The organism is Streptomyces sp. NPDC048420, from assembly GCF_040651535.1.
GTDB lineage: Bacteria > Actinomycetota > Actinomycetes > Streptomycetales > Streptomycetaceae > Streptomyces.
The window spans coordinates 114,145-170,693 of sequence record NZ_JBEZKG010000019.1 but is presented as its reverse complement, the minus strand read 5'-3'; the positions used below and the strand labels follow the sequence as shown (position 1 = coordinate 170,693).

Below are 56,549 nucleotides of genomic sequence, written 5' to 3'. Positions count from 1 at the left end.
GGCCCCGGCGCCGCCCTCCTTGAACATGGCCGGCGGGTACTCGTCGCGGTCGTCCGGCGGCCGGGTGTCGATGCCCCGCAGGGAGTTCGCCCGGTTGTCGTCCGCGTTGGGCTTGTCGATGGTCAGGACGGACGGCTTGGGACGGCCCTGGCGGTAGGTGTCGCCGCGCCAGATCTGGCCGCTCTGGGCCTCCTCGATGTGCGCGGCCGACTCCGGGTACTTGGTGCGGTTGACCACCAGCTCGGCGTCGTAGTCGCCGCGGACGCCGACGGCGTTCGACAGCTCGGTGCGGGCGTCGGCCTGCTGGACGAGCCGTTTACGGGAACCCGGCCCGGTCTCGCCGTGGTTCTTGGCGATCTTCTCGGCGAGCGCGGTGATCTCCCGCTTGTGGGCGTCGTCGGCGTCGGTGATGTTCTTGACCACCTTCTCCGTGCCCTTGCCGGCCTGCCGGTACATGTCGCTGACGGCGTGCGCGGCCTCCTTGCTCAGCTTGACGCCGATCTTCTTGGCCGCGTCCTCCAGCGCCTTGGCTATGGGATGGCTCAAGAGAACGACACCCCCGCCGTCGCCCTGGCCATCACGTCGGCGTGCCCGGCCACGTCGTCCGCGTGCGCGTGCAGTTTGGCCGCCATCTGTCTCATGCCTTCCGGATGCACCTGGAAGTAGGAGCCCGCGCCACCGCCGGAGGCGCCTCCCAGCGCCGCGTCGACCCCCTCGAAGACCAGACCGCGAAGGGCCCGCTCGACCACCGTCTCCAGGGGCGCGACCGCCTTGGCCGTGAGGTCGGCGACGAGCCGCCCCTCCAGCTCCTGGAGGATCCCGTTGACGACCCTCTTCGTGGCCTCGATCAGCAGGACCTCGGCGGCTTCGGCGGCACCGAAGGTCAGCACGGCCGCGGCCTGGTCGGCGACGAACTCGGCGGCCAGTACGCCCAGTTCGACGAGTACGGCGGTCTTGGCGGCGACGACGGCGTCGGCGGCGATCTCCAGCGCGACCGCCACGGCCCCGCAGACCTCGACGATCTCGGTCATGTGCGCGGAGGACATCGCGGTCCACCGCGCGGCCAACTGCCGGTAGGAGTCGGCGTCGTAGTGCTCGGCCAGCTCGCGCACGGTCGCCGTGGCCGCCTGGTGCGAGCTGTCGATGTTGCCGGCGAACGTCCGCACATGCCCGGCGAACTCGCGCACCTTGTCCTCGTTCACCTGAGGCCAGTTGACGCCGATCAGGTTCATCACCCAGACCAGCTCGTCAGGCAACTCGATGGCCACACATCCCCCGTTCGCCTGTGTGCCGACAGCAGTCAAAAACTGTAGTGGCCGTCGAACGGGGTTTCATTTAGCGAACTTATGGTCTGAGCAAAGGAATCACCACGGTGCGTCCGCCCGGTACCTGACCCGGTGTCATGTGCGTGTCGCCGAGCAGGAGATGGACGTAGACGCCGTGGTGAGGCGTACGCTCCGCCGGTTCAGCCCGTGCAGGGCCTCGTGCGCTTCCCGGCCCAGCCGTGCGCGTCGGCAGCCAGTCCGTCCGCCCACTCCTCCCGCACGGCAACTCCCGTGCCGGCGCGGCCGATTCGTCCGCCGGGAGCTCCCAGGCCGCCGCCGGCTCGGCCCGTGCCGTGCTCGCCGCCCCGTCGGCCAGGAGGGCCGGCAGCGGCCACACGCCGGCCGCCGAGAAGACCGTGCCCCCGGAACCGCCCCCGCCCGCTGTGGGTCCGTTCACCGCCCGGGCCGTCGCACCCGTAACTGCGTTCCGCCCCCGCCCGCCCCGCGCATACCATGCGCCCTGTCGTACGTCAGTTCCCCACCACAGCCCGAACCAGGAGCACGGTACCCGTGTCCATACCCCCGCCCCCTGGGCCACCTCAGCCCGACCCCGCCCAGGGGCCGTCCCCGGCCCCGGACCCGTACGGGCCGCCGCCGCAGGGACCGCAGCCGTATGGGCCGCCACCACAGGGGCAGCAACCGTACGGACAGCAGCCGTACGGACAGCCGTACGGGCACCCCTATGGTTCGCCGTACCAGGGCTGGGGCCAGGGCTACAGCCCCTACGCCCGCCCGAAGTCGGTCAACGGTCTCGCCGTCGCCTCCCTGGTCCTCGGCGTCCTGTGCTGCTTCCCGGCCGTGGGACTCGTGCTGGGCGTGATCGCGCTGGTGCAGATCAAGAAGAAGGAGCAGTCCGGCAAGGCTCTCGCGATCGCCGGATCGATCCTGTCGTCGCTCGGCCTCGCCCTGTGGGTGACCGCGCTCGCCACGGGAGGGTTCTCCAAGGCCTGGGAGGGGTTCAAGGAGGGCGCGACCGAGGGCACGGCCTTCTCGGTGGTCAAGGGCCAGTGCTTCGACGCGCCGGGGGAGTCCCTCGAAGGCCTCACCTACGACGTCGACGAGGTGCCCTGCGCCGGTGAGCACGAGGGCGAGGTGTTCGGCGAGTTCAAGATGACGGGCGCCGGCTTCCCGGGGGACGGCGCGGTCTCCGACGCCGCCGACGAGAAGTGCTACCCGCTCCAGGACGCCTACGTCATGGACACCTGGTCGCTCCCCGACGACGTCGACGTGTACTACTTCGGCCCCACCCGCCAGAGCTGGCGCCTCGGCGACCGCGAGGTCACCTGCATCTTCGGCAACACCGACGAGAGCGGCACCCTGACCGGCTCGCTGCGCGCCGACGCGACCACGCTCGACCCGGACCAGATCGCCCTCCTGAAGTCCCTCAACGCCATGGACACCGTGCTGTGGGAGGAGCCCGAGGACTACCCCGAGGACGACCTGCCCGGCTACCGGGACTGGTCGCGGGACGTGCACGACCGCCTGGACGAGCAGATCAAGGCCCTGCGCGCGCACGCCTGGTCGGCGGATGCCGACAAGCCGGTCGCGGCCCTGGTCAAGGACATGGAGAAGGCGCGCACCGAGTGGGCGAAGGCGTCCGCGGCGGCCGCCGCCGACGACGTGGACACCTTCTACACCCACTACGACAAGGGCTACTCGTACGTCGACGGCTCCAGCACGGTCACCGCACGCAAGGCTCTGGGGCTGGCCACCAAGCGGCCGTCGTACGACGAGGACCCGGGCGAGGGAGGCGGTGACTCGGGCAGCGGTGAACTCAATGTGTGAGGGCGCCCATAGCGGGGAGAAAGTGCCTGCGTAAAGCCCGCCACGGGCACATGTCATCACATCGAGTGATTCTCTGGCCTTTGCTTGCACGGCCCAACCCACGGTTGCCACGCTGTTGCTGTCTGTACAACCTGATGGGAGCGGCCAGTGACATTCGGTGAGCAGCCGGCGTACCTGCGTGTCGCGGGGGATCTCCGTAAGAAGATCGCCGACGGTTCGCTGCCACCGCACACCCGCCTGCCGTCCCAGGCCAGGATCCGCGAGGAGTACGGCGTCTCGGACACCGTCGCCCTGGAGGCGCGCAAGGTGCTGATGGCCGAGGGCCTGGTGGAGGGCCGCTCCGGCTCCGGGACGTACGTCCGTGAGCGGCCCGTGCCCCGCCGTATCGCCCGCTCCGGCTACCGCCCGGCCTCCGGCGCCACCCCCTTCCGGCAGGAGCAGGCCGACGGGGAGGGGCGCGGCACCTGGGAGTCCAGCAGCGCCCAGACCGAGGCCTCCGCCGCCATCGCCGAGCGGCTCGCCCTCCGGCCCGGCGACCGCGTGATGTGCACCAAGTACGTCTTCCGGGAGGCCGGTGAGCCGATCATGCTCTCCACCTCCTGGGAGCCCCTCGCGGTGACCGGGCGCACTCCCGTGATGCTCCCCGAGGAAGGCCCCCTCGGCGGTATGGGTGTCGTCGAGCGGATGGCCGCGATCGACGTCGTCGTGGACAACGTCACCGAGGAGGTCGGCGCCCGCCCCGGCCTCGCCGAGGAGCTGCTCGCCCTCGGCGGTGTCCCCGGCCATGTCGTCCTCGTGGTCCACCGCACCTACTACGCCTCGGGGCGCCCGGTGGAGACTGCGGACGTGGTCATCCCGGCCGACCGCTACCAGGTCGCGTACCACCTTCCGGTGAAGTAGCGTGCGCCCCAGAGAAGTTGCCCCGGGCGAACACTCAACCGGCCCGCAGGCGAACGCCGTTCGAATTCGGCCGTTCTAGCAGGTCCACACCACAGTCCCGGCGGCACCGCTGACCGGACGCATCGCCGTCCACCGGGGCGCGTTCACCGCTGTGCGCCCCCTGTCTGAGGAGTCCGTCCTGGCTGGTTGCGTACCTCTTTGTGAAAACGCGTGTTCGCTGCGTAAAGGTAGGGCGTAGGCTCGGGCATATGCGGATTGCGGTTTCCTTATCGGGTGGGGCTCGACGCAGGTCGGGAAGGAGCGGTGGGGCGCAATGAACGACGGCACGATCACTCTTCCCTGGCTGGTCATACGGCAGGACGACAGCGGCAATCGTTACCGCGTGGGCAGGTACGCGACCAGGGCGGAGGCCCAGAAGATCGCGGACAGCCTCGACTCCCGCGGCCACAAACAGCTCTACTGGGTCGAGCGCATCAGCCAGAACGGCGCCGGCCCGGCCGACTGACCGAGCCTCCCGTAGGCTCCGGCGCATGACGGAACGGATCGTGGTGGTGGCGGCCGCCCTCTACGACGGCGACCGCCTCCTCGCAGCCCGCCGCAGCGCGCCCCCGGCGTTGGCCGGCCGTTGGGAGCTGCCCGGGGGCAAGGTGGAGCGGGGGGAGAGCCCGGAGAAGGCTCTGTCCCGTGAACTGCGTGAGGAACTGGGCGTGGAGGCCGAGGTGCTGGATCGGGTCCCCGGCGAGTGGCCCCTGAAGCCCCCGTACGTCCTCCAGGCCTGGACCGCCCGCCTCCTGCCGGACTCCCCGGCCCCCAAGCCCTTGCAGGACCACGACGAACTCCGTTGGCTGGCGCCGGGCGAACTCTGGGACGTCGACTGGCTCGACCAGGACGTGGAAGCCATCGGCGCACTGAGGGCATTCAGGGGCGCGGGGAACTGCGCGACAAGCCACAACGCACCCGCACCCGCCCCCCGACGGAACCCCCCGAGCTCTTAGGCGCCCCGGCTTACCCCATTCGGCACGGTACCGCCCCCGCAATACCGGGTATGTGCCCCTTAACCCCACGAAAGCGGACATGGGTCGGCCCGGGATGTGATCGGCGTGATCGACACCGAAGGCGACTGCGCCGAGTGGACCTTCCCCGAGGACCCCGGCGCCGTACGCGCCGCGCGTACAGCGGTCCGCGAAAGCCTGCGCGCCTGGAACCTCGACGGCCTCGCCGACATCGCCGCCCTGCTGGTCAGCGAGCTGGTGACGAACTCCCTGCGGCACGCCACCGGCCCCATCGGCGTCCGCCTGGTCCGCCCCGACGCGGTCGACGGCATCCTCCTGGTGGAGGTCTCCGACCCGCTCCCCGACCCGCCCCGCGAACGCGTCGCCGAGCTGGACGACGAGAGCGGCCGCGGTCTGCAACTGGTCGCCCATGCCGCACACCGCTGGGGTACCCGCCCCGGCGCGACGGGCAAGACGGTCTGGTTCGAGCTCGCGGTACCGGGATGAACAGGACCTGATCGCGATGAAGAACACCTGTACGGCATGGTTCAGGCCAGTGGCGGTTGTCGACGGGCGTGATTCGACGCGGTGTCCGCTGGTTAGAAGACTGGAAGTGTTGTCGCAGTCCGGACCGAAAACCGTCGGGATCGTGCTGTGATCGTGAACACCGTGTTGTGCGGCACCGTAGTGCTGGATACTGCGGGCAGCCGCCCCCGGTGACCGGTGCCGGGCGCGGTGAGCTGGAGGGGACGGTTCGCGTGAGCGAGATACCAGCGAAGGCCACGGAGTCGAATGACCCGTCGGGCGGCGCGAGGACGGAGGCCGCGGGTGATGCCGCGGCGCACATCCGTACCGGCGAGGCGCTGTCCGGTGACGCCATCTGGCAGAGCAGCCCGCCCGGCTCGATCTACGACTACATCAAGGTCGCGTCCTTCTCCATAGGCCCCGACGGCCTCGTCGACCAGTGGAGCCTGCGCGCCGAGCAGCTCTTCGGCATCCCCGCCGGGCGTGCCGTCGGCATGGACCCCATCGGGGCGTTCATCGACCCGGACCTGCACGCGCAGGGCCAGCGCAAGATGGCGGAGATCCTGGACGGCCGCGAGTGGACCGGCGTGGTCCCCTTCCGGATGCCCCCGTCGTCGACCGACGGCGAGTGCGGCCGGGAAGGCCTCGCCGAGGTCTACGTCATGCCGACGCGGACCGAGGAGGGTGAGAAGGCCGCCGTCTGCATCGTCGTCGACGTGCGCACGCTCAGGAGCATCGAGACCGACCTCGCCGCCTCGCAGGCGATTTTCGGTCAATCTCCTTTCGGATTCATTCTGATCGACCCCGATCTGCGCATTCGCCGCGTCAACTACCGTTTCGCCTCCGTCTTCGGCGGCAGCCCGGACGACCACCGCGGCAAGGGCGTCCACGACTACCTGCCGCGTCCCGAGGCCGAGCGGGTCACCGCGACCCTGCGCCGGGTCCTGGAGAGCGGCGACTCCATCACGGACATGCACGTCACCGGCTTTCTGCCGGGTTCCGACGAGCGTCGGCACTGGTCCATCAACCTGTACCGGGTGCGCAGCGGTTCCGGGCGGCCCATCGGAATCGCCTGGCTGGGAACCGACATCACCTCCCGCCGTGCCGCCGCCCGCGAGGCCGCCGCCGCCCGGCGCAATCTCGCCCTCCTCAACGAGGCCGGTGCCCGCATAGGGAACTCCCTCGACCTGGAGACCACGGCCCGCGAACTCCTGGACGTCGTCGTCCCCGGCTTCTGCGACCTGGCCACCGTCGACCTGTACCAGGGACTGCTGGCCGGCGACGAGACCCCGCCCGGGCTCGCCGACGGCAGCGCCGAACTGCGCCGGGTCGCCTTCGCCAGCGCGGTCTCCGACGCCCCCTTCATCGGCTCGGGGGCTCCCGTCTCGGTCGGCGCGGTCCACCACTACCCCTTCAACTCGCCCTGCGCGGACGCCCTGCGCACCGCACGCCCGCAGTACATCCCGGCCGAGGAGGGCGGCCTGGTGCAGTCCACGCTGGCCGTGCCGATGGTCGCCCACGACACCGTCGTAGGACTCGTGCAGTTCGCCCGGACGAAGGGCAGCGAGCCGTTCGGGGACCGGGACCGGGACCTGGCGGTGGAGTTGGCGGCGCGGGCCGCGGTCTGTATCGACAACGCGCGCCTGTACCGGCGGGAGCACGAGCGGGCGCTGATACTGCAGCGGTCCCTGCTGCCGCCCGGTGACCCGGTCGCCTCCGGTCTGGACATCGCCTGCCGCTATCTGCCCGGCAACTCCTCCGCGGACCGCCCCAGCGAGGTCGGCGGCGACTGGTTCGACGTCATCGAACTGCCGGGACACCGCACGGCCTTGGTGGTCGGGGACGTCATGGGCCGAGGGCTGCGCGCGGCGGTGGCGATGGGCGAACTCCGCTCCGCCGTCCGTACCCTGGCCCTGCTGGACCTCGAACCGGCCGAGGTGCTCTCCGCGTTGGACGAGATCGCCCGCGGTCTCGGCGCCCCCGGTGGGGTCCAGCAGGCCACCCGCGCGGCCCGCCGCCCCCGTGAGGCGGACCTGTCCGAGGTGTACCTGGCGACCTGCGTCTACGCCGTCTACGACTCGGTGACCCGCCGCTGCACCTTCGCCAACGCCGGCCATCTGCCGCCCGTGCTGGTCGAGCCCGGCGAGGACGCCCTGATGCTCGACGTGCCGCCCGGCATGCCGCTCGGCGTCGGCGGCGAGCCCTTCGAGGAGGTCGAGGTCGAACTACCCGAAGGCGCCCTGCTCGCGCTCTACACGGATGGACTGGTCGAAAGCCGCGATCACCCCCTCGACGAAGGCCTCCAGGCGTTCGTCGGGGCGCTCACCGACCCCTCCGCGCCCCTGGAGGACGTCTGCGACCACGTCCTCAACACCCTCGACACCCACCACGGCGAGGACGACATCGCGCTGCTGATGGCACGTGTCCAGGGCCTGCCCGCCGGCTCCGTCGGCGACTGGACGCTCCCGCGCGAGCCCCGCAGTGTGGGCCGGGCCCGCGAGTACGCGCGCGGCCAGTTGCTGAGCTGGGACCTGGAACCCCTGGTCGACACCACGGAGCTCCTCGTCAGCGAACTGGTCACCAACGCCCTCCGGTACGGCGAGGGAGACATCCGGCTCCGCCTCCTCCTCGACCGCACCCTGGTCTGCGAGGTCTGGGACTCGGGCCTCGTCCAGCCCCGCCGCCGGCGCGCCCGCGACACCGACGAGGGCGGCCGCGGCCTCCAACTGGTCGGCCTGCTCAGCGCCGCCTGGGGCTCCCGCCGCACCCCGCGCGGCAAGACGGTGTGGTTCGAACTGCCGCTGCCCGACGGGGAGCACGGCATGGTGGACCCGGCGGAGGCGTTGCTGAGCCTGTTCTAGCCCGGCTCGGAGGGGTGCCCGCGCAGTCGTACGTCCCGCTCCGCGAGGTCGCGCGCCTCGCGGGCCAGGATGTCCGCCCGCGGGAGGTCGTCGGTCGTGCGGGCCTCCGACAGGCGCACCCGGGCCGAGACGCCGACCGCCTCGCGGTGGACGGTGACGTACTCGTCCGCCGCCGCCAGCGACTCCCGGGCAACCAGCAGCGCGGCCGCCCCGAGCACTCCGGACCGGCCCGTCGCGAGCGGCGCGGTCGCGTGCACGATCCGGCGCAGGACGCCGAGCGGGTCGTACGGCCGGCCGGACGTCGTCTCCTGTCGTACGGCGGCCAGGACCGCGTCGGCGTGCAGCAGCCGGGCGTAGGTCTCGCCCTCGTAGACGGTGCCGTCGCGGAACGGGGCCAGTTCCGCCTCCGCGCCCGTGAGGGCGGACGGGATCAGGCGGGCGGCCTCGGCGAGCGTCTCGCGCAACCGGGTCACGGCCGTCACCAGCACGTCCGCCCGGGAGATCGCGGTCTCCGCCGCGCGCAGGTGCCGGGCCGCCTCGTCGGGCCGGGCGGCGGCGGTGGCCTGGTGGGTCTGGTTGAGGTGGACGGTGGCGGTGACCAGGCTGTCCTTGGCCAGCTCGACGTATCCGGTGACGGAGTCGGCCATGGGCGCGGTCTCCACCTCGGCCGTGCGGGCGGTCAGCTCACGGAAGCGGGTCTCGGCCGACGCCAGCGCCCCGGCGGGGTCCTCCTCCAGCGCCCGCAGCCCGCGCAGGTTCTCCGCGTCGACCGCCAGCCGCCGCCCGGCCTCCTCGCAGCGGCCCACGACTCCGGCGAGCGCCGCCGCCTCCTCGGGGACACCCTCGTCGTACCGCCGCCGGATCGCGCACGCGGCCGACAGCTCGGCCTCGGCCGCCTCGGCCGCCCGGACGAACGGGACCATCGCCTCGGCGCCGAACCCGGCCTCGGCGAAGGGGAGTTCCTCGCGGAAGGCGCGGAGGCTGTTGTCCGCGTCGACGAGCGCGGTCCGGGAACGCTCGTCGAGGTCGGACAGCGGAGCGGCCGGCGAGGGGTACGCGCCGACGTGGGTCGTACCGGGGGAGGCCGGTGTCGTACGGCTGCGGGTGCGGCGTATCCGGCGCAGGGAGCCGTAGGCGGCGAGGCCGACGACCACGGCGAGGGCGGCCACCGGCAGGACGAGGTCGGCGGAGGAGTCGTCGTCCGCGGGCGCGGCGGCTGCGGTACGCGCCCCTGCAACCGCCGTGTCGTCATTGATCGTCATGCACGGCAACACCAGCCACACGACCGCGGCCACCAGGCCCAGCAGGGCATGCGCCACCCGCACGGATATGTGCGAGCGGCCGCGCCGCGGTCGGCCCCGTATCAAGGATGACGTCACATTTCGGAGCGTATGGGCCGGAATGCGGGGGCGCGAGCGGGGCGGGGTGGCGGGGGTACGGCGAGAGGACGGGGAGCGGATGTCGGATGTGCAGGACATACAGACCGAGGGGGACGGCGACAAGGACCGGCCGGTGCCGAAGCGGAGACACCGCCGTTGGATCCGCTGGAGCGTGCTCGGACTCGTGCTCGTCGTCCTGCTGCCCCTCCTCACCGTCGCGGTCGCCCTCCGGCTCAACTACACCGGCGACCCGGCCGACGGCACCTACACCCGCGACAAGGACGCGATCTGGCTCGGCCACGCCTGGGTGGACGGCCGCAAGACGGACGCCGACGTCACCGCCCTCGCCCGCCGCCTGAGGGACACCGGCATCCGGGACCTGTACGTCCACGCGGGCCCCCTGGAACACGACGGGACGCTGCCCGCGTCGGCGTACCCGAGGGCGCGCTGGCTGATCGGTGCCGTGCACAAGGCGGCCCCCGGCATCCGCGTCCAGGCCTGGCTCGGCGACAAGCTCGCCACCGAGAGCCCGGACGGCATGCGCCTCGCCGAGAAGGACACCCGGGCTGCCGTCGTGCGGTCCACCCGCGAGATCCTCGCCGCCGGATTCGACGGCGCCCACTTCGACCTGGAGCCCCTGCACTCCGGGGACCAGAACTACCTCGACCTCCTCGACGCCCTCCACCGGGTCACCCGCGCCCGTGGCGTCCCCCTCTCGGTCGCCGCCCACCAGATCGACCCGCTGCCCGCGCTGCACTCCGTCGCCGGGACGCTCGCCGGGCACCCCAAGTGGTGGTCGCAGGCGTACTTCGGCGAGGTCGCGCGACGGGTCGACCAGATCGCGGTGATGTCGTACGACACGAGCACACCGCTGGAGAGCCTGTACGGCGGATATGTCGCCCAGCAGACCTCCCTGGCTCTGGAGGTCACCCCCGACTCCACCGACCTGCTGATGGGCCTGCCCTTCTACCGGGAGAACAACTTCGACCACTGGTCCTTCGCCGAGACCGTCCCGGCCGCCGTCCGGGGCGTCCGCCTCGGCCTCTCCCGCACGGACGCGGACCGCGCCAACTTCGGGGTCGCGCTGTATGTGGACTTCGCGGCGACGGAGGGGGACTGGGCGGCGTACGAGAGGGACTGGGTCCGTTAGAAAACCACCTGCGTTCCGGCCCGCCGCACTGCGACGATCTGCCGAATGACCACCACCCGCAGACACCTCACCCGCGACGACCTCGCCCCCCTCGCCCGCGCCGCGACCGGCCGTGGCCTCACCGGTGTCACCCGGCTGCGTGGCGGCACCAAGAAAGGGGTCTACCGGCTGGCCCTCGACGGCGGCACGACCGTCGTCGCCTACGTCTGGTCGCCGGACGAGGACTACTGGGACGCGGGCCCGTCCGACCCCCGCGACCCCTTCTCCGCCGGGACGACCCTCGATGTCTTCACCGCCGCGCATGGCCGCCTGATCGCCGCCGGAGTCCGTACCCCCCGCCTCCTGTACTCCGACACCGCCCTGGACGCCGTGGTCGTCGAGGACATGCGCGGCGGCAGCCTGGAACAGGCCCTGGAGCGGGACCCGGTCGCGGGCCGTGCCGCGCTGGACCGGCTGGCCGCCGAGCTCGCGACCCTGCACGCCCAGGAAGGCCCGGCGTTCGGCAAGGTCGGGCTCGTCGACAACGGCGGTACCCCGTCGTCGAGTTCGGCCGTACAGCGCGTCACCGAGGGCGCCCTGCGCCACATCGAACAGGCCGCCGTACGCGACGAACGGATCGCCGCCGTACGGGAGGAGCTCGCAGAGACCGTACGACGGCTCGCCGCCGCCGTCCGGCCCCGCGACCGGCACACCCTCATCCACGGCGAACTCGGCGCCGACCACGTCCTGTTGGACGACGAGGGCAGGCCCGCCCTCATCGACGTCGAAGGGCTCATGTACTTCGACGTCGAGTGGGAACACGTCTTCCTGCGCATCCGCTTCGGCCCGCGCCACTACGACGTCCTCCGTACCCGCGACCTGGACGAGGACCGGATGCGCCTCTACCGCCTCGCCATGCACGTGTCCCTGGTCGCGGGCCCGCTCCGCCTGATCGAGGGCGACTTCCCGCACCCGGAGGGGATGCGGGAGATCGCGGAACACAACCTGGTCAGGGTGCTGGAGCTCGTGGGACGATGATCGGCATGCACTGGGTACTGGTGGGGGTGGCCGCGCTCTCCCTGACGGTTCTCGCCGTGGGTGGCGTGGCGGGGATCGCGACCGGCTGGGTCGCGCCCTGGGGCCGGTCCAGGGTCCTGCGGCCGAGGCTGTGGGGCTACGGATCGTTGATCGGCGCGGTCGGAGCGGCGGTGTGGACCTTCGTGGGCCCCCTGGCCGGACCGCCGCACGGCCGGTCCGCCTACCTGGCGTGGGCCGGCTGGACCGTGTTCATGGTCGGCCTGCTCATCCAGCTCCGGGCCAAGCGCCCCGGCCGCGCTACGAAGACCTCCTCCTGATCTTCGACCCCAGCCACACCAGCGGGTCGTACTTGCGGTCAACAGCCCTTTCCTTCAGCGGAATCAGCGCGTTGTCCGTGATCTTGATGCCCTCGGGGCAGACCTCCGTGCAGCACTTGGTGATGTTGCAGTAGCCGAGACCGTGCTCGTCCTGGGCCGTCTTCTTGCGGTCCAGGCCGGTGTCCTCGGCCGCGTCCAGCGGATGCATGTCCAACTCCGCCACCCGCATGAGGAAGCGCGGGCCCGCGAACGCCGTCTTGTTCTCCTCGTGGTCGCGCACGACATGGCAGGTGTCCTGGCACAGGAAGCACTCGATGCACTTGCGGAACTCCTGCGAGCGGTCCACGTCCTCCTGCATCATCCGGTACTCACCGGGCCCGAGGTCGGCCGGCGGCACGAACGCCGGGACCTCCCGCGCCTTCTGGTAGTTGAAGCCGACGTCCGTGACCAGGTCGCGGACGACCGGGAAGGCGCGGAGGGGAGTGACGGTGATCGTCTCCTCCTGGGTGAAGACCGACATGCGCGTCATGCACATCAGCCGCGGCCGCCCGTTGATCTCCGCCGAGCACGAACCGCACTTGCCCGCCTTGCAGTTCCAGCGGACCGCGAGATCGGGTGCCTGGGTGGCCTGGAGGCGGTGGATGATGTCGAGGACGACCTCGCCCTCGTTCACCTCGACCTTGAAGTCCTCCAGGTCACCGCCCTTGACGTCACCCCGCCACACCTTGAAGTGGGCCGTGTAGCCGCTCATTCGTACAGCTCCTCTTCGGCGAGGTACTTGACCAGCTCCTCCTTGTCGAAGAGGGCGAGCAGGTCGGCGCGGATGGGGTCGGTGGTCTCACGGGTGAGGTCGATCTGGCCCCGGACCGGGTCCGTGGCCGCCAACCCGCCCGTCGGGTCGGTCAGTTGGCACAGCAGGTTGATCCGGCGCCACTCGCGGTCCATCGCCGGGTGGTCCTCGCGGGTGTGGCCGCCGCGCGACTCGGTCCGCTCCAGCGCCGCCCGCGCCACGCACTCGCTGACCAGCAGCATGTTCCTGAGGTCCAGCGCGAGGTGCCAGCCCGGATTGAACTGCCGGTGCCCCTCGACCCCGGCCCGCCGGGCCCGTACCCGAAGATCCGCGAGCTTCTCCAGGGCCTGCTCCATCTCGCCCTCCCGGCGGATGATGCCGACCAGGTCGTTCATGGCCTGCTGGAGCTCCTGGTGCAGGGTGTACGGGTTCTCCGGAGGTCCTACGGCGGGTGCGACGCCCTCCGCCGAGAACGGTCGCAGCGCCTCGGCCGCCGCCGCGTCGACCTGGGCCTCGTCCACGGGCGGCCGTTGCGTCGAGGTCGCGTACTCGGCCGCGTGCCAGCCCGCCCGGCGCCCGAACACCAGCAGGTCGGAGAGCGAGTTCCCGCCGAGGCGGTTCGAGCCGTGCATGCCGCCCGCGACCTCACCGGCCGCGAACAGCCCCGGCACCCCGCGCGCCGCCGCCGTGTCCGACTCGACCGCGATCCCGCCCATCACGTAGTGGCAGGTCGGCCCGACCTCCATCGGCTCGGCCGTGATGTCGACGTCCGCCAGCTCCTTGAACTGGTGGTACATCGACGGCAGCCGGCGCCGGATGACCTCGGCGGGCATACGGGTGGAGACGTCCAGGAAGACCCCGCCGTGCGGGGAGCCGCGGTTCGCCTTGACTTCGGCGTTGATGGCCCGCGCCACCTCGTCACGGGGGAGCAGCTCGGGAGGGCGCCGGTTGTTGTCCGGGTCCTCGTACCAGCGGTCGCCCTCCTCCTCCGACTCGGCGTACTTCTCCTTGAAGACGTCCGGGACGTAGTCGAACATGAACCGCTTGCCCTCGGAGTTGCGCAGCACCCCGCCGTCGCCGCGCACCGACTCGGTGACGAGGATGCCCTTCACCGACGGCGGCCAGACCATGCCGGTCGGGTGGAACTGCACGAACTCCATGTTCAGCAGGGGCGCGCCCGCGAGCAGGGCCAGCGCGTGGCCGTCGCCGGTGTACTCCCACGAGTTCGACGTCACCTTGAAGGACTTGCCGATGCCACCGGTGGCGATCACGACGGCCGGGGCTTCGAGGACGAAGAAACGGCCGGTCTCACGGTCGTAGGCGAAGACACCGGAGACGCGGGATCCGTCCTTGAGGATCCGGGTGACCGTGCACTCCTGGTAGACCTTCAGGCGGGACTCGTAGTCGCCGGTCTCCTTCTTGTCCTCCTGCTGCAACGACACGATCTTCTGCTGGAGCGTGCGGATCAGTTCGAGCCCCGTGCGGTCGCCGACGTGGGCCAGGCGCGGGTACTCGTGGCCGCCGAAGTTGCGCTGGGAGATCCGGCCGTCCTTCGTACGGTCGAACAGGGCGCCCCAGGTCTCCAGCTCCCAGACCCGGTCCGGGGCTTCCTGGGCGTGCAGCTCGGCCATCCGCCACTGGTTGAGGAACTTGCCGCCGCGCATGGTGTCGCGGAAGTGGACCTGCCAGTTGTCGTTCGAGTTGGCGTTGCCCATGCTCGCCGCGATGCCGCCCTCGGCCATCACGGTGTGCGCCTTGCCGAACAGGGACTTGCAGATCACGGCCGTACGGGCACCGCGCTCGCGGGCCTCGATGGCGGCGCGGAGTCCGGCCCCTCCGGCGCCGACCACGACGACGTCCCATTCCTGCCGGTCGACCACGGACATCAGAAGCCCCTCTTTATCCGCTAGAAGATGGTCGGATCGTCGAATGCGCCGGACGCGACCAGGAACACGTAGAAGTCGGCGAGCGCCACGCTCACCAGAGACGCCCAGGCGAGCAGCATGTGCCGGGCGTTCAGCCTGCCCACGAACTGCCAGGCCTTGTAGCGCACGGGATGCTTGGAGAAGTGCCTGAGCTTTCCGCCGACGATGTGCCGGCAGGAGTGGCAGGAGAGGGTGTACGCCCAGATCAGCACGATGTTGACCAGGAACACCAGGGTGCCGAGGCCCATGTGGCCCCACTCGTACTTCTCGTTGCGGAACGAGAGCACGGTGTCGTAGGTCAGGATGCCGGCGACCAGGATCGCGGCGTAGAAGAAGTACCGGTGGATGTTCTGCAGGATCAGCGGGAAGCGGGTCTCACCGGTGTACTTCTTGTGCGGCTCGGCCACCGCGCAGGCCGGCGGGGACGCCCAGAAGCCCCGGTAGTAGGCCTTGCGGTAGTAGTAGCAGGTCAGGCGGAAGCCGAGCGGGAAGATCAGGATGATGATCGCGGGGGAGATGCCCCACCAGCTGCCGAAGATCTCCCAGTTGGGGCCGTGCCGCATGGGCTCGCAGCGCTCGGCCAGGCAGGGGGAGTAGAACGGCGAGACATACGGGGCCGCGTAGTAGTCCGTGTCGGCGAAGGCCCGCCACGTCGAGTACACGATGAAGGCGAGCAGCCCGGCGGCGGTCGCCGCGGGCGCCAGCCACCAGCGGTCGGTGCGCAGGTGCGGGGCGTCGATCGCGGCGCGCGTACCGGTGCGTACGCCGCCGCTCACGGTATGGGATTCGGTGTCGGGGGGTTCCGTACCAGTTGCCAACGCTTGACTCCGGTCGGGTTCAGGGGGCTCGGCGGTCGCGGGCCCCCAGACCCTCGTCGTCCGAGTCCGTCCACAGGGTGTTGTCGTACGGGGTGTCGGAGATGGAGACGAGATCCGGGCGGCGGCCCTTGGCCAGCGCCGGGTCGGTCTCCCTCAGCAGCGCGAGGCTCTCGCGCAGCCGGTCGGCGTCCATCCGGACGCGGCGCATCTCCAGGCCGCCGCTGCCCAACTGCTGCTCCAGGCGTTTGACGTACCGGAGCACTTCGTCGAGCGAACGCTGGGCCGATGCCAGTTCGTCGTGCACGGACATGACGTGACCTCACTTCCGTGGGCGGGGGCGCCCTGGGCGGGAACGGTCATGCGCCTGCGAGTGTTGCGCGTCACACCTGCCGGTGTGAAGGGACGTGCACGGATTGGCGGATCGCGTGCCTCCGTGCGCGCCCCTCGTGCGCCGTCGATTGCGCCGCACGGGTGGGCTTCCCGGTTGTTTTCGCCGTGTCGCCGTCCGTTGCCGAACCCTTTCCTCTTCAGTGGCCGCATACATGTGATCAGCTCCATATACCGCCAAAAGTGATCATAACGCCCGCGGCTCCCGGAGGTAAGCAGAGATGTCCACAGACGGCGTCGGACTGCGCGCGGTCATGCGCTCGGTCGCCTTCCTCACCGCGGGCGCGCTCGTGGTGCCCGTGCTCGCCGGGTGCGGTTCCGGGGACAAGGCGAGCAAGCCGCTCGCCGAGCAGGACATCGCGGCCGTCCCCCGCGACCGGGTCGCCGACGGCGGCACCCTGCACTGGGCCGTGGACGCCGTCCCGGAGACCCTGAACACCTTCCAGTCGGACGCGGACGCGACCACCACCGCCGTCGCCCAGGCCGTCCTGCCGTCGATGTACCGCCTCGACGCGAACGGGCGCCCCAAGGTGAACCCGGACTACCTGGAGTCCGCGAAGGTCGTCGAGACCGAGCCCAAGCAGGTCGTGCTGTACAAGCTGAACCAGCAGGCCGTGTGGAGCGACGGCCGGGAGATCGGCGCCGCCGACTTCGCCGCCCAGTGGCGTGCCCTGTCCGGCAAGGACTCCGCGTACTGGACCGCCCGCAACGCCGGCTACGAACGCATCGAGAAGATCGAACGCGGGGCCGACGACCTGGAGGTCCGGGTCACCTTCGCGCGGACGTACGCCGACTGGCGCTCGCTGTTCTCGCCGCTGTACCCGAAGGACGTCATGGGCACCCCGGACTCCTTCAACGACTCCGCCCGCAAGAAGCTCAAGGTCACCGCCGGTCCCTTCACGCTGAAGAAGGTCGACCGCAAGAACGACGAGCTCACCCTCGCCCGCAGTACCCGCTGGTGGGGCCACCCCGCCAAGCTGGACGAGATCGTGCTGCGTGCCGTACCCCGCGACGAGCGGACCACCGCGCTGGCCGCGGGCCGGGTCGACCTCGCCGAGATCGACCCCGAGGCCCTCGACCGCATCAACCTCGCCGCCCGCGCGGGCGGCGAGGCCGGCAGCACCCCGCTCGCCGGTCCGAACGGCCTCCCGGCCCACGGCTCCGGCAGCAACCTGGCCGCCGCCGACGCCCTGCGCTCCTGGGCCGTCGCCCACGGGGACGACGAGGACGCCGCCGACGACGAGATCAGCGCCCGCGAGAGGAAGCGCGAGGCGATCGCGGCCTACGAGCGTCAGCAGACGGCCCTGAGGGGCTTCGAGGTACGCAAGTCCCTCGAACCCGCCTACACCCAGCTCGCCCTGAACGGCGCCGCCGGACCGCTCGCCGACGAGCGGGTTCGCCGGGCCGTGGCCCGCGCCCTCGACCGCAAGGCGCTGGCGAGCGTCGTCCTCTCCCCGCTCGGGCTGCCCGCCGTCCCCGTCGGCAGCCACCTGGCGCTCTCCGGCCAGGATGCCTACGCCGACAACAGCGGCGCGCTCGGCGGCCAGGACACCAAGGAGGCGTCGGCGCTGCTGGCCGATGCCGGGTGGGTGCTCGGGGGGCCGTTGGATAAGAAGAAGCAGAAGGCCGCAGGTGCCAAGGGCAAGAAGGCCGACAAGGACTCCGACAAGGACTCCGAGGACAGCGACGACAAGAGCAGCGACGACAAGGACCCCAAGGACCACGCGGAGAAGAGCGACGGCGGCTCCCGGCAGCTCGCGCAGGACGGCAAGCAGTACGCGAACACGCTGAAGCAGGGTGGGCCGCCGGCCGGGGCCTACGCGCCCAAGGGCACGCCCGCTCCGGCCGGTGCCGCGGCCAAGGCGCTGGCCAAGGACGGCAAGGCGCTCACCCTGAAGTTCGTGCTGCCGTCGGGGCCGGGATCCGAGACGCTGCGGACGGTGGCCGGGCGGATCTCCGCGATGCTGCGGAAGGTCGGCATCAGGACCGAGATCTCCAAGGTGTCCGACGAGAGCTACTTCAAGGACCACATCGCGTCCGGGCAGTACGACCTCGCCCTGTACTCCTGGCCGGCCACCGCCTTCCCGGCGACCGACGCCCGGCCGATCTTCGCCAAGCCGGTACCGGCCGCCGACGGCTCGCTGAACGTGGAGCAGAACTACACGCGGGTCGGCACGGACCAGGTGGACCAGCTCTTCGACCAGGCCGTCGCCACGCTCGACGAGGGCAGGAGCCGGAGCCTGATCCGCAAGGCCGACTCCCGGATCTGGGCGGCCGCCGGATCCATCCCGCTGTACCAGCGGCCCCAGCTGTCCGCCGCGAAGAAGGACGTGGTGAACGCCGGTGCCTTCGGCTTCCAGACGCCGGTCTACGAGGACATGGGCTTCCTGAAGAAGGGCGCGAAAGCCCCGGCGGGCAGCGCCGGGGACTGAGCCCGGCGGGCCCCAGTTCCGAAGGCACCGTACGATGGGGTGAGGCCGTGGCGTGTTCAGCCCGGCAGGGTCCGCGTAACACAGACGTACGCGTCGGCCTTCCTCACACTCCAGGAGTACGCCTTCATGGCCACGCGCCACGACATCCGCAACGTAGCCATCGTCGCCCACGTCGACCACGGCAAGACGACCATCGTCGACGGCATGCTGAAGCAGGCCGGTGCCTTCGCCGCCCACCAGCTCGAGGGCGTCGACGACCGCATGATGGACTCGAACGACCTGGAGCGTGAGAAGGGCATCACGATCCTCGCCAAGAACACGGCGGTGAAGTACCACCCCAAGGACGGGGGGGACGTCATCACCATCAACATCATCGACACCCCCGGTCACGCCGACTTCGGCGGCGAGGTCGAGCGCGGTCTGTCGATGGTCGACGGTGTCGTCCTCCTCGTCGACGCCTCCGAGGGCCCGCTCCCGCAGACCCGCTTCGTGCTGCGCAAGGCGCTCCAGCAGCGGCTGCCCGTCATCCTGTGCATCAACAAGACGGACCGGCCCGACTCCCGGATCGACGAGGTCGTCAACGAGACCTACGACCTCTTCCTCGACCTGGACGCGGACGAGGAGCAGATCGAGTTCCCGATCGTCTACGCCTGCGGCCGTGACGGCATCGCCTCGCTGACCAAGCCGGAGAACGGCACGGTCCCGGCGGACTCCACCAGCCTGGAGCCGTTCTTCTCCACGATCCTCCAGCACATCCCGGCCCCGACCTACGACGAGGAGGCCCCGCTCCAGGCGCACGTCACCAACCTGGACGCGGACAACTTCCTCGGCCGTATCGCGCTGCTCCGCGTCGAGCAGGGCGAGCTGCGCAAGGGCCAGACCGTCACGTGGATCAAGCGCGACGGCTCCATGTCCAACGTCCGCATCACCGAGCTGCTGATGACCGAGGCGCTCACCCGCAAGCCCGCCGAGGTGGCCGGCCCCGGTGACATCTGTGCCGTCGCCGGTATCGCGGACATCATGATCGGCGAGACCCTCGCCGACCCCGAGAACCCGATCCCGCTCCCGCTGATCACGGTCGACGAGCCCGCGATCTCCATGACCATCGGCACCAACACCTCGCCGCTGGTCGGCCGTGGCGGCACCGGCAAGGGCGCCGACAACAAGGCGGCCGTCAAGGACCGCAAGGTCACCGCCCGCCAGGTCAAGGACCGCCTCGACCGCGAGCTGATCGGTAACGTCTCGCTGCGCGTCCTCGACACCGAGCGCCCCGACGCCTGGGAGGTGCAGGGCCGTGGTGAGCTGGCGCTGGCCATCCTGGTCGAGCAGATGCGCCGCGAGGGCTTCGAGCTGACCATCGGCAAGCCGCAGGTCGTCACCAAGGACGTCGACGGCAAGGTCTACGAGCCCGTCGAGCGCATGACGATCGACGTGCCCGAGGAGCACATGGGCGCGGTCACGCAGCTCATGGGTGTCCGCAAGGGCCGGATGGACAACATGTCGAACCACGGCTCCGGCTGGGTGCGCATGGAGTTCGTGGTGCCGTCCCGTGGCCTCATCGGGTTCCGGACCGAGTTCCTGACCCAGACCCGCGGCACCGGCATCGGCCACTCCATCCACGAGGGCTTCGAGCCCTGGTTCGGCACCCTGCAGACCCGTAACAACGGCTCCCTGGTTGCCGACCGCGCCGGCGCCGTCACCGCGTTCGCGATGACGAACCTTCAGGAGCGCGGTGTGCTGTTCACGGACCCCGGCACCGAGGTGTACGAGGGCATGATCGTCGGCGAGAACTCGCGCTCCGACGACATGGACGTGAACATCACCAAGGAGAAGAAGCTCACGAACATGCGGTCCTCCTCGGCCGACTCGTTCGAGGCGATCGTGCCGCCGCGCAAGCTCTCCCTGGAGCAGTCCCTGGAGTTCTGCCGCGACGACGAGTGCGTCGAGGTGACCCCGGAGGCGGTCCGCATCCGCAAGGTCAACCTGGACGCCCGCGAGCGCGCCCGCGCCGCGAGCCGGGCCAAGCACGGCTGACACAGACCGTCCACGGTGACGCCGGGCACCCCGCAACGCGGGGTGCCCGGTTGTCTGTTGACTGAGGGTAGGGAAAACCCTCACCTTCGTTCCGGATCCGCAAAAACGGATCGCGGCGCACTACGCTCCTCTCAGCGCTGGTTCTGTCCGCCTCCTGTGACCTGGTGAACAACCCCGGGTGCCGGATTTCACGCCGCTGCACAGCGACCGCGGATGCGCAAGTTATTTTTCATGCCCGCCGCGTTCGGTATGCGGACATTCAAGTCCGATAGGTGTGTAACAAGTCCGTTTCGCAGGGATCTTTCGGCAAACCCTTTGTCCGGATTTTGGAAGATGTACGCGTCAGGTGTGATCGAACCGAGACCTCGTGAGTGTGGTTCGGCCATGGCGCATGGCAGATAGTTAGGCGCGTAGAGCTCGGGAAAACGGGTCACGCGCTGCAGGCGGCGCCGACTCACGAGCGCGGGGGCACTTGACCATTTCAGGCACCGGTAACGGTGATGTGTCATGTGCTCCCCCATGCGGTGAACCAATGGACTCATGAGGAGGAGCCCCATGCGTGGTGCCAAGAGCGCCAAGTGGGTTGCGATAGCCGCCGTTGTGGCGCTGGGTGCGACGGCCTGTGGCGGTGGCGGGGACGACAGCTCGAGCTCGGGCAAGAGCAACGGCGTTATCTCGGTGGAGATCGGCGAGCCACAGAACAGCCTGGTGCCCTCCAACACGTACGAGACCGAGGGCGGTCAGGTCATCAGTGCCCTCTTCACGGGGCTGACCAAGCTTGACGCCGACAACAAGGTCGTCAACGCCATGGCCGAGTCGGTTGAGTCCAAGGACAACAAGGTCTGGACGATCAAGCTGAAGTCGGGCTACACCTTCCACAACGGTGAGAAGGTCACGGCCCAGTCCTTCGTCGACGCCTGGAACTACGGCGCCAACCAGACCAACGCCCAGCAGACCAACCCGCTGTTCAGCCACATCCAGGGCTACAGCGACCTGAACCCGGGCGAGGGCAAGAAGCCCACGACCGACAAGATGTCCGGCCTGAAAGCCCTCGACGACAACACCCTCCAGGTCACCCTGAACGGAGCGTTCTCGGCGTTCCCGTCGCAGCTGTCCTTCACCGCCTTCGTGCCGCTGCCCAAGGCGTTCTTCAAGGACCCGAAGGGCTTCGGCGAGGCCCCGATCGGCAACGGCCCGTTCCAGATGAAGGGCAAGTTCAAGCACAACGAAGAGATCGACGTCACGAAGTACGACAAGTACCCGGACGCCTCGAAGATCGAGGTCAAGGGTGTCAACTTCAAGATCTACTCGAACCTTGACACCGCCTACAAGGACCTTGTCGCGGGCAACCTCGACGTCCAGCTCGTCATCCCCAACTCGGGTCTGCCGACGTACCACAAGGACCTGCCGGGCCGTTACATCGACGAGGCCGACTCGGGCGTCGGTTACATCGGCTTCCCGATCAAGTACAACAAGGCCTTCCAGAACGCGGACCTCCGCAAGGCCATCTCCATGTCGATCGACCGCGAGGCGATCGCGTCGAAGATCTTCCTCGGCGCCCGTACGCCCGCGGACGACTTCATCAGCCCCATCATCGACGGATACCGCAAGGGTGCCTGCGGTGACGCCTGCACGCTGAACCCGACCAAGGCCAAGGAGCTCTACAAGGCGAGCGGCGGCCTGCCCGGCAACACGCTGGAGATCGGCTACAACGCCGACGGCGACCACAAGGCGTGGGTCGAGGCGGTGGCCAACCAGATCCAGCAGAACCTGGGCATCAAGGTCACGGCCAAGCCGTTCGAGCAGTTCCAGACCATCCTGAACGACCTGGACGCCAAGAAGTACAAGGGCGCGTTCCGCATGGGCTGGAACATGGACTACCCGGACATGGAGAACTACCTCCGTCCGATCTTCTCGAAGGAAGCCATCACCAACGGCTCCAACTACGCCGGTTACGTGAACGAGGACTTCGAGAAGCTGCTCGTCGAGGGCGACCAGGCGGCGACGCACGAGGACGCCGTCAAGAAGTACCAGCAGGCCGACGACATCCTCCTCAAGGAGATGCCCTACATCCCGGTGTACTTCTACACCCTGAACAGCGGCTTCAGCGACAAGGTCAAGTCGATGAAGATCGCCGGCCACAACATCCTGTGGGACACGGTCAAGCTCAGCTGACCAGGTTCTGAGCAGTCCTGACAGCGCGGTACGGGGTGAGCAGGGGGAGGGACATCCTTCCCCTGCTCACTCCTGCTGCCGTCTCCCCGTCCGACCGTGCCTCCCCTCGGCCACGGTCGGGTCGAGCACCCCCTCTGGAGTACCCATGGGCCGATACGTCGCGCGCCGCCTGCTACAGGTGATCCCTGTGGTCATAGGCGTCACGTTCATCATCTTCTGCCTGGTCTTCGCTCTGCCCGGCGACCCGATCCAGGCACTGGCCGGCGAGAAGCGCGCCGACCCGAACATCGCCGCGATCCTGCGCGATCACTACCACCTCAACGAACCGCTGTACCAGCAGTACTGGCACTACATCAGCGGCGTCTTCACCGGTGACCTCGGTGAGACGTACAACGGGCGTGCCATCTCCGAGATCGTCTCCGAGCGGTTCCCCGTCACCCTGAAGCTGGGTCTGACCGCGTTCGGCATCGAGGCCGTGATCGGTATCGTCGCGGGCATCTTCTCCGCCCTGAAGAAGGGCAAGTTCCTCGACAACGTCGTGCTGATCTCGACGCTGGTGCTGATCTCGATCCCGGTCTTCGTACTCGGCAGCGTGTTCCAGCTGGAGTTCGGCGTGAAGCTGAAGATCACGCCGGTCGCGGGCATCGAGAAGGGCTGGCCGCAGAGCTACATCCTCCCCGCCGTCGTGCTGGCCTCGACGTCGATGGCCTACATCGCGCGCCTGGTGCGGACGAGCATGACGGAGTCGGTGCGCGCCGACTACGTCCGTACGGCCGTCGCCAAGGGTCTGCCCACGCGTCGGGTCATCGGGGTGCACGCGCTGCGCAACTCCCTGATCCCGGTGGTCACCTTCCTCGGCTTCGACCTGGGTGCTCTCATGGGTGGCGCCATCATCACCGAGCGCGTGTTCAACATGCCCGGTATCGGCGGTCAGCTGGCCCAGTCCCTCTATCTGCGCGAGCGGCCGGTCGTGGTAGGGCTGGTGACCCTGCTGGTGCTGATCTACCTGGTGGCCAACCTCCTCGTAGACCTGTTGTACGCCGTGCTCGACCCGAGGATCCGTTATGAGTGAGAAGACGATAGAGAGGCCCACCACCGACGAGGCCGCCCTCGCCAAGGAGATCGAGGCCGAGGAGAAGGCGGCGGCCCGTCAGGCGAGCCTGCTCAAGGACGGCTGGGCGGATCTGCGCAAGCGGCCCATGTTCATCGTGACGGCCCTCATCATCGTGTGCCTGCTCGCTCTGGCGATCGCGCCCGGCCTGTTCACGGCACGCTCCCCGTTCTCGGACGGCTTCTGCCAGCTGCAGAACTCCATGAACGGGCCGTCGTCCGGACATCTCTTCGGCTACGACGTCCAGGGCTGCGACATCTACACGCGGACCGTGTGGGGCACCCGCAACTCGATCGTGGTCGGCGTGGTGACCACCATCGTCACCACCCTCCTGGGCGGACTGCTGGGCATGCTGGCCGGTCTGGTCGGCGGCTGGATCGACGCGGTGCTGTCCCGTATCACCGAGGTCTTCTCCGCCCTGCCGCTGCTCGTCGGCGGTCTGCTGATCATGTCGATCTGGGGCGGTGGCGACGTGTGGTCGGTGTCGTTCATCATGGCGATCCTCGGCTGGCCGCAGGTCTTCCGGATCATGCGCGGCGAGGTCATCTCCAACAAGTACAACGACTATGTGACGGCCGCCCGGGCGCTCGGCGCGGACTCGTGGCGGATCGCGTTCCGGCACATCCTGCCGAACACGCTCGCCCCCGTCATCGTCATCACCACGATGAACCTGGGCGTCTACATCGCCGCCGAAGCCGCGCTGTCCTACCTGGGTATCGGCATCCAGTACCCGAACATCTCCTGGGGCGTCATGATCAGTGACGCTCAGGACCGGTTCCTGACCAACCCGCACGCGCTGCTCTTCCCGGCCGGCGCCCTGAGCATCACCGTGCTGGCGTTCATCATGCTCGGCGACGTGGTCCGCGACGCCTTCGACCCCAAGACACGCTGAGGGAGGCGTACGTGACCATCATCGACCCGACGGACGCCGTTCCGGCTCCGCGCTCCGGCGATCCGGAGCACACCGGCCCGCTGCTCGAAGTGCGCGACCTGCACGTCGAGTTCAAGACCCGTGAGGGCGTCGTCCGCGCCGTCAACGGCGTGAACTACTCCGTGAAATCCGGGGAGACCCTCGCCGTGCTCGGCGAATCCGGCTCCGGCAAGTCCGTGACCGCGCAGGCGATCATGGGCATCCTCGACATGCCGCCGGCCAGCATCCCCAAGGGGGAGATCCGCTTCTACGGCCAGGACATGCTCACCATGTCCGCCGAGGAGCGGCGCAAGCTGCGGGGCGCCCGCATCGCGATGATCTTCCAGGACGCGCTGTCCTCGCTCAACCCCGTGCTCAGCGTGGGCTTCCAGCTGGGCGAGATGTTCCGCGTCCACCGTGGGATGTCCCGCAAGGCGGCCAAGGCCAAGGCCATCGAGCTGATGGACCGGGTGAAGATCCCGGCCGCCGCGGCCCGCGTGAGCGACTACCCGCACCAGTTCTCGGGCGGTATGCGCCAGCGCATCATGATCGCCATGGCGCTCGCCCTGGAGCCGGACCTGATCATCGCCGACGAGCCCACCACGGCTCTCGACGTGACGGTGCAGGCACAGGTCATGGACCTGCTCGCGGAACTGCAGCGCGAGTACCAGATGGGGCTCATCCTCATCACCCACGACCTGGGTGTCGTGGCGGACGTGGCCGACAAGATCGCCGTGATGTACGCGGGCCGCATCGTGGAGACGGCGCCGGTGCACGAGCTGTACAAGCGCCCCGCGCACCCCTACACCCGCGGTCTCCTGGACTCGATCCCGCGTCTGGACCAGAAGGGCCAGGACCTCTACGCGATCAAGGGTCTGCCGCCCAACCTGCTGAAGGTGCCGAGCGGTTGCGCCTTCAACCCGCGCTGCGAGAAGGCACAGGACATCTGCCGCACCGACCGCCCGCCGCTGGTCCAGGTGACCGAGCGGGACGGGACGGAACTGCCGGGCCGCGCCAGCGCGTGCCACTTCTGGAAGGAGACGATCCATGGCTGAGACGACCAAGGCCCCCGAGCCTGAGGACGCCACGCCGAACGTCTCCGACGTCGATGTCGCCGACGTGCACACCGAGGCGGAGGCCGTAGCCGCCCTCGACGCGCCCGTCGAGCGGGGCGAGCCGATCCTGCAGGTGCGCAACCTGGTCAAGCACTTCCCGCTGACGCAGGGCATCATCCTTCGACGGCAGGTCGGTGCCGTGCAGGCCGTCGACGGCATCTCCTTCGACCTGTACCAGGGCGAGACCCTGGGCATCGTCGGCGAGTCCGGCTGTGGCAAGTCCACGGTGGCCAAGCTCCTGATGAGTCTGGAGCGGGCGACGTCCGGCGAGGTCTTCTACAAGGGCCAGGACATCACCAGGCTCTCCGGCAAGGCGCTCAAGGCCGTCCGCCGGAACATCCAGATGATCTTCCAGGACCCTTACACCTCGCTCAACCCCCGTATGACGGTGGGCGACATCATCGGCGAGCCCTTCGACATCCACCCCGAGGTGGCCCCGAAGGGCGACCGGCGCCGCAAGGTGAAGGAGCTGCTGGACGTCGTCGGCCTGAACCCGGAGTACATCAACCGCTATCCGCACCAGTTCTCCGGCGGCCAGCGCCAGCGCATCGGCATCGCCCGCGGTCTTGCCCTCAACCCCGAGGTCATCATCTGCGACGAGCCGGTGTCCGCGCTGGACGTGTCGGTCCAGGCGCAGGTCATCAACCTGATGGAGGGGCTGCAGGACGAGTTCAACCTGTCCTACATCTTCATCGCGCACGACCTGTCGATCGTCCGGCACATCTCGGACCGCGTGGGAGTGATGTACCTCGGCAAGATGGCCGAGATCGGCTCCGACGAGCAGATCTACGAGCACCCGACGCACCCCTACACCCAGGCACTGCTGTCGGCGGTCCCGGTGCCCGACCCGCAGGACCGCGAGCAGCGTGAGCGGATCATCCTGACCGGTGACGTGCCCTCCCCGGCCAACCCGCCGTCCGGCTGCCGCTTCCGCACCCGGTGCTGGAAGGCGCAGGACAAGTGCGCGGAGGAGGTTCCGCTGCTGGCGATCCCCGAGAAGTTCCAGGGCTCGGACTCCCCGGCGGCCCACGAGTCGGCCTGCCACTTCGCCGAGGAGAAGGACGTCGTGCACGCGGCCTGACGCCCGAGACGGCACGGTCATGGTTCCCGGCACCCCCGAGGGTGCCGGGAACCGGCATTTCCGGTGCCAGGAGGGCGAGTTGCCGCGCCGACTTCCTGTGCGGCCTGCCCAACGTCCGCGAAGAGCAGCTCCGACGCCCACGACCGGATGCGCTCCGGCGCCGACCACCTGGCGTCCCACCGAGTGAGGCAGCGAGTCCTGGCCGCCGCGCCGGGCCGGACGGCCCATGTCCGGCCGAGGCCGTCCGCGCCGCCCCGGACCACTACGCGAGCCGCTGAGCGTGGCCTCGACCGCTCGGCGCCTGTGGCCCTGCGCGGTGACGGCCATGACCTGCGACGACACGAAGCCTGCCCGGCAACACCACGTGGCGGGACGCGAGCGCCCCGCGCTCGCCCATGACGGGATGGCCGCTGTTGGTCGGTCCCCAGCGCCCGCCTGGCTGGTGCTGACCGTCGGCCCTACGTCCGCGCAGGGCTTGTCGCGGCGGTCCGTCGGTCCTGCGCCTGTGCAGGGCTTGTCGCGGCGGTCCGTCGGTCCTGCGCCTGTGCAGGGCTTGTCGCGGCGGTCCGTCGGTCCTGCGCCTGTGCAGGGCTCGTCGCCGCAGTCCGTCGGTCCTGCGCCTGTGCAGGGCTCGTCGCCGCAGTCCGTCGGCCGCTTGCCCTCCCACCGCAGCCCGCTGCGCTGTGCGCCAGCTCGCCGGCACCGACGCTTCGAGGTCGAGTCGGCGGCCGTTGAGGTCAGGTCGTCACCCGTGCCCGCGCCCAGTGGCAGGCCACCTGCCCCTCGCCGCTGCCGGCCAGTACCTCCAGGTCCCGCGACCGGCATGCGTCCGCCACCTCCGCGCGTTCCGCCTCACCACCCGCCAGGACCTGGCAGCGAGCGTGGAAGCGGCACCCCGAGGGGACGCGGGACGGATCCGGAGGCTCGCCGGTCAGTACCACCGGGTCGCCCGGGGCCTCGGGGAGGACCGAGAGCAGGGCCTGCGTGTACGGGTGCCGGGGTGCCGTGAGGACCTCCTCCACCGTGCCCGTCTCCACGATCCGGCCGAGGTACATCACCGCCACCCGGTCGGCGACGTTCCACGCCAGACCCAGGTCATGGGTCACCACCAGGGCGGACAGCCCCAGTTCGGTGCGCAGGCGCAGCAGCAGGGCGAGGATCTCGCCGCGTACGGAAGCGTCGAGCGAGGCCACCGGCTCGTCGGCGACGATCAGTTCGGGTTCCAGGACCAACGCGCCCGCGATGACGACCCGTTGGCGCTGCCCGCCGGACAGCTCGTGGGGGTAGCGCAGGAAGAAGCGCTCCGGGGGACGCAGGCCCGCCCGGGCCAGGGCCTCGGACACCGCTGCCCGTTCGTTCCCGGCGTACCCGTGGATCCGCAGCCCCTCGGCCACCGCCTCGTACACCGTGTGCCGCGGGTTCAGTGACCCGCTCGGATCCTGCAGGACCAGCTGGACGCGTCGGCGGTAGGCCTTGAGGGCGCGGGAGGAGTACTCCAGCTGCTTCCCGTCGAAGCGGACGCTGCCCGCGGTCGGCGGGACGAGACCCAGCAGTGAGCGCGCCAGGGTCGTCTTGCCGCAGCCGGACTCGCCGACCAGCGCCACGATCTCCCCTGCGCCGATGTCGAGTTCGACACCGTCAACCGCCCGGGCCGGCGATGCGCCGTGGCGGCCGGGGAAGGTCACGTGCAGGCCCTGCGCGCTCAGCAGCGGCCGCGTCGCGGGAGTCGTCGTCATGGGGTGCTCCTCGCGTCCTGGACGGCGGCCACGCCGGGGACCGCCGCCCCCACGTGCACGCAGGCGGCCCGCCGCGCCTGTCCCGCCTCCCGCAGCGCCTGGTCCTGTACGGCGCACTCGTCCAGCGCCACCGGGCAGCGCGGGTGGAAGGTGCAGCCGGAGGGCAGGTCCGACGGGTCGGGCGGGTCGCCGGCCAGGCCGCGCGGCGCGAACCGGGAGGCCGGGTCGCCGATGCGCGGGAACGCCGCCGACAGGGCCTTGCCGTACGGGTGCGAGGCGGCCTCGTACACCGCCCGGGCGGGGCCCTCCTCGACCACCCGGCCCGCGTACATGACCGCCAGCCGGTCGCAGGTGTCGGCGAGGACCGCGAGATCGTGGCTGATCATGATCAGGCCCAACTCCTGCTCGCTGACGAGCTGTTCGATCAACCGGAGGATCTGTGCCTGGATCATCACGTCCAGGGCGGTGGTCGGCTCGTCGGCGATCACCAGGTGCGGGTCGCACGCGAGCGCCATGGCGATCATGACGCGCTGGCGCTGCCCGCCGGAGAGCTCGTGCGGATACGCCCGGGCCCGCGCGGGCGGCAGCCCCACGTGCTCCAGCAGCTCACCGGTGCGCTTCCTCGCCGCCACCCTGGTCGTGTTGGCGTGCAGCAGCATCGGCTCGGCGATCTGGTCGCCGACGCGGTGCACGGGGTTGAGCGAGTGCATGGCCCCCTGGAAGACGATCGAGGCGCCCGCCCAGCGCACCGCGCGCACCCGCCCCCACCGCATGGTCAGGATGTCCTCCCCGTCCAGCAGGATCTCCCCGCCGACCCGGGTACCGGCCGGCAGCAGCCGCAGCAGGGCCAGCGCCAGCGTCGACTTGCCGCAGCCGGACTCACCGGCGATCCCCAGCTTGCGGCCCGCCGCCAGCGACAGGTCCACACCCCGTACGGCCTCGGCCCCGCCCGGATACGTCACGGTCAGGCCCCGCACCTCAAGGAGCGTCAACGGGCCACCCCCAGCCTGGGATTGAGCACGGACTCCACCGCCCGTCCGCACAGCGTGAACGCCAGCGCGACCAGGGCGATCGCGATGCCCGGCGGCACCAGGTACCACCAGTCGCCGGCACTGACCGCGCCCGCCTCGCGCGCGTCCTGCAACAGCCCGCCCCACGAGATGACCGTCGGATCGCCGAGCCCGAGGAAGGCCAGCGTCGCCTCGGCGAGCACCGAGGAGGAGATCATCAGAGTCGTCTGGGCGAGGACCAGCGGCGTCACATTGGGCAGCACATGCCGCGTCATGATGTGCCAGTGCCCGCCGCCGAGCGCCTTGGCCCGTTCGATGTACGGCCGCGACTCCACCGCCAGGGTCTGGGCGCGCACCAGCCGGGCCGTGGTCGGCCAGGAGGTGACGCCGATGGCGAGGATCACCGTGCCGAGGGAGCGGGACATCACGGTGGCCAGCGCGATGGCGAGCACCAGCGTCGGCATCACCAGGAACCAGTCCGTGATCCGCATCAGCACGGTCGCGTACGCGCCCTTGAAGTGCCCGGCGGTGATGCCCACGACCGCGCCGATCGCCACCGACAGCACGGCCGCCAGCAGCCCGACCAGGAGCGAGACCCGGGAGCCCCACACCACCAGGCCCAGCAGATCGCGCCCGAACCGGTCGGTGCCCAGCGGGAACTCACCGCTCGGCGCCTCGAGCGGGTTGCCCGGGGCGTCGGTCACGCCGGTCACGCCGGAGCCGACCGTCAGCGGAGCGGTGAGCGCCACCAGGGCGAACAGGACGAGCGCGGCCAGGCCGGTCAGTCCGGCGCCGTGGGTGCGGTAGCTCTGCCAGAACCGTACGGCGGAGCGGCGGCGGCGCTGCCAGGCGAGCGCGCGGGGACCGGGACCGGGAGTGGCGACGGTGTCGGTCGTCATCGGCCCACCCGGGGATCGAGCAGCGGATAGACCAGGTCGGCCAACGTGTTCATGACGATCACCGCCGAGGCGAAGAAGAGGAACAGTCCCTGCACCAGGGGCAGGTCGGGGACGCTCAGGGCCTGGTAGAACAGTCCGCCCAGGCCCGGCCAGGAGAAGACGGTCTCGACCAGGATGACGCCGGCGACGGTCCGGCCGAGGTTGACGAAGACCAGGGTGACCGTGGGCAGCAGCGCGTTGGGCACCGCGTGCCGACGCCGGACCAGGTCGTCCCTGAGCCCCTTGGCGCGGGCGGTCGTCAGATAGTCGCTGCCCATCTCGTCCAGCAGCGCCGAGCGGGTGACGAGAAGTGTCTGCCCGTACTCGACCGCGACCAGCGTGATCACCGGCAGCACGAGATGGTGGGCGACGTCGACGACGTACGCGAAGCCCTCCTCGCCGCCCGACTCCATGCCGCCGGTCGGGAACAGCCCCGGGACCGGGCCGAGGCCCACGGCGAACACGATGATGAGCAGCAGCCCCAGCCAGAACGACGGCACCGAGTAGAGGGTCAGCGCCAGACCGGTGTTGAGCTTGTCGCCGAGCTTCCCGTGCCGCCAGGCCGAGCGGGTGCCGAGGAACATGCCGAGCGCGGTGTAGAGCACGAAGGCCGTGCCGGTCAGCAGCAGCGTGTTCGGCAGCGCCTCGGTGATCTTGTCGATGACCGGGGTACGGAACTGGTACGACGTGCCCAGGTCGCCGGTGAGCGCCTTGCGGCAGTAGTCGGTGAACTGCTCCCACAGCGGCAGGTCGAGCCCGAACTCCCTGCGGTACTCGGCCAGTTGCGCTGCCGAGACCGGACGGCCGCCCGTCATGGTCTTGACCGGGTCGCCCGGGATCAGACGGAACAGGAAGAACCCGGTGACGAGGACGGCCAGCAGCGAGACGGCGGCGCCGCCCGCCTTGCCGGCCACATACCTCGGGTAGGCGCCACCGGTACCTGTCCGCCTCTCCTTGGCGACGGGTGCGGAGACTGCGTCGGAGACCATGAACCGCCTACTCCCGGTCGTCGGCGGTGGTGCGGCGGCGCCTCGCGAGGAGCACCCCGGCGCCGGCGAGGACCACGGCACCCGCGGCGACACCGACGACGACCCCGGTCGAGCTGCTTCCCGACGAGGAGGCGGAATCGGCCGGAACCGCCGACCACCAGCTCCAGTAGCCGTCCTGACCGTAGATGTTGCCGGCGGCCCTGGGCATCGTCTCGATCGACTTGATCTGGTCGGTGCGGTAGGCCTCGACGGCGTTCGGGTACGCCATGACGTTCATGTACCCCAGGTCGTACAGCCGCGACTCCATCTGCTGGACGATGTCGGCCCGTTTGGCGGAGTCGTACTCGGCGAGCTGCTTGGCGTACAGCTCGTCGTACGTCTTGTCGCAGATGAAGTTGTCGGTCGCGCCGGTGTCCTTCGGGGTCGCGGGCAGGGCCGCGCAGGTGTGGATCGACAGGACGAAGTCCGGGTCGGGGTTGACCGACCAGCCGTCGAAGGCGAGGTCGTACCTGCCGGCGAGCCAGGGGTCGGTGACGTTGTCCAGGCAGTCGAGGGTCATGCCGATGCCGAGCTTGCCCCACCACTCCTTGAGGTACTGGCCGACGGCCTTGTCGTTCGGGTCGGTCGCGTGGCACAGGACCCGGTAGTTCAGCGGTTTGCCGTCCTTGCCGACCCGCTTGCCGTCGCCGTTCTTCTTGTAGCCGGCCTGGTCGAGGAGCCCGGCCGCCCTGGCGGGGTCGTAGGCGAGCTCCTGGCTCGCGGACGGCTTCCAGAAGTACGTCGAGAAGCGGGGCGGGATGTAGCCCTGGCCCTCGACCGCGTGGCCCTGGAACACCTTGTCGATGAGGGTTCGCCGGTCCACGGCCATGAACAGGGCGTGCCGCACCCGCTCGTCCAGGAGTGACGGGTCGCCGTCGCCGAACTTCTGGCCGTTCCTGGCCTTCGCGCCCGGGTTGGTGGCGAGGGCGTAGAAGCGGCGGCCGGGGCCCTCGTTGACCTTGATGTCCTTCTGGCCCTTGAGGGAGGACGCCTGAGCCGGCGTCAGGGCGGGCTGGCCCGCGACGAAGGAGACCTCACCCTTGCGCAGGGCGGCCACGGCGGCGTCCTGGTCCTTGTAGTACTTGAAGACCAGCTCGTCGAACTTGGGGGCGCCGCGCCAGAAGCTCTTGTTGGCCTTGAGGCGGACGTAGCTGTCCGCCTTGTAGTCGGTGAGAACGAAGGGCCCGTCACCGACGACGGGGAAGGACTTGTCGTTGTTGAACTTCGAGAAGTCCTTGACGTCCTTCCAGATGTGCTCGGGCACGATCGGGACGTCCAGGGCGGTCATCGTCGCCTGCGGCTTCTTCAGTTCGACGACCAGCCGGGTGGGGCTGGGGGCCGTCACCTTGCGGAAGTTGGTGACGAAGCTGCCGTTCGCGGTGGCGGCCCCCTCGTCCGTCATCATCTTGTTGAACGTCCAGGCGGCATCCTGCGCGGTCACCTTCTGCCCGTCCGACCACTTCGCGTCGGAACGGATGGTGTACGTCCAGGTGAGCTTGTCGGCGGAGGGCTTCCAGCTGGTGGCCAGGCCCGGAACCGGGTGCGCGTCCCCGGGGTCGTAGTCGGTCAGGTACTCGTACGTCAGCCGCAGGATGCTCGTACTGACCAGCCGGACCGCCAGGAAGGGGCTCAGTGAGTCGACGCTCTGGGCCACCGCGACGGTGAGTACCTTCTCGCCGTCGGCGGCCCGCGCCTGTGGGGCTGCCGGGTTCATCGGTGTCGCGAGTCCTGCCGAGAGGGTGAGCGCGAGGGCGCCGGCGGCCGCCACCAGCCGGGGCACCCGCGAGCGCGGGCTTCTCGGGTGTGAACGCCTTCTGCCGTGCTGGTCTTGAGTGCTCATGGAATCGTGACCTCGCGTCATCGCTCGCACAGGGACGGCTTGTCGGAAGCTCTGGACCGGATTTCGCCTGGTGACGACAGCTGGGTGATGAGTGTGTCTATCAGCGGCGGTCCGCACCCGTCAACGGCGCGTGGAACCGGCGTGGCCTGCGAAAACACCGAATCCATGTGCGATCCCACCGGTATTGGTCCAGACCCGTGAAGGGGGCCTGGTGAGGCGTTGACGCCACCACTGCCGGGCCCGTCCACCGTGACGATCTCGTGACTCCTGCAAATGGTCGTGCTGAATGTGCGTCATATGTAGCTTGCCCCCATATTTGCTGCTCACGGATCGGATTCCTGAGCGGCACGCCATGCGTGGAGCCACGCCCGCCAAATGGGCCGCATGGGCGGTGACGACAGCCCTCGCGGCGACGGCCTGCCGGCCGAGAAGCCAGAAGTTCTCGACCTTCCCCGACACCCTCGGCTACCCGGCCTACGCCCCGCTCCCGCAGGCCTTCTTCACCGACCACGCGGCCTCGTGGAGATCGGCAGGGACACGGAGATCCACGACCATCCGACACACCCCTACACCCAGTCGCTGCAGTCCGTGGTGCCGCTGCCCGCCCCGGAGGCCCGCGAACACCGGGAGCGGATCGTCTTCGCGGGTGACGTCCCGTCCCCGACGAACATCCCGTCGGGGTGCCGAGCGCTGCGCGCCGGCGGTGCCCGCGGAGTTCCGGTTCGCGAGCGGGCCCGCGGCACACGACTCGGCGTGCCACTTCGCCGAAGAGAAGCAGGTCGTCCCGCCCGAGGAGCCGGAGTAACACGGAGGCAACTTGGCTGACCCGGTTCCGATATACGGACGCGTCAGTCTCTACAACGTACGGCCGTGCGGGTGCCGTAAACGGGCCGGGACGCGCCATGTCGTCCCGGCCCGTTGCTGTGCCTAGGCCAGCCCCAACGACCGCTTCAGGAAGTCCAGCTGAAGCCGCAGCAGGTTCTCGGCGACCGTCTCCTGCGGGGTCATGTGGGTCACCCCGGACAGCGGGAGCACCTCGTGCGGGCGCCCCGCGGCCAGCAGGGCCGAGGACAGCCGCAGGGAGTGGGCGACCACCACGTTGTCGTCCGCGAGACCGTGGATGATCATCATCGGGCGATGCGGCGCCACCGCGTCGACCAGGCCCTCGTCGTCGATCAGCGAGTTGCGGCGGTAGACCTCCGGCTGCTCGTCCGGGTGGCCGAGGTACCGCTCCTGGTAGTGCGTGTCGTACAGCCGCAGATCGCTGACCGGGGCGCCCACCACCGCCGCGTGGAAGACGTCGGGGCGGCGCAGCGCCGCGAGCGCCGCCAGGTAGCCGCCGAAGGACCAGCCCCGGATCGCCACCCGGGAGAGGTCCAGCGGGAAGTCCTCGGCGAGCGCCTGGAGCGCGTCCACCTGGTCCTCGAGGACCACCGCCGCGAGTTCGTCGCGGACCGCCTTCTCCCAGGCGGGGGAACGCCCCGGGGTGCCCCGGCCGTCCGCCACGACCACCGCGAAGCCCTGGTCGGCGAACCACTGCGAGGTCAGGTGCGGATTGTGCGCGGCGACCACCCGCTGCCCGTGCGGACCCCCGTACGGGTCCAGCAAAACCGGAAGCGGCGTGTCACCGGCGTAGTCCCGTGGCAAAAGCACGGCGCACGGGATCTTCCGTGCGCCCCCCTCGGTGAGCGTCACGCGCGGGGACAAACCGGGATCTTCGGCATACGACGTGACAGTCGCCGACTCCTTGCCGTCGCGCAGCACTTGCGCGCGGGCGCCCGGCCGGTCCGGGGTCGCGGACACCAGCACGGTCACGCCCCCGGCGCGCACCGCGGAGTGCACGCCGGGTTCCTGTGACACGCGCTCCACTCCGAGCTCGTTCACCCGGTAGACGTGCACCTCGCCCGTCTCCGGGGCCTCGGCCTCCGTGCCGGCCGACGCCGAGACCAGGACATCGTCCCCGCCGACGTCCAGCACCGCACGGACGTGCAACTGCGGTCCGGTCAGCGGGCGTTCGCCGACCGCGAGCACCCTCGCGCCGCCCTCGTCGGCGATCCGCACGAGCTGACCCGAAGGGCTCCAGCACGGCACGCCGGGGAAAAGATCCAGCCAAGTTGGATCTTCGTCCGCGTGCACCATCCGGGTCGCCCCGGTCTCCGGGTCCACGGCGAGAAACAGCTGACTGCGCTGGTCGCGCGCCTGTACGAGCAGCAGGGGAGCGCCCGCCGCTGACCAGTGCACATGGGCCAGATAGGGATAGCGCCGCCGGTCCCAGGAGACCTCCGTGCGCGTCCCGTCCAGGGCGATCGCGAACAGCCGTACGTCCGCGTTGGGGGTACCCGCCGCCGGATACGGGACGTGTTGTGGATCACGCTCGGGGTGGGCCGGGTCGGAGATCCACCAGCGCCGCACCGGCGTGTCGTCCACGTGCGCGACCAGCAGCCGGTCCGACTCCGGCGACCACCAGAAGCCCCGCGTGCGGCCCATCTCCTCGGCCGCGATGAACTCCGCGAGGCCGTAGGTGACTTGATCCGACTCCGGGACGGCCAGGGCCCGGTCGCCCTCGCCCTCGGCACCCACGACCCTCAGGGCGCCCTGCGCCACGTACGCGACGTGCCGTCCGTCGGGGGCCGGGCGGGGGTCGATCACCGGCCCGGGGACGGGCAGTTCACGTGCCGTGCCGGCCTGCAGCTCCGCCGCGAAAAGCCGCCCTGACAAGGCGAAAGAGGCCAACTGCACGGCAGCGTCGGTGGCGTAGCCGACGATGCCGGCACCGCCCTCACGGCTGCGCTCGCGCCGGGCCCGCTCCTGGGGCGAGAGGTGCTCCTCGGCACCGCCCAGGAGGGCGCGCGGGTCGGCCGCCACGCGCTCCCCGCCGTCCGCCGCGTCGAGCACCCACAGCGAATGGGCCCGGTCCGTGCCGGAGTTCGAGCGCAGGAACACGACACGCGATCCGTCGGGTGCCACGGTGAACGCGCGCGGCGCGCCGAGCGTGAAGCGCTGGGTGCGGGCGTGCCGTCGGGGGAAGGAGTCAGGCTCGGTCGTCATGCCCCGACCATATTGGCCATGCGCCCCCTTGTGCGGCCGTGCGCCGACGGATGCGCAGGCCCGGATAGTTATGATCACTACCGCATAGTGGGTATGAACCTGCTGGCTGACGTATGGATTTATCTGCCCCCCTGGTCCGACCCCCCGCGTCCCTGGGATCTTTGGAGGTGAACCGCCGTGGCACTCTCGATTTCGGCGGTGGTGCTGCTGGCGATCGTCGTCTTCTTGTTGATCAAGAAGTCGGGGCTGAAGGGCGGGCATGCGGTCGTCTGCATCCTGCTCGGGTTCTATCTGGCGGCATCCTCGATCGCCCCGACGATCAGCGAGCTGACGACGAACATCGCGGGCATGATCGGCAGTATCAAGTTCTGATCTGTGCCTCGTAGGCTGGGGCCATGACGGAACAGCCCGCTCGGCGTCTCCTCCTGGTGCACGCGCACCCGGACGACGAGTCGATCAACAACGGCGCGACCATGGCCAGGTACGCGGCCGAGGGCGCCCGGGTGACCCTGGTCACCTGCACCCTCGGCGAGCTCGGCGAGGTCATCCCGCCCGGGCTGCGGCACCTGACCGGCGCCGCCCTGGGCCGGTATCGCCTGGGCGAGCTCACCGCGGCCCTGCGGGCACTGGGCGTCGAGGACTTCCGCCAGCTCGGCGGCGCCGGGCGCTACCAGGACTCCGGAATGATGGGCCTCCCGGAGAACGACGACCCGGCCTGCTTCTGGCAGGCCGACGTCGACGACGCGGCCCGCCGTCTCGTCGAGGTGATCCTGGAGGTCCGCCCCCAGGTCCTCGTCACCTACGACGACAACGGCGGCTACGGCCACCCCGACCACATCCAGGCCCACCGGGTCGCCATGCGGGCGGTGGAGCTCGCCGCCGACGCGGGATGGCCGGTCCAGAAGGTCTACTGGAACCGCGTACCGCGCACCGTCGGCGAGCAGGCCTTCGCCCGGCTCCACGACGACCTGCCCGGCCTCCCCTTCACCAAGGCCGGTGTCCTCGACGACGTACCGGGCGTGGTGGACGACGAGCGGATCACCACGGAGATCGACGGCACGGCGTACACCGCCGCCAAGAGCGCCGCGATGACCGCGCACGCGACCCAGATCGAGGTGTCCGGGGCCTACTTCGCGCTCTCCAACGAACTCGCGCAACCTCTCTTCACCACCGAGTACTACGAACTGGTGAGAGGGGAACACGGAGGCACCAGGGAGAGCGACCTGTTCTCCGGGATCGAGGGCGCGTCATGAGCGACCGTACGTCGATGCTGGCCCAGCCCCTGCAACGCCCTTCGGCCGGCCGGGCCGCCGCCTACCTCGGGCTCTTCGTGCTCGGCGCGGTCGTCGGGCTCGCGGGATCGCTGGTGCAGGGCGGCTGGTTCCCCGGCGGACTGCTGCTCGCGCTGCTCGGCGAGGCCGGACTGCTGCTCGGCGGGGCACGCGCCGCCGGCAGCCGGGCCGGGGCCGTCGCGCCCGCCGGCGGCTGGATGGTCGCCGTCATCTTCCTCACCGCCAGCCGTCCGGAAGGGGACTTCGTGTTCGCCGCGGGAAGCGGCTCCTACCTCTTCCTGCTCGGCGGCATGGCTGTGGCTGTGATCTGCGCCACCCTTGGACAAGGGCGGCAACCGGGCGGCGACGCCGTCCGACTTGGCAAGTGACGTACCACTTCTCCGTATCGCACGCGTGGGAGTCCCGTGTGGGTTTCCCCAGCGGTCGTGGGATACGGGCCAGAAGTGGCCAGTATGGTGGTGCGCGCCGCCGACGCCCGAAGCAGTGAGGTCGAAACGGGCGGCGGAGCCAACCGGGAGAACCTGCCTTGAGTCGTGAAACTGACAGTCCGTCCTCCGGGCCCAACGGGCGCGGCGGAGCCGCCTACCCCTCGGGCACGCCGCCGTACGGGACGCCCCAGGTGTCCGACGGCGGTCCGGACGCGGGCCGTTCGGCCGCGCAGCCGGAGGAGCGCAAGACCGAGACCACGCTGACGACCCGGATCCGGATCAACATCCCCGGATCGCGGCCCATTCCGCCGGTCGTCGTGCGTCAGCCCGTCGGCGACGCCGAGGGTTCCGTCGACAGCCGTCCGGAGCCCGAGGCCCCGGCGCCCAGTCCCTCCTCGACCACGGGCACCGTCGAACTCCCCGCCGAACCCGGCCCGCCCGCCGCCGAGGAGAAGCAGAGCGACTGGTTCGCGCCCCGCAAGTCCGGCCCCGCCAAGGGCGGTCCGGGCGGCGGCGCCACCAACGGGGCCGGTCTGCCGGGTGGTTCGGCAGCGGGCGTGCCGGGTGCCGGTGCGCCGGGTGCAGCGGGTGCCGGTGCCGCGGGCGGTGCGCGTCCTGGTGCCGGTGGTCCCGGTGCGGCCCCTTCCGGCGGCCCGCGTCACGGGGCCGGTCGGCCCGGTGGTGTGGTCGGCTCGATGAGCGTGCCGGGCGGTTCCCGCTCCGGCGGCACGAACGGCGCCGGGCTCCCGGGTGGCGCCACCGGCGGTCCGGTGGCCCCCGGCCACGGCGGCGGCACGGGCTCCTTCGACGTCACCGAGGCCCTGAACGCGGGCCAGCGTGGCACCGAGCCCCGCCGCGACGACCTCCCGTACTTCGCGGAGAACGGCAATGGCGCCACCGGCCCGAACGGGGAGAACGGCCAGGGCGGCTTCGGCGGCCAGGACGGTCTGAACGGGCAGGGTGGCCAGGGCGGCTTCGGCGGCCAAGGCGGTCACGACGCCCTGAACGGCCACGGCGGCTTCGGCGGCCCCGGTGGTCAGGACAGCCGGAACGCGCAGAGCGGGTTCGCCACACAGGGCGGCCCCGGCGGCCCGGGCACGCAGAACGGCCAGATCGACTACGGCGGCCAGGGCGGCCAGATCGACTACGGCGGCGGCTTCGGCGGACCCCAGGGCCCCGCGGGCCCCACCGGCGGCCCGGTCACCGGCGACGGCTCGGTCGTACCCCCTGCCGGCCCCGACCCCTTCGCCAGGGCGGAGGCCTTCGGCGGCGAGTCCTTCAACGGCTCCGGAGGCTCCAACGGCTCCGTCGGCTCCCCGGGCTTCGGCCCGCAGGGCGGCCCCGGTGCCCCGGGCGGCGCCCGCCGCAAGGGCGGCCCAGCAGGACCCGGCGGCGCCCCCGGCATCTCAGGCGGTCAGCCCGCCCAGGCCGCGCAGGGCGGCCCCGGCACCCTCGGTCGCCCCGGCGGCCCCGGTGCTCCCGGTGCCCCCACCCCCGGCGGCACTCTCGGTGGCGCTCCCGGCACGGGCCTCGGCCCCGGTGGCGGACTGAGCGACGACACCGCGATCCTCACCCCGCAGAAGCCCGCCCCCGCACCGGGCGGCCCCGGCTACGGCAACCCGGACAACGTCTCCGGGCACACCGTCACCAGCGGTATCCCGGTCGTGCCGCCCGGTGCCCAGGGACCCGGCGCAGACGGCCCGCACACGGCCCCGAAGCTGCCCGACACCGCGTCGCAGGAAGCCCCGGCCGCCGCGTCCAAGAAGAAGAAAAAGAAGGGCCGCAGCAAGCTGGCGCTGGTCGGCGGCACCGTGGTCCTCCTCGGCGTCGGTGCCTACGGCGCGGGCCTCCTGATGAACCGTTCCGACGTGCCCAAGGGCACCACCGTGCTCGGCGTCGACATCGGCGGCGGCACCCGCGACGACGCCGTCAAGAAGCTCGACGACGCCCTCGGCGGCCGGGTGAACGAAGCCCTGAAGCTGTCGGTCGGCGGCGACACCGTCTCGCTCAGGCCGGACCAGGCGGGCCTCCAGCTCGACGAGCAGGCCACGGTCGCCGCGGCCGCGAAGAGCGACTACAACCCGGTCTCGGTGATCGGCTCCCTCTTCGGCAACCACCGGGTCGTCGACCCGGTCATGCCGGTCGACGAGGAGAAGCTCCAGGCGGCCCTGGAGGACGCCTCGGGCGGCGCCGGCTCGGCGACCGACGGCACGATCAAGTTCGAGAACGGCAAGGCCGTCGCCGTGTACGGCAAGGCCGGCAAGGGCATCGCCGTCGACCAGTCGGTCTCGGCGGTCGAGGAGGCGTACCGCACCCAGGTCGAGACCGGCACCGCCGGCTCGGTCACGCTCCCGACGACCACCAAGCAGCCGTCGGTCTCGAACGCCGAGGTCGACCGGATGATGAAGGAGTTCGCGGAGCCCGCGATGTCCGAGCGCGTCACGATCAAGACCGACGCGACGCACAGCATCGACTTCGGCTCGCTGTCCCTGCCGAAGATCCTCGGCTTCAAGGCGGTCGGCGGCAAGCTCGTGGAGACGTACAACCTCGAAGCGCTCAAGGAGGCGTACGGCACCACCTTCGCCGGAGTGCAGATCAACGGCGCGAGCGGCAAGCGCGACGTCCTGCCGCAGGACGTCGCCTCCGCACTGGGCAAGGCGCTGCGCGGCAAGACGCCGGCGGACCGCATCGTGACCATCGACACGAACCCGAGCTGACCGACCCGCGGAAACCGCACCGGAGTGCCGCCCGACATGACATCTGTCATGCGGCACTCCGGACGGTCGGCACTGCCCGCCACTGCACCCACGAGGCCACCATGGCCGTATGACAACGACAGCCTCGGTGGTCGCGTTCGACCAGGTGAGCAAGGCATACGGCGAGGTACGGGCCGTGGACGGACTGTCCCTGGCCCTGCGGCCGGGGGAGACCGTGGCGCTGCTGGGTCCCAACGGGGCCGGCAAGTCCACCGCCCTCGATCTGCTGCTCGGCCTCAAGCAGCCCGACAGCGGCAGTGTCCGGCTCTTCGGCACCACCCCGCGGGAGGCGATCGTCGCCGGGCGCGTGGGCGCGATGCTGCAGAGCGGCGGGCTGATGGACGAGGTCACGGTCGCGGAGCTGGTACGGCTCGCCTGTGACCTGCACCCGAAGCCGTACCGGCCCTCCGAGGTGCTGTCCCGCGCGGGCATCGCCCAGATCGCCGACCGCAAGGTCAACAAGCTCTCCGGCGGCCAGGCCCAGCGCGTCCGCTTCGCTCTCGCGACCGCAGGCGACAGCGACCTGATCGTCCTGGACGAGCCGACGACCGGCATGGACGTCACCACCCGCCAGGCCTTCTGGGCCACCATGCGCGAACAGGCCGACCAGGGCCGTACGGTCCTCTTCGCCACCCACTACCTCGAAGAGGCCGACGCCATAGCCGACCGGGTGCTCGTCCTGCACCGGGGCCGCCTGCTCGCCGACGGCACCGCAGCCGAGATCAAGGCCAAGGCGGGTGCCCGCAGGATCACGTTCGACCTGGAGGGCGCCATCGACGAGGGGCCCCTGCGCGAACTGCCCTTCCTCACCGCCGTGACTGTGTCGAAAAGCGGCTCCGCCGCGGGTTCCGGCCAGACCGTCCGCATCCAGTCCACCGACGCCGACGCGACCGTCCACGCCCTCTACGGCCTCGGCGTCTACCCCCGCAACCTCGAAGTCGCCGGGCTCGGTCTGGAGCAGGCCTTCGTCGCCATCACCGCCGCCGAGGAGGCGAAGTCGAAGTGAACAGCCTCATCAAGCTGGAACTCACCCGCGCCCTGCGCAACCGCAAGTTCCTGTTCTTCTCGGTGATGTACCCGTCGCTGCTGTTCCTGATCATCGCGGGCAACGCCGACAGCACGACGAAGGTCGACGGCACGGGCCTGACCCTGCCGACCTACATGATGGTCTCGATGGCCTCCTTCGGCGCCCTGACCGCCGTCCTGATGGGCAACAGCGAGCGCATCGCGAAGGAGCGCGAGGGCGGCTGGGTACGGCAGTTGAGGCTGACCCCGCTGCCGGGACGCGGCTACGTGTTCGCCAAGACGGCGAGCGCGGCCGTGGTGAGCCTGCCCTCGATCGTGGTCGTGTTCGTCGTCGCCGCGGTCGTGAAGGGCGTACGCCTGGACGCCTGGCAGTGGCTCGCCCTCACCGGCGCGATCTGGGCCGGGAGCCTGGTCTTCGCGGCGCTCGGTGTGGCCATCGGGTACCTCGCCAGTGGGGACGCGGTCCGCCCGATCACGATGATCACCTACTTCGGCCTGTCGATGCTGGGCGGCCTGTGGATGCCCACGACGACCTTCCCGCAGTGGCTCCAGGACATCGCCAGGTGGCTGCCCACGCACGCGTACGCTGCCCTCGGGCAGGCCATCGAACAGAGCCGCGCCCCGCACGCACAGGACCTCGCCATCCTGGCCGTCTCCTTCGCCCTGTTCGCGGGCGGCGCGGCCTGGCTGTACCGGAAGGACACGCTGAAGGCGTGAGCAGCGTCGGCATCGGGCAGCGCCCGCAGAACCGCAGGCAACAGGTTGTCAAGTTCCTCTGGATCGGCATCTGGCTGGCCTATCTGAGCGCTCCCGTCGGCGACCTGCTGCACGGCGGCCACCGCCCGGGCGTCCAGGTCCTCGGATGGATCGGCCTGGTGGCCTTCGTGGCCTGGTACTTCGCCCTGGTCTTCCGCACCGGGCGCGGCGAGACCAACCGGGTGGTACTCGGCTCGGTGGCGGTGCTGGCAGCGCAGTCGACCGTTCTCTCCCTCACCCTGGGCCGGGAGTGGCTCGTCCTGTTCGTGTACGTGGCGATCTCCTCCGGTGCGGCCCTGCCGTTCCGGATGGCCCGCTGGAGCATCCCCGTCGTCTCGGCCCTGCTGACCGGCGTGGCCCTCGCCGTCCCGGGCGGCACGTCGTTCCTGGCCGGACTGCTCTTCCCGGCCCTGCTCGGCGGCTTCTCCATGACGGGCGTACGCGAACTGATCCGTACCACCATCGAGTTGCGCGAGGCCCGCGCCAAGGTCGCCCACCTGGCCGCCAACGAGGAACGCCTGCGCCTCGCCCGCGACCTGCACGACCTGCTGGGCCACTCCCTCTCGCTCATCACCCTGAAGAGCGAGCTGGCGGGCCGGATGCTGCCCGACCACCCCGAGAAGGCGGCCCATCAGGTCGCCGACATCGAGAAGGTCAGCCGACAGGCCCTGGTCGATGTCCGCGAGGCCGTCAGCGGCTACCGACGCCCCCGCCTGGCAGCCGAACTCGCGGGCGCCGAAGCCGCGTTGGCGACGGCCGGGGTCGGCGCCGAAATCCCCGCCGACCCCGACCTGACCGGCGTCCCCGAGGACAGCGAGTCGGCCCTCGCCTGGGCCCTGCGCGAGGCGGTCACCAACGTCGTACGGCACAGCGGCGCCCGGCGCTGCACCGTGGAGCTGCTGCGCCGCCAGACCCTCGACGGACCGGTGCTCGAACTCTCCGTCGAGGACAACGGCTCCGGAGGCTCGGGCGACGGCCCCGGCAACGGTCTCACCGGTCTCACCGAACGCCTGGAGAAGGCCGGCGGCACCCTGGAGGCCGGCGGCACCCGGCACGGCTTCCGGCTGGTCGCCCGTGTGCCCGCCGGTTCCGCGGCCGACGTAGGATCCGCCTCATGACGAGCCGCACGATCAAGGTTCTGCTCGCCGAGGACCAGTCGATGGTCCGCGAGGCCCTGGCCGCCCTGCTCGGCCTGGAGGACGACATCGAGGTCGTCGCCCAAGTGGCCCGCGGCGACGAGGTCCTGGCGGCGGCCCGCGCCCACCACATCGACGTGGCCCTCATGGACATCGAGATGCCGGGCGCGACGGGCATCGAGGCGGCGGCCCAGCTCCACAAGGAACTCCCGGCGGTGAAGCTGGTCATCCTCACGACCTTCGGCCGCCCCGGCTACCTCCGCAGCGCGATGGAGGCCGGCGCCGACGCCTTCCTGGTCAAGGACGCCCCGGCGGCCCAACTGGCGGCGGCGGTACGCAAGGTACTGGCGGGGGAGCGGGTCATCGACCCCACGCTGGCGGCAGCGGCCCTGGCGGAGGGCGCGAACCCGCTGACGGACCGGGAGAGGGAAGTGCTGAGGGCGGCCGCCGACGGCTCCACAAACGCCGAGCTGGCGAAGGAACTTCACCTCTCCCAGGGCACGGTCCGCAACTACCTCTCCACGGCGATCCAGAAACTGGCGGTACGGAACAGGGCGGAGGCGGTGAGGATCGCGCGTGAGAAGGGGTGGCTTTGATCGCCGTTCAGGGCAGCGGACCTAGGGGCGCGGGGAACTGCGCGACCAGCCACGACGCACCTGCAGACGCGAACGGTCCTCAGTTGAGCATCGCTCGCGCGGCATGAGCCTGCTGTCGAACCTTGGCCGCCGCAGCTTCGTCCACCGCAGCCACCACCCCCGCATACGCCTCCAACTCCCCCGCCCCCTCGACGAAGTCACCCCGCTGCACCAGCAACTGCGCCCGCTCATAACGCAGTCGCGCCGGATGCGAAGGCAACAACAGAGCCAGCTCCACAGCCCACAGCCCCACATCCGACCGCTCCGGCCGAGCCGCGGCCCACGCCCGCACGTTGTTGAGGATCCGCTGCACCACGTCCAGGGTCTCCGCGGGCACCAGCATCGACGGCTCCAAAGAGGCCCCCGTGGCCCCCGCCACCAGCAACTCGGCGTCGGCCCCCGCCAGCACCCGCCCCCCGTCGAACGGATCCGCCAGCACCTGCTCCTCCCGTGGCCCGAACCCGACCACGAAGTGCCCCGGCAGAGCGACCCCGTACACATGAGCCCCGGCTCGCCGCGCGACCTCCATCCACACCACGGACAGCAGGATCGGCAGCCCCCTCCGTCGCCGTAGCACCTCGTGCAGCAGCGAGGACTCCAGCCGCTGGTAGTCCACCGGCGCCCCACGGAACCCGCAGCGGTCCCCGAGCAGTTCCCGCAGTGACACGGCCCACGAGCGTGGCCCGCCTGGACGGAACGGCAACTGCCCGGCCAGCCGGTCGAGTTCGATCTGTGCCGCGTCGATCCCGGCCTCGTCGAGCGCCCCGTCGGCCTCCGCCCCCAGCAGCAGGCACAGCGTGGACAGATCGGGCCGCTCGGAGCGTGCCTCTTCGGCGAACCGCCGCCGGAGTTCGGCGGAACGTTCGGGCGGTGGCGGAAACGGGGGACGCATAGCTGGCTCGTGCCCTTTCGCGGCGATCGCTACTACCCTGCCGCGCCGGAGACGTCCGGCTCGCGGTAGTGGTGATAGGCGTGGTGCGCGGTGAATCCCATCCCGGCGTACAGCGCCCGCGCACCGGCGTTGTCCGACTCGACCTGGAGCCACGCGGCCGACGCCCCCTCGTCGAGCGCCCGCTGTGCCAGCGCGGCCATGACCGTGGAGGCCAGCCCCCGTCGCCGCAGCGCCGGATCCACCTCGACCGCGGCGAACCCGGCCCACCGTCCGTCGACGACACACCGCCCGATCGCGGCCGGCGCGCCCTCACCGGGCACGGTGGCGAACCACACCGAAGGTCCGCTCCCGAGCACCCGCAGCGCCACCTCGCTCACCCCCTTGCGCTGATAGCGCGCCAGCCAGTCGGCATCGGCCTCCTGGGACAGCACGACACCTTCACCGGGCGACCGGTCCGCGACCGGAGCCAGCGCCCCGGTCCACAGCTCCGCCGTCACCTCCCGTGTCCACCCGCGCGCCTCCAGCTCCGCGCACAGCACCTCCTGGGTGCCCGCGGCGCCGGTCGCGGTCTGTATGTACGCCGGCAGCCCGCGGTCGCCGTACCACCGTCGTACGGCGGTCAGGGCCTCGTCGAGCGGCACGCCGGGGTCGCCGAGCGGGAGGACGGAATTGGCGCGGCGGGTGAAGCCGGAGGCGGCGCGCAGCTCCCACTCGCCGAGGTGCTCGCTCTCCACCGGCTGCCAGCCGCGCGCGGCGATCCGGGCCAGTTCCTCGTACGAGGCGGCCGGGCCCCGGCGGCGGGCCGGCTCAGCGGGGACGATCTTGCCCGCCACCAGCGCGGATTCCGGAATGCGGACGTTCTCGCCGTCCCGGCGCGTGATCAGCAACACACCGTCGTCCCATGATGTGAGAACACCCACCGTGTCGGTGAACTTCTCCTGCGTGACGCCGGTTTCGTCCAGGCGCCTTACGGATACCCGTTTGCCCACGTCAGCTGCGGAGATACGGACGACAAGGCGTCCTGCGGCGGAGATTTCCACAGGTCAGTTCACCCCTCCTGTTCGGATCATGCCCAAGAACGGAGATACTAGGGGCGGGCATCGACGACGCCGCGCTCCCGCGCGCGAGGCGGCGGAGCCTGAGGAGGCCCGCCAGCGCCCTATGGAGGAGGAACGACAGCGTGACCTACGTCATCGCGCAGCCTTGTGTCGACGTGAAGGACAAGGCCTGCATCGAGGAGTGCCCGGTCGACTGCATCTACGAGGGCTCCCGGTCCTTGTACATCCACCCGGACGAATGCGTCGACTGCGGTGCCTGTGAGCCGGTGTGCCCGGTCGAGGCGATCTTCTACGAGGACGACACCCCGGATGAGTGGAAGGACTACTACAAGGCGAACGTCGAGTTCTTCGACGAGCTCGGTTCGCCCGGTGGCGCAAGCAAGCTGGGCCTGATCGAGCGGGACCACCCGTTCATCGCCGCGCTCCCGCCGCAGGCCTGATCATCCGGCACCCTTAGGCGTGCCGCCTCGGTCCCGTACGGCCTGATCACGGCTGTGCGGGGCCGAGGCGTTTGCCGTACGACCCGAAAGTGAGCCCGAACGCCGTGTCCGCAGTCTCCGACCGCCTCCCCACCTTCCCCTGGGACAAGCTGGAGCCGTACAAGAAGACGGCTGCCGCGCACCCCGGAGGCATCGTCGACCTGTCGGTCGGCACGCCCGTCGACCCGGTCCCCGACCTGATCCAGAAGGCGTTGATCGACGCGGCGGACTCCCCGGGCTACCCGACGGTCTGGGGCACCCCGGCTCTGCGGGACGCGATCACCGGCTGGGTCGAGCGCCGCCTGGGCGCCCGCGAGGTCACCCACCGCCACGTCCTGCCGATCGTCGGCTCCAAGGAACTCGTCGCCTGGCTCCCCACCCAGCTGGGCCTCGGCCCCGGCGACCGGGTCGCCTACCCGCGCCTGGCCTACCCGACGTACGAGGTCGGCGCCCGCCTCGCCCGGGCCGACCACGAGGTCTACGACGATCCGACCCAGCTGGACCCGGCGGGCCTGAAGCTCCTGTGGCTCAACTCCCCGTCGAACCCGACCGGCAAGGTGCTCTCCAAGGACGAGCTGACGAGGATCGTCGCCTGGGCCCGCTCCCACGGCATCCTGCTCTTCTCCGACGAGTGCTACCTGGAGCTGGGCTGGGAGGCCGACCCGGTCTCCGTCCTGCACCCGGACGTCAACGGCGGCTCCTACGACGGCATCGTGGCCGTCCACTCGCTCTCCAAGCGCTCGAACCTCGCGGGCTACCGCGCGGCCTTCCTGGCGGGCGACCCGGCCGTCCTGGCGCCCCTCCTGGAGATCCGCAAGCACGGCGGCATGATGACCCCGGCGCCGACCCAGGCCGCGGTCGTGGCGGCCCTGGGCGACGACACCCACGTGCGCGAGCAGCGGGAGCGGTACACGGCCCGTCGCACCCTGCTGCGCGAGGCGCTCCTGTCCCACGGCTTCCGCATCGAGCACAGCGAGGCCAGCCTCTACCTCTGGGCCACCCGGGACGAGTCCTGTTGGTCGACCGTCGCCCACCTGGCCGACCTGGGCATCCTGGTGGCCCCCGGCGACTTCTACGGCGAGGCGGGCGAGAAGTTCGTACGCGTGGCGCTGACGGCGACGGACGAGCGGGTGCGGGCGGCCGTAGAGCGTCTGTGATCGCCTGACCTGCATGGCTGAGGGGCCCGGGGAAATCCCCGGGCCCCTCAGCCATGCAGGTCAGGTACTAGCCGAGCGGGAGGCTCTTCACCGGCAGGGTGTCCGCCGCCGGCAGGCCGCCGCCCTTGGTGACGGAGTCGGTCGGCAGGCCGCCCTTCGTCGCCGTGGACGTCGTGTCGCCGAGGAGGCCCCCGGCGGAACCGGCGGCCTCGCCCGCCGTCTTCTGCGCGACCGGAGCCGCCTTCTTCACGGCCTTGCCGCTGGTCTTGCCCGCGGACGGGACGGCCTTCTCGACCGTCTTGCCACCGGTCTTGCCCGCGGTCCCGGTCAGGTTCTGCGCCGCGCCGTCCACCGTGTTGCCGACGTTCGCCCCGTCCAGAGCGGTCAGCCCGCCGAGGTTGGGGGTGGCCGGCAGCTGTGCGGGGGCCGCGCTGGCGGCGCCGGCCGCACCGACCCCGGCTGCCGCTCCCGCAGCGACGAGCAGCGCGGCACGGGCGATCCTGCGGGTCAGGGGGAGGGACATGTTGCTCCTTCGACGGAGGAAACGTTGCTAGGACGCCGTGACTACCGCTCGAAGCCGAGGAAGGTTGCGGAGGCGCAACGTAAAGAGTTGGCAATGCGTCGCATAATCACCTGCGGATAAAAGCGGGCAAAAAGCTGCCGGTCCGAAAGTCCTTCGAATCCTTGCAGCCCTTTGTTCTCAAGGGTTTTCGCGGATACGGGGGTGACGGGACGAAAACCTGCGCACCCCCGCTCCGGAGACGGGCGGACGTGACCCTTCCAGGTGATCTTCCGAACTACCGTGCCGTGACGATCCGCACCGAGCCCGTGGCGTCCTCGTTGCCCGTCGGCCGCCACTGGCTGTCCGTGTTCCCGGCGGTCCACTGCCGCCCGGCGTACGAGACGCGCTCGATGCGCAGCGCGGAGGAGTTGGCGACCGCCCAGTGCGCGAGCTGCCAGCCGCGTTCCGTGAGGCTGCGGTCGGCACCGGGGCTGGTGTCCCTGCGCACGGGAAGCGTCACCGTGCGCCCGTCGTCCGCGGTGGGCGTCGGGCTCGGTGACGCCTTGGCGCCCACCTCCGCCGCGGTCGTCTCCAGCGCGTCCCGCCCGAAGTCCCGCACGAGAGCGGACCGCACCGCGTCCGGACCGGAGACGGTGGCCTGCGCGGCCTGGGCGGTGTCCGGGCGCCCGTCGCAGGTCAGGGTGGCCGCCGAGGTGCCGGTGAGGGCGGCGGCGAGCAGGGTGGCGTCCGGCTCGTGCTTGGCGTAGGCCTCCGGATAGCCGCTGCGCTGCACGCGCTGCGCGGCGACGGTCAGCGGCAGGTCCTGGTAGTCGTCCACCTTGACCAGGTGCTTGTAGAACTCGGCCGCCGCGTACGTCGGGTCCTGGATCTCCTGCGGGGTGCCCCAGCCCTGCGAGGGCCGCTGCTGGAACAGGCCGAGCGAGTCACGGTCGCCGTGCGCGATGTTGCGCAGCCCCGACTCCTGGAGCGCGGTGGCGAGCGCGATGGTCACGGCCCGTTCGGGCAGCCCGCGCCCGGTACCGACGGCGGTGATCGTCGCCGCGTTCACCGCCTGCTCCGGCGTGAAGTCGTACGACGGTCCGCCGGCCTTGCCCGACACGACCTTGCAGACCGGACCGCCCGAGCCTCCGGTGACGTACTGCACCACGAGGTAACCGGCGACCGCGCACAGGACCACAAGGGCAGCCAAGGAACGCAGGAGGCGGCTACGGCGCTTGCGAGGACGGGGCGACTGCTCTGGCATCCGGACAAGATACTGGAGAGTACTGAGACGTCCGTGCCGGATGGGGGCAGCGGGCGCGAGCGGAGGGGGCGTTAGGGTCGGGAGCATGGCCGACACCCCTCTTGACCTTTCCCTCGACGCGGCTCAGCTCACCGCGCAGCTCGTCGACTTCCCGTCCGAGAGCGGCACCGAGAAGCCCCTCGCAGACGCGATCGAGACCGCCCTGCGCGCCCTGCCGCACCTCACGGTCGACCGCTACGGCAACAACGTCGTCGCCCGCACGAACCTGGGCCGCTCGGAACGCGTCATCCTCGCCGGCCACATCGACACGGTCCCCATCGCGGGCAACGTCCCCTCCCGCCTCGACGACGAGGGCTACCTGTGGGGCTGCGGCACCTGCGACATGAAGTCCGGCGTCGCGGTGCAGCTGCGGATCGCGGCCACGCTCCCGGAGCCCAACCGCGACCTCACCTTCATCTTCTACGACAACGAAGAGGTCGCCGCCCACCTCAACGGCCTGGGACATGTGGCCGAGGCCCACCCCGAGTGGCTGGAGGGCGACTTCGCGGTCCTGCTGGAGCCGACGGACAACCAGGTCGAGGGCGGCTGCCAGGGAACCCTGCGGGTGCTGCTGACGTTCAAGGGAGAGCGGGCGCACTCCGCGCGCGCGTGGATGGGCTCCAACGCCATCCACAAGGCCGCACCCGCCCTCGCGAAGCTGGCGGCGTACGAACCACGCAAGCCGGTCGTGGACGGCCTCGAGTACCACGAGGGCCTCAACGCGGTCGGTGTGAAGGGTGGCGTGGCCACGAACGTCATCCCCGACACCTGCGTCCTGACCGTCAACTTCCGCTACGCGCCCGACCGCAGCGAGGCCGAGGCGGAGGCCTTCGTGCGGGACTTCTTCGCGGACTGCGGGGTCGACGAGTTCACCGTCGACGACCACACCGGCGGTGCCCGCCCCGGCCTCACCCACCCCGTCGCCCAGGCCTTCATGGCGGCGGTCGGCGGCGTGGCCCGCCCCAAGTTCGGCTGGACGGACGTCTCCCGCTTCAGCGCGCTGGGCGTGCCCGCGGTGAACTACAGCCCCGGTGAACCGCTGCTCGCGCACAAGGTGGACGAGCGGGTGAAGGTGTCGCTGATCCCGGAGGCGGAGGCGAAGCTGCGGGCCTGGCTGACCTCGTAAGAAGGCGGTGTGGCGGTGGGCGCTTCATGGCGGACACGCGGACGTCCCCCCTCCGTAACCCGCGTAGATCTACGCTGAGATGGAAAGACCAGGCAAGCGGAGGGAGCGCACATGGCTACCGGGAACCCCGAGGGCAAGAAGCAGCCGCCGGAGGAGCAGCGCCTGGGACCTGTCCTCCGCAGGCGGGGACAGGTCACGGCGAGCACGACCGACCAGCGCCTGCTGGACGCGGGCGGCCCCTCGGACTGGGTCCACACCGACCCCTGGCGCGTCCTGCGCATCCAGTCGGAGTTCATCGAGGGCTTCGGCACGCTCGCCGAACTCCCGCCCGCGATCAGCGTGTTCGGCTCGGCGCGGACGCCGGCGGACTCACCGGAGTACGAGGCGGGGGTGCGGCTCGGCCGCGGCCTGGTGGAGGCCGGCTTCGCCGTGATCACCGGCGGCGGCCCGGGCGCCATGGAGGCGGCCAACAAGGGCGCCTGCGAGGCGGGCGGCACCTCGGTGGGCCTCGGCATCGAGCTCCCCTTCGAGCAGGGACTCAACCCCTACGTCGACATCGGCCTCAACTTCCGCTACTTCTTCGTCCGCAAGATGATGTTCGTGAAGTACGCGCAGGGCTTCGTCGTCCTGCCGGGCGGCCTCGGCACCCTGGACGAGCTCTTCGAGGCCCTGACCCTCGTCCAGACCCAGAAGGTCACCCGCTTCCCGATCGTCCTCTTCGGCAGCGAGTACTGGGGCGGCCTGGTCGACTGGCTCAAGAACACCCTGATCGCCCAGGGCAAGGCCTCGGAGAAGGACCTGCTGCTGTTCCACGTGACGGACGACGTGGACGAGGCGGTGGCGTTGGTGTCGAAGGAGGCGGGGCGCTAGCGCTGGACTTGAACCGTGGTCGGGGGTGCGGCGCTGTGCCGGGGGCCTCGCCCCCGCGACTACGCCAGCCCCCGCCGCGCGACCGCCGGCGGCCGGTACCCCGCGATCGACGCCACCATGTCCAGCACCTGCCGCGTCTCCGCGACCTCGTGCACCCGGTACACCTGAGCCCCCAGCCACGCGGACACCGCCGTCGTCGCCAGCGTCCCCACCACCCGCTCCTTCACCGGCTTGTCCAAGGTCTCGCCCACGAAGTCCTTGTTGGACAGCGACACCAGCACGGGCCACCCCGTCTCGACCATCTCCCCGAGCCGCCGCGTCGCCTCAAGACTGTGCCGCGTGTTCTTCCCGAAGTCGTGCCCGGGATCGATCATCACGGACTCCCGCGGCACCCCCAGAGCGACCGCCCGCTCCGCCAGCCCCACGGTCACCCGCAGCACGTCGGCCATGACGTCGTCGTACTCCACCCGGTGCGGCCGCGTACGAGGCTCAGCACCCCCGGCATGCGTACACACCAGCCCCACCCGGTACCGCGCGGCGACCTCGGCCAGCTCGGGGTCCACCCCGCCCCACGCGTCGTTGAGCAGATCCGCCCCCGCCTCGCACACCGCCTCGCCGACGGACGCCCGCCAGGTGTCGACGCTGATGATCACGTCAGGGAACCGCCGTCGCACCGCCGCCACGAACCCCACGGTCCGGCGCGCCTCTTCCTCGGCGGACACCTCTTCCCCCGGTCCGGCCTTGACCCCGCCGATGTCGATGATGGCGGCCCCCTCGGCCACCGCCTGCTCCACGCGCGCGAGGGCGGGCTCGTCGAGGAAGGTGGCTCCCCGGTCGTAGAAGGAGTCGGGGGTCCGGTTCACGATCGCCATGATCACCGGCTCGTGCGCGCCGAATTCACGCCTGCCCAGCCTGAGCATCCCCTGTGACCTCACTTCGTACGTCTGTGTGTTCGGAGTCTGCGGCCGCCTGCGACCCTAACTGTCAGACTCGCATGGCACGATCGGACCCTGACACATTCGACGCCGGTGGCCCGCCGCCGGCAGGGACCATGGGGACCTCAGCGATGGTTATGTTCTTGTTCCTGGTCATCGCGCTCGCGGTCGTGGTCGCCGCGGTGACGCTCGCCGTGGTCGGCGGCGACAGCGACGGCCCGCTGCCGGACGCCGCCCCGGAGCGCCTCCACGACCCCCTGCCCTACGACCGCCCGGTGGACCGAGCCGACGTCGAGAGCCTGCGCTTCCCCCTCACCGCCCGCGGCTACCGCATGGCCGACGTGGACGACGCGCTCAGCCGCCTCGGCGCCGAGCTCGCCGAGCGGGACGCCCGGATCGCCGACCTGGAGTCCGCGCTGGCCGGCGCCCAGGCCGCCCCGCACGTCACCATGGAGAAGCCGGACCACGGCCACGGGGAGCAGCAGTGACCGAAGGCGCCGCCCTGGCGGGACCGGACGGCGCGCTGCGCTGCCCCTGGGCCCTGTCCACACCGGACTACATCGCGTACCACGACGAGGAGTGGGGCCGCCCGGTCCACGGCGACGACGCCCTCTACGAGCGACTCAGCCTGGAGGCCTTCCAGTCCGGCCTGTCCTGGATCACCATCCTGCGCCGCCGCGAGACGTTCCGGGCCGCCTTCGCGGGCTTCGAGATCGCCAAGGTCGCGGCCTTCGACGAGTCCGACCGCGACCGCCTGCTCCTCGACCCGGGGATCATCCGCAACCGCGCCAAGATCGACGCGACGATGGCCAACGCGCGCGTGCTGGCCGAGTGGTCACCGGGTGAGCTGGACGAGCTCATCTGGTCCCACGCCCCGGTTTCTCACGCGGTGCCCAGGACGCTGGGCGACGTCCCGGCGGTGACTCCGGGGTCGACCGCCCTGTCCAAGGCGCTGAAGAAACGGGGCCTGCGCTTCGTGGGCCCGACGACGGCGTACGCGCTGATGCAGGCGTGCGGCCTGGTCGACGACCACTTGCAGAGCTGCGTGGCGAGAACTCCCTAGGGGCGCGCCGCCCGCGGAGCTCACCGCCCCAGATACTCGGGCGTCTCCTTGTTCACGAACGCCCGCACAGCGATCGCATGGTCCTCCGACGCCCCGGCCCGCCCCTGCAGCTCGTCCTCCTTCTCCAACGTCTCCGCCAGAGTGTGCGACAGCGCGTACGCGAGCGACTCCTTGATCGCTCCGTACGCCACCGTCGGCCCCGAGGCCAACGCCCGCGCCACCTTCTCCGCCTCCGTGGGCAGCTCGGTCGACGGCACGAGACGGTTCGCGATGCCCAGCTCATGGGCGTCCCGCGCCGAGATGGTCCGCGGGAAGAGCAGCAGGTCCGCGGCCCGGCCCGGCCCCACCACCCGCGGCAGCGTCCACGAGATCCCCGAGTCCGCGGTCAGCGCGACCCCCGCGAAGGACGTGTTGAAGGCGGCGGTGTCCGCCACCACCCGGTAGTCCGCGGCCAGCGCGATCCCGAAGCCGGCCCCGGCCGCGACCCCGTTCACCCCGGCGACCACGGGCTTCGGCATCTCCGTCAGCGCTCGCACCACGGGGTTGTAGTGCTCCTTGACCGTGCTCATCACGACGTCGGACCCCTGCATCAGCAGCCCGATGTGCTCCTTGAGGTCCTGCCCCACGCAGAACGCCCGCTCGCCGGCGGCGGTGAGCAGCACGGCCCGTACCGCGTCGTCCGAGGCCGCCGACTCCACCGCCTCCCGCAGCGCGACCTTCGTCGCGACATCGAGGGCGTTCATCGCCTCGGGCCGGTTCAGAGTGATCGTCGCGAGCCCGTCGCTCACCTCGTAGAGCACGGTGTCGGCCATGGCGCATCCCCTCCGGTGTGTCCGCTGCATCGCTGTCCGTATCGATGTCCGTAGGACAGCATGGCGGAGATCGCCGTCCGAGGACCGGACCGGACGTGTGACCTGCGTCAAAGAATTCGGGAGCGTTCACAGCCGGTCGAGATCCGCGCGGCGGCGGAGTATCGCAGCCACATCGCCGAATTGAGTGGTTTTGCTCGCGCGCGTTGCCCAAGCGATGCCGACTGATGTTGGTCATCGGGTCCTGAGATGCGGGATAATGGCTTGGAAGCAATGTGTTCGATGCCGGTGGCGCGTGTCCCACTTTGACGCGCGTGCCCTCCCAGGGCTGTCGGCTTTGACGATGAGCTGGTTTCAGGAAGGGGAACGAGCATGGCGGCCATGAAGCCGCGGACGGGCGATGGCCCGCTCGAGGTGACCAAGGAGGGGCGGGGCATCGTCATGCGCGTTCCGCTCGAAGGCGGCGGTCGGCTCGTCGTCGAGCTGACCCCTGACGAGGCCGACGCGCTCGGCGACGCCCTCAAGAAGGTCGTCGGCTGACGCGGAAGCGACCATACCCTTTCGGCTGCCCCGGCATCACCTGTGGTGCCGGGGCAGTGGTCTGCCCGGCGGGACCCCCTGAATGGCCGTACGGCCCGCACCGGCTCAGCGACTCATCGCGCACCGGTCCAGGGCTCGCTTCGGTCAGCGCTTGACCGCGCACAGCAGCCCGTCGCCCACCGGCAGCAGTGACGGCACCAGTTCCTGGCTCTCGCGCACGGCCCGCAGCAGTTCCCTGAGGCGCAGTACCTCCGTGGGCTGCGGTCCCGAGTCCACCGTGCGGCCGTTGGCGAAGACGCCCTCGAAGACGACGAGTCCACCCGGACGCAGCAGGCGCAACGATTCAGCGAGATAGTCCATGACCTCCTGCCGGTCGCCGTCGCAGAAGACGAGGTCGTAGCCGGCGTCGGCGAGGCGGGGCAGGACGTCCAGGGCACGGCCCGGGATGAAGCGGGCCCGGTTGCTGGCGAAGCCGCAGGCGCGGAAGGCCTGCCGGGCGAACTGCTGGTGCTCCGGCTCGGGGTCGACGGTGGTCAGCACCCCGTCCGCTCGCATCCCGTGCAGAAGATGGATGCCGGAGACGCCGGTCCCGGTACCGATCTCGGCGACGGCCTTCGCGTCCACGGAGGCGGCCAGCAACCGCAGCGCGGCGCCCGCGCCGGGCGACACCGAGCGCAGCCCCGCCTCACGGGCCCGGTCGCGGGCCCAGAGCAGGACTTCGTCCTCGGCGACGTAGGCGTCGGCGAACGCCCAGCTCGTCTGCCGGTTGCCGGTAATGGCCCTCTCCTTGCCCCGTGGTTGCCTGGGCGTGACTGTATCCGTTGCCGCCGGGAACCCGCAGATGGGACCGGGCGTTTAGAGGGGTGGAGACGCACCCGGGGGGACACAGTTGGATCACGATGACGAGCAGGCCCTCGAGCAACTGCTGACGCAGGGGTCCGAGTGGTATCAGCCCAGATCAAATTCTCGTAAAACCGCTTATCCGGAGCTAACGGGCGAGGTGGCTATGGTAGGGGCTCCACTGGAGACAACCAGAGCCGACAGGGGAGGTGCGGCCGCGCCTGGAGATCGTGGGGGAGTGCTGAGGCGCTTCCTCGGATCGGCGGGCAGGCCGAAATCCGTGAACGACACCGCTGACCACAGCCACGCCGGCGACT

52 protein-coding genes and 1 pseudogene (2 of these 53 only partly in view) are annotated in these 56,549 nt (G+C 70.6%); 33 read left to right on the top strand and 20 right to left on the bottom strand.

Annotation, left to right across the window (positions count from 1 at the left end; all coding sequences use genetic code 11):
- Both AB0D34_RS32855 and AB0D34_RS32850 read right to left on the bottom strand, forming a co-directional pair.
- Nucleotides 1-546, bottom strand: the 5' portion of a protein-coding gene (locus AB0D34_RS32855; protein WP_362668198.1) for a NucA/NucB deoxyribonuclease domain-containing protein. It extends 108 nt beyond the left edge of the window; the window shows 546 of its 654 coding nt (coding positions 1-546); it begins with the start codon at nt 544-546; its stop codon lies off the left edge, out of view.
- Nucleotides 543-1,268, bottom strand: coding sequence for a hypothetical protein (locus AB0D34_RS32850; RefSeq protein ID WP_362668196.1), 726 nt, complete (start codon nt 1,266-1,268; stop codon nt 543-545). Before AB0D34_RS32850 ends, AB0D34_RS32855 begins: the two co-directional genes overlap by 4 nt.
- A 567-nt stretch (nt 1,269-1,835) precedes the next feature.
- Here AB0D34_RS32850 and AB0D34_RS32845 point away from each other — a divergent pair.
- The 6 genes from AB0D34_RS32845 to AB0D34_RS32820 all read left to right on the top strand — a co-directional run bounded on the left by AB0D34_RS32845 (nt 1,836) and on the right by AB0D34_RS32820 (nt 8,388).
- Entirely contained in the window at nt 1,836-3,110 is a 1,275-nt protein-coding gene (locus tag AB0D34_RS32845; protein WP_362668194.1) for a DUF4190 domain-containing protein, read from the top strand.
- A gap of 147 nt (nt 3,111-3,257) precedes the next feature.
- Nucleotides 3,258-4,010: a GntR family transcriptional regulator gene (locus AB0D34_RS32840; RefSeq protein ID WP_362668192.1), complete on the top strand. Its 753-nt coding sequence runs from the start codon at nt 3,258-3,260 to the stop codon at nt 4,008-4,010.
- A 313-nt stretch (nt 4,011-4,323) separates the two neighbouring features.
- A complete protein-coding gene (locus AB0D34_RS32835) occupies nt 4,324-4,515 on the top strand; it encodes an SPOR domain-containing protein (protein ID WP_362668190.1) in 192 nt (63 codons plus the stop codon).
- 25 nt (nt 4,516-4,540) lie between these two features.
- Nucleotides 4,541-5,005 (top strand): (deoxy)nucleoside triphosphate pyrophosphohydrolase, encoded by a 465-nt coding sequence (locus tag AB0D34_RS32830; protein ID WP_362668188.1) that lies wholly within the window; start codon nt 4,541-4,543, stop codon nt 5,003-5,005.
- A 96-nt stretch (nt 5,006-5,101) separates the two neighbouring features.
- Nucleotides 5,102-5,509: an ATP-binding protein gene (locus AB0D34_RS32825; RefSeq protein ID WP_362668185.1), complete on the top strand. Its 408-nt coding sequence runs from the start codon at nt 5,102-5,104 to the stop codon at nt 5,507-5,509.
- Between the two features lie 251 nt (nt 5,510-5,760).
- Nucleotides 5,761-8,388 (top strand): SpoIIE family protein phosphatase, encoded by a 2,628-nt coding sequence (locus tag AB0D34_RS32820; protein WP_362668183.1) that lies wholly within the window; start codon nt 5,761-5,763, stop codon nt 8,386-8,388.
- On the opposite strand, the gene AB0D34_RS32815 is transcribed toward AB0D34_RS32820, so the two are convergent.
- Nucleotides 8,385-9,767: a hypothetical protein gene (locus AB0D34_RS32815; protein ID WP_362668181.1), complete on the bottom strand. Its 1,383-nt coding sequence runs from the start codon at nt 9,765-9,767 to the stop codon at nt 8,385-8,387. The genes AB0D34_RS32820 and AB0D34_RS32815 overlap by 4 nt on opposite strands.
- 79 nt (nt 9,768-9,846) lie before the next feature.
- Here AB0D34_RS32815 and AB0D34_RS32810 point away from each other — a divergent pair, with 79 nt between their 5' ends.
- The 3 genes from AB0D34_RS32810 to AB0D34_RS32800 are packed head-to-tail and all read left to right on the top strand — an operon-like array spanning nt 9,847 to nt 12,251.
- Nucleotides 9,847-10,917: a hypothetical protein gene (locus tag AB0D34_RS32810; protein ID WP_362668179.1), complete on the top strand. Its 1,071-nt coding sequence runs from the start codon at nt 9,847-9,849 to the stop codon at nt 10,915-10,917.
- A 45-nt stretch (nt 10,918-10,962) separates the two neighbouring features.
- Nucleotides 10,963-11,934 carry a phosphotransferase gene (locus AB0D34_RS32805; RefSeq protein ID WP_362668177.1) on the top strand — a complete coding sequence of 324 codons (972 nt, stop codon included), beginning with the start codon at nt 10,963-10,965 and terminating at the stop codon, nt 11,932-11,934.
- Nucleotides 11,935-11,939: 5 nt separating this feature from the next.
- Nucleotides 11,940-12,251 (top strand): hypothetical protein, encoded by a 312-nt coding sequence (locus AB0D34_RS32800; RefSeq protein WP_362668174.1) that lies wholly within the window; start codon nt 11,940-11,942, stop codon nt 12,249-12,251.
- Here the strand turns inward: AB0D34_RS32800 and AB0D34_RS32795 are convergent.
- Genes AB0D34_RS32795 through AB0D34_RS32780 form a run of 4 tightly spaced genes read right to left on the bottom strand, consistent with a single transcriptional unit; the run spans nt 12,232 to nt 16,094 of the window.
- Entirely contained in the window at nt 12,232-13,002 is a 771-nt protein-coding gene (locus AB0D34_RS32795) for a succinate dehydrogenase/fumarate reductase iron-sulfur subunit (RefSeq protein ID WP_362668172.1), read from the bottom strand. The two genes, AB0D34_RS32800 and AB0D34_RS32795, sit on opposite strands and share 20 nt — an antisense overlap.
- Nucleotides 12,999-14,927, bottom strand: coding sequence for a fumarate reductase/succinate dehydrogenase flavoprotein subunit (locus tag AB0D34_RS32790; RefSeq protein ID WP_362668170.1), 1,929 nt, complete (start codon nt 14,925-14,927; stop codon nt 12,999-13,001). The genes AB0D34_RS32795 and AB0D34_RS32790 overlap by 4 nt, the downstream gene beginning before the upstream one ends.
- Nucleotides 14,928-14,947: 20 nt before the next feature.
- On the bottom strand, nt 14,948-15,784 hold the full coding sequence (locus AB0D34_RS32785) for a hypothetical protein (RefSeq protein WP_362668168.1): 837 nt from the start codon (nt 15,782-15,784) through the stop codon (nt 14,948-14,950).
- Nucleotides 15,785-15,803: 19 nt separating this feature from the next.
- A complete protein-coding gene (locus tag AB0D34_RS32780; protein WP_362668165.1) occupies nt 15,804-16,094 on the bottom strand; it encodes a hypothetical protein in 291 nt (96 codons plus the stop codon).
- A 298-nt stretch (nt 16,095-16,392) separates the two neighbouring features.
- Between AB0D34_RS32780 and AB0D34_RS32775 the strand changes: the two genes are divergently transcribed.
- The 7 genes from AB0D34_RS32775 to AB0D34_RS32745 all read left to right on the top strand — a co-directional run bounded on the left by AB0D34_RS32775 (nt 16,393) and on the right by AB0D34_RS32745 (nt 27,029).
- Entirely contained in the window at nt 16,393-18,603 is a 2,211-nt protein-coding gene (locus tag AB0D34_RS32775) for an ABC transporter family substrate-binding protein (protein ID WP_362668163.1), read from the top strand.
- Between the two features lie 126 nt (nt 18,604-18,729).
- Nucleotides 18,730-20,637, top strand: a complete 1,908-nt coding sequence (gene typA, locus AB0D34_RS32770) for a translational GTPase TypA (protein WP_362668161.1) — start codon at nt 18,730-18,732, stop codon at nt 20,635-20,637.
- Between the two features lie 555 nt (nt 20,638-21,192).
- Complete coding sequence (locus AB0D34_RS32765) at nt 21,193-22,812, top strand: ABC transporter substrate-binding protein (RefSeq protein WP_362668159.1); 1,620 nt, start codon at nt 21,193-21,195, stop codon at nt 22,810-22,812.
- A 145-nt stretch (nt 22,813-22,957) separates the two neighbouring features.
- The gene (locus tag AB0D34_RS32760; RefSeq protein WP_362668156.1) at nt 22,958-23,884 is read left to right on the top strand and encodes an ABC transporter permease; all 927 of its coding nucleotides are present in this window, start codon (nt 22,958-22,960) and stop codon (nt 23,882-23,884) included.
- Nucleotides 23,877-24,815 carry an ABC transporter permease gene (locus AB0D34_RS32755; protein WP_362668153.1) on the top strand — a complete coding sequence of 313 codons (939 nt, stop codon included), beginning with the start codon at nt 23,877-23,879 and terminating at the stop codon, nt 24,813-24,815. The genes AB0D34_RS32760 and AB0D34_RS32755 overlap by 8 nt, the downstream gene beginning before the upstream one ends.
- 11 nt (nt 24,816-24,826) lie before the next feature.
- Entirely contained in the window at nt 24,827-25,888 is a 1,062-nt protein-coding gene (locus AB0D34_RS32750) for an ABC transporter ATP-binding protein (RefSeq protein WP_362668150.1), read from the top strand.
- Nucleotides 25,881-27,029 (top strand): dipeptide ABC transporter ATP-binding protein, encoded by a 1,149-nt coding sequence (locus AB0D34_RS32745; RefSeq protein WP_362668147.1) that lies wholly within the window; start codon nt 25,881-25,883, stop codon nt 27,027-27,029. Before AB0D34_RS32750 ends, AB0D34_RS32745 begins: the two co-directional genes overlap by 8 nt.
- A 737-nt stretch (nt 27,030-27,766) precedes the next feature.
- Here AB0D34_RS32745 and AB0D34_RS32740 read toward each other — a convergent pair.
- Genes AB0D34_RS32740 through AB0D34_RS32720 form a run of 5 tightly spaced genes read right to left on the bottom strand, consistent with a single transcriptional unit; the run spans nt 27,767 to nt 33,581 of the window.
- A complete protein-coding gene (locus AB0D34_RS32740) occupies nt 27,767-28,765 on the bottom strand; it encodes an ABC transporter ATP-binding protein (RefSeq protein ID WP_362668144.1) in 999 nt (332 codons plus the stop codon).
- The gene (locus AB0D34_RS32735; protein WP_362668141.1) at nt 28,762-29,757 is read right to left on the bottom strand and encodes an ABC transporter ATP-binding protein; all 996 of its coding nucleotides are present in this window, start codon (nt 29,755-29,757) and stop codon (nt 28,762-28,764) included. The genes AB0D34_RS32740 and AB0D34_RS32735 overlap by 4 nt, the downstream gene beginning before the upstream one ends.
- Nucleotides 29,754-30,674, bottom strand: a complete 921-nt coding sequence (locus tag AB0D34_RS32730) for an ABC transporter permease (RefSeq protein WP_362668139.1) — start codon at nt 30,672-30,674, stop codon at nt 29,754-29,756. Before AB0D34_RS32730 ends, AB0D34_RS32735 begins: the two co-directional genes overlap by 4 nt.
- Entirely contained in the window at nt 30,671-31,702 is a 1,032-nt protein-coding gene (locus AB0D34_RS32725) for an ABC transporter permease (protein WP_362668136.1), read from the bottom strand. Before AB0D34_RS32725 ends, AB0D34_RS32730 begins: the two co-directional genes overlap by 4 nt.
- A 7-nt stretch (nt 31,703-31,709) precedes the next feature.
- Nucleotides 31,710-33,581, bottom strand: coding sequence for an ABC transporter substrate-binding protein (locus AB0D34_RS32720; protein ID WP_362668134.1), 1,872 nt, complete (start codon nt 33,579-33,581; stop codon nt 31,710-31,712).
- 492 nt (nt 33,582-34,073) lie between these two features.
- Between AB0D34_RS32720 and AB0D34_RS32715 the strand changes: the two are divergent.
- Nucleotides 34,074-34,386 (top strand): annotated as a pseudogene (locus AB0D34_RS32715) (oligopeptide/dipeptide ABC transporter ATP-binding protein); the annotation flags it as partial.
- Between the two features lie 122 nt (nt 34,387-34,508).
- Here the strand turns inward: AB0D34_RS32715 and AB0D34_RS32710 are convergent.
- Nucleotides 34,509-36,629 (bottom strand): prolyl oligopeptidase family serine peptidase, encoded by a 2,121-nt coding sequence (locus AB0D34_RS32710; protein ID WP_362668131.1) that lies wholly within the window; start codon nt 36,627-36,629, stop codon nt 34,509-34,511.
- A 177-nt stretch (nt 36,630-36,806) separates the two neighbouring features.
- Here AB0D34_RS32710 and AB0D34_RS32705 point away from each other — a divergent pair, with 177 nt between their 5' ends.
- The 8 genes from AB0D34_RS32705 to AB0D34_RS32670 all read left to right on the top strand — a co-directional run bounded on the left by AB0D34_RS32705 (nt 36,807) and on the right by AB0D34_RS32670 (nt 44,619).
- A complete protein-coding gene (locus AB0D34_RS32705; protein ID WP_020136789.1) occupies nt 36,807-37,001 on the top strand; it encodes a hypothetical protein in 195 nt (64 codons plus the stop codon).
- Nucleotides 37,002-37,024: 23 nt separating this feature from the next.
- The gene (gene mshB, locus AB0D34_RS32700; RefSeq protein ID WP_362668128.1) at nt 37,025-37,882 is read left to right on the top strand and encodes an N-acetyl-1-D-myo-inositol-2-amino-2-deoxy-alpha-D-glucopyranoside deacetylase; all 858 of its coding nucleotides are present in this window, start codon (nt 37,025-37,027) and stop codon (nt 37,880-37,882) included.
- Nucleotides 37,879-38,289 (top strand): DUF6113 family protein, encoded by a 411-nt coding sequence (locus AB0D34_RS32695; RefSeq protein WP_362668126.1) that lies wholly within the window; start codon nt 37,879-37,881, stop codon nt 38,287-38,289. Before mshB ends, AB0D34_RS32695 begins: the two co-directional genes overlap by 4 nt.
- Nucleotides 38,290-38,447: 158 nt before the next feature.
- Nucleotides 38,448-41,066, top strand: coding sequence for a hypothetical protein (locus tag AB0D34_RS32690; RefSeq protein WP_362668123.1), 2,619 nt, complete (start codon nt 38,448-38,450; stop codon nt 41,064-41,066).
- Nucleotides 41,067-41,175: 109 nt separating this feature from the next.
- Nucleotides 41,176-42,111: an ABC transporter ATP-binding protein gene (locus AB0D34_RS32685; RefSeq protein ID WP_362668121.1), complete on the top strand. Its 936-nt coding sequence runs from the start codon at nt 41,176-41,178 to the stop codon at nt 42,109-42,111.
- Entirely contained in the window at nt 42,108-42,848 is a 741-nt protein-coding gene (locus AB0D34_RS32680; protein ID WP_362668119.1) for an ABC transporter permease, read from the top strand. The genes AB0D34_RS32685 and AB0D34_RS32680 overlap by 4 nt, the downstream gene beginning before the upstream one ends.
- The gene (locus AB0D34_RS32675) at nt 42,845-44,005 is read left to right on the top strand and encodes a histidine kinase (RefSeq protein WP_362668117.1); all 1,161 of its coding nucleotides are present in this window, start codon (nt 42,845-42,847) and stop codon (nt 44,003-44,005) included. The genes AB0D34_RS32680 and AB0D34_RS32675 overlap by 4 nt, the downstream gene beginning before the upstream one ends.
- Complete coding sequence (locus tag AB0D34_RS32670) at nt 44,002-44,619, top strand: response regulator transcription factor (protein WP_362668115.1); 618 nt, start codon at nt 44,002-44,004, stop codon at nt 44,617-44,619. The genes AB0D34_RS32675 and AB0D34_RS32670 overlap by 4 nt, the downstream gene beginning before the upstream one ends.
- 79 nt (nt 44,620-44,698) lie before the next feature.
- Here AB0D34_RS32670 and AB0D34_RS32665 read toward each other — a convergent pair whose 3' ends face one another.
- Both AB0D34_RS32665 and AB0D34_RS32660 read right to left on the bottom strand, forming a co-directional pair.
- Entirely contained in the window at nt 44,699-45,550 is an 852-nt protein-coding gene (locus tag AB0D34_RS32665; RefSeq protein ID WP_362668113.1) for a transglutaminase-like domain-containing protein, read from the bottom strand.
- Nucleotides 45,551-45,582: 32 nt separating this feature from the next.
- The gene (locus AB0D34_RS32660; RefSeq protein WP_362668110.1) at nt 45,583-46,590 is read right to left on the bottom strand and encodes a GNAT family N-acetyltransferase; all 1,008 of its coding nucleotides are present in this window, start codon (nt 46,588-46,590) and stop codon (nt 45,583-45,585) included.
- Nucleotides 46,591-46,730: 140 nt separating this feature from the next.
- Here AB0D34_RS32660 and fdxA point away from each other — a divergent pair, with 140 nt between their 5' ends.
- Nucleotides 46,731-47,048 carry a ferredoxin gene (gene fdxA, locus AB0D34_RS32655; protein ID WP_007384503.1) on the top strand — a complete coding sequence of 106 codons (318 nt, stop codon included), beginning with the start codon at nt 46,731-46,733 and terminating at the stop codon, nt 47,046-47,048.
- Between the two features lie 104 nt (nt 47,049-47,152).
- Nucleotides 47,153-48,244 (top strand): bifunctional succinyldiaminopimelate transaminase/glutamate-prephenate aminotransferase, encoded by a 1,092-nt coding sequence (locus tag AB0D34_RS32650; RefSeq protein WP_362668234.1) that lies wholly within the window; start codon nt 47,153-47,155, stop codon nt 48,242-48,244.
- Nucleotides 48,245-48,311: 67 nt separating this feature from the next.
- Here AB0D34_RS32650 and AB0D34_RS32645 read toward each other — a convergent pair whose 3' ends face one another.
- Together AB0D34_RS32645 and AB0D34_RS32640 are read right to left on the bottom strand one after the other, a co-directional pair.
- Nucleotides 48,312-48,767 carry an ATP-binding protein gene (locus AB0D34_RS32645; protein WP_362668108.1) on the bottom strand — a complete coding sequence of 152 codons (456 nt, stop codon included), beginning with the start codon at nt 48,765-48,767 and terminating at the stop codon, nt 48,312-48,314.
- Nucleotides 48,768-49,041: 274 nt separating this feature from the next.
- Entirely contained in the window at nt 49,042-50,010 is a 969-nt protein-coding gene (locus AB0D34_RS32640) for a heavy metal transporter (protein WP_362668105.1), read from the bottom strand.
- An 85-nt stretch (nt 50,011-50,095) separates the two neighbouring features.
- Between AB0D34_RS32640 and dapE the strand changes: the two genes are divergently transcribed.
- Both dapE and AB0D34_RS32630 read left to right on the top strand, forming a co-directional pair.
- Nucleotides 50,096-51,175, top strand: coding sequence for a succinyl-diaminopimelate desuccinylase (gene dapE / locus AB0D34_RS32635; RefSeq protein WP_362668103.1), 1,080 nt, complete (start codon nt 50,096-50,098; stop codon nt 51,173-51,175).
- 111 nt (nt 51,176-51,286) lie between these two features.
- Complete coding sequence (locus AB0D34_RS32630) at nt 51,287-52,045, top strand: TIGR00730 family Rossman fold protein (RefSeq protein ID WP_362668100.1); 759 nt, start codon at nt 51,287-51,289, stop codon at nt 52,043-52,045.
- A gap of 59 nt (nt 52,046-52,104) precedes the next feature.
- Here AB0D34_RS32630 and folP read toward each other — a convergent pair whose 3' ends face one another.
- Nucleotides 52,105-52,965: a dihydropteroate synthase gene (gene folP, locus AB0D34_RS32625; RefSeq protein ID WP_362668098.1), complete on the bottom strand. Its 861-nt coding sequence runs from the start codon at nt 52,963-52,965 to the stop codon at nt 52,105-52,107.
- A gap of 146 nt (nt 52,966-53,111) precedes the next feature.
- On the opposite strand from folP, the gene AB0D34_RS32620 reads away from it, so the two are divergent.
- Both AB0D34_RS32620 and AB0D34_RS32615 read left to right on the top strand, forming a co-directional pair.
- The gene (locus tag AB0D34_RS32620; protein ID WP_362668096.1) at nt 53,112-53,468 is read left to right on the top strand and encodes a DivIVA domain-containing protein; all 357 of its coding nucleotides are present in this window, start codon (nt 53,112-53,114) and stop codon (nt 53,466-53,468) included.
- Nucleotides 53,465-54,043, top strand: coding sequence for a DNA-3-methyladenine glycosylase I (locus tag AB0D34_RS32615; RefSeq protein ID WP_362668094.1), 579 nt, complete (start codon nt 53,465-53,467; stop codon nt 54,041-54,043). Before AB0D34_RS32620 ends, AB0D34_RS32615 begins: the two co-directional genes overlap by 4 nt.
- A gap of 20 nt (nt 54,044-54,063) precedes the next feature.
- On the opposite strand, the gene AB0D34_RS32610 is transcribed toward AB0D34_RS32615, so the two are convergent.
- The gene (locus tag AB0D34_RS32610; RefSeq protein ID WP_362668092.1) at nt 54,064-54,855 is read right to left on the bottom strand and encodes an enoyl-CoA hydratase-related protein; all 792 of its coding nucleotides are present in this window, start codon (nt 54,853-54,855) and stop codon (nt 54,064-54,066) included.
- A gap of 369 nt (nt 54,856-55,224) precedes the next feature.
- On the opposite strand from AB0D34_RS32610, the gene AB0D34_RS32605 reads away from it, so the two are divergent.
- Complete coding sequence (locus tag AB0D34_RS32605) at nt 55,225-55,392, top strand: DUF3117 domain-containing protein (protein WP_003966491.1); 168 nt, start codon at nt 55,225-55,227, stop codon at nt 55,390-55,392.
- 144 nt (nt 55,393-55,536) lie between these two features.
- Here AB0D34_RS32605 and AB0D34_RS32600 read toward each other — a convergent pair whose 3' ends face one another.
- Nucleotides 55,537-56,235: an O-methyltransferase gene (locus AB0D34_RS32600; protein WP_362668232.1), complete on the bottom strand. Its 699-nt coding sequence runs from the start codon at nt 56,233-56,235 to the stop codon at nt 55,537-55,539.
- Nucleotides 56,236-56,470: 235 nt separating this feature from the next.
- Here AB0D34_RS32600 and sigE point away from each other — a divergent pair, with 235 nt between their 5' ends.
- Nucleotides 56,471-56,549, top strand: partial view of an RNA polymerase sigma factor SigE gene (gene sigE / locus AB0D34_RS32595; protein ID WP_125194850.1) — the beginning only. The gene runs 620 nt beyond the window's last position; the window shows 79 of its 699 coding nt (coding positions 1-79); the start codon lies at nt 56,471-56,473; the stop codon falls past the right edge of the window.

Excerpts from the sequence above, each read along its gene's own strand:
- AB0D34_RS32710 (WP_362668131.1), bottom strand. The coding sequence starts at position 36,629 with ATGACGACCGAGCCTGACTCCTTCCCCCGACGGCACGCCCGCACCCAG.
- AB0D34_RS32775 (WP_362668163.1), top strand. The coding sequence starts at position 16,393 with ATGTCCACAGACGGCGTCGGACTGCGCGCGGTCATGCGCTCGGTCGCC.
- AB0D34_RS32605 (WP_003966491.1), top strand. The coding sequence starts at position 55,225 with ATGGCGGCCATGAAGCCGCGGACGGGCGATGGCCCGCTCGAGGTGACC.
- AB0D34_RS32720 (WP_362668134.1), bottom strand. The coding sequence starts at position 33,581 with ATGAGCACTCAAGACCAGCACGGCAGAAGGCGTTCACACCCGAGAAGC.
- AB0D34_RS32620 (WP_362668096.1), top strand. The coding sequence starts at position 53,112 with ATGGTTATGTTCTTGTTCCTGGTCATCGCGCTCGCGGTCGTGGTCGCC.
- AB0D34_RS32610 (WP_362668092.1), bottom strand. The coding sequence starts at position 54,855 with ATGGCCGACACCGTGCTCTACGAGGTGAGCGACGGGCTCGCGACGATC.
- AB0D34_RS32645 (WP_362668108.1), bottom strand. The coding sequence starts at position 48,767 with ATGTCCCTCCCCCTGACCCGCAGGATCGCCCGTGCCGCGCTGCTCGTC.
- AB0D34_RS32795 (WP_362668172.1), bottom strand. The coding sequence starts at position 13,002 with ATGAGCGGCTACACGGCCCACTTCAAGGTGTGGCGGGGTGACGTCAAG.
- AB0D34_RS32725 (WP_362668136.1), bottom strand. The coding sequence starts at position 31,702 with ATGGTCTCCGACGCAGTCTCCGCACCCGTCGCCAAGGAGAGGCGGACA.
- AB0D34_RS32730 (WP_362668139.1), bottom strand. The coding sequence starts at position 30,674 with ATGACGACCGACACCGTCGCCACTCCCGGTCCCGGTCCCCGCGCGCTC.
- AB0D34_RS32670 (WP_362668115.1), top strand. The coding sequence starts at position 44,002 with ATGACGAGCCGCACGATCAAGGTTCTGCTCGCCGAGGACCAGTCGATG.
- AB0D34_RS32640 (WP_362668105.1), bottom strand. The coding sequence starts at position 50,010 with ATGCCAGAGCAGTCGCCCCGTCCTCGCAAGCGCCGTAGCCGCCTCCTG.
- AB0D34_RS32630 (WP_362668100.1), top strand. The coding sequence starts at position 51,287 with ATGGCTACCGGGAACCCCGAGGGCAAGAAGCAGCCGCCGGAGGAGCAG.
- AB0D34_RS32800 (WP_362668174.1), top strand. The coding sequence starts at position 11,940 with ATGCACTGGGTACTGGTGGGGGTGGCCGCGCTCTCCCTGACGGTTCTC.
- AB0D34_RS32685 (WP_362668121.1), top strand. The coding sequence starts at position 41,176 with ATGACAACGACAGCCTCGGTGGTCGCGTTCGACCAGGTGAGCAAGGCA.
- AB0D34_RS32810 (WP_362668179.1), top strand. The coding sequence starts at position 9,847 with ATGTCGGATGTGCAGGACATACAGACCGAGGGGGACGGCGACAAGGAC.
- AB0D34_RS32695 (WP_362668126.1), top strand. The coding sequence starts at position 37,879 with ATGAGCGACCGTACGTCGATGCTGGCCCAGCCCCTGCAACGCCCTTCG.
- AB0D34_RS32755 (WP_362668153.1), top strand. The coding sequence starts at position 23,877 with ATGAGTGAGAAGACGATAGAGAGGCCCACCACCGACGAGGCCGCCCTC.
- AB0D34_RS32745 (WP_362668147.1), top strand. The coding sequence starts at position 25,881 with ATGGCTGAGACGACCAAGGCCCCCGAGCCTGAGGACGCCACGCCGAAC.
- AB0D34_RS32805 (WP_362668177.1), top strand. The coding sequence starts at position 10,963 with ATGACCACCACCCGCAGACACCTCACCCGCGACGACCTCGCCCCCCTC.
- dapE (WP_362668103.1), top strand. The coding sequence starts at position 50,096 with ATGGCCGACACCCCTCTTGACCTTTCCCTCGACGCGGCTCAGCTCACC.
- folP (WP_362668098.1), bottom strand. The coding sequence starts at position 52,965 with ATGCTCAGGCTGGGCAGGCGTGAATTCGGCGCGCACGAGCCGGTGATC.
- AB0D34_RS32760 (WP_362668156.1), top strand. The coding sequence starts at position 22,958 with ATGGGCCGATACGTCGCGCGCCGCCTGCTACAGGTGATCCCTGTGGTC.
- AB0D34_RS32780 (WP_362668165.1), bottom strand. The coding sequence starts at position 16,094 with ATGTCCGTGCACGACGAACTGGCATCGGCCCAGCGTTCGCTCGACGAA.
- mshB (WP_362668128.1), top strand. The coding sequence starts at position 37,025 with ATGACGGAACAGCCCGCTCGGCGTCTCCTCCTGGTGCACGCGCACCCG.
- typA (WP_362668161.1), top strand. The coding sequence starts at position 18,730 with ATGGCCACGCGCCACGACATCCGCAACGTAGCCATCGTCGCCCACGTC.
- AB0D34_RS32830 (WP_362668188.1), top strand. The coding sequence starts at position 4,541 with ATGACGGAACGGATCGTGGTGGTGGCGGCCGCCCTCTACGACGGCGAC.
- AB0D34_RS32835 (WP_362668190.1), top strand. The coding sequence starts at position 4,324 with ATGAACGACGGCACGATCACTCTTCCCTGGCTGGTCATACGGCAGGAC.
- AB0D34_RS32665 (WP_362668113.1), bottom strand. The coding sequence starts at position 45,550 with ATGCGTCCCCCGTTTCCGCCACCGCCCGAACGTTCCGCCGAACTCCGG.
- AB0D34_RS32740 (WP_362668144.1), bottom strand. The coding sequence starts at position 28,765 with ATGACGACGACTCCCGCGACGCGGCCGCTGCTGAGCGCGCAGGGCCTG.
- AB0D34_RS32765 (WP_362668159.1), top strand. The coding sequence starts at position 21,193 with ATGCGTGGTGCCAAGAGCGCCAAGTGGGTTGCGATAGCCGCCGTTGTG.
- AB0D34_RS32790 (WP_362668170.1), bottom strand. The coding sequence starts at position 14,927 with ATGTCCGTGGTCGACCGGCAGGAATGGGACGTCGTCGTGGTCGGCGCC.